Annotated in this window: 41 protein-coding genes and 2 pseudogenes; 19 read left to right on the forward strand and 24 right to left on the reverse strand. The window is 71.9% G+C overall.

The features are described from left to right. Positions 1-89 precede the first annotated feature (89 nt). The 4 genes from FXF52_RS28120 (at position 90) to FXF52_RS28135 (ending at position 3,922) form a co-directional block, all read left to right on the forward strand. Positions 90-1,997 carry a hypothetical protein gene (locus FXF52_RS28120; RefSeq protein WP_148801353.1) on the forward strand — a complete coding sequence of 636 codons (1,908 nt, stop codon included), beginning with the start codon at positions 90-92 and terminating at the stop codon, positions 1,995-1,997. A 133-nt stretch (positions 1,998-2,130) separates the two neighbouring features. Next, the gene (locus tag FXF52_RS42555; RefSeq protein ID WP_222870719.1) at positions 2,131-2,565 is read left to right on the forward strand and encodes a hypothetical protein; all 435 of its coding nucleotides are present in this window, start codon (positions 2,131-2,133) and stop codon (positions 2,563-2,565) included. 310 nt (positions 2,566-2,875) lie between these two features. Then, entirely contained in the window at positions 2,876-3,190 is a 315-nt protein-coding gene (locus FXF52_RS28130) for a hypothetical protein (RefSeq protein WP_148801354.1), read from the forward strand. A gap of 219 nt (positions 3,191-3,409) precedes the next feature. Continuing rightward, positions 3,410-3,922 carry a DinB family protein gene (locus tag FXF52_RS28135; RefSeq protein ID WP_148801355.1) on the forward strand — a complete coding sequence of 171 codons (513 nt, stop codon included), beginning with the start codon at positions 3,410-3,412 and terminating at the stop codon, positions 3,920-3,922. Between the two features lie 16 nt (positions 3,923-3,938). Here the strand turns inward: FXF52_RS28135 and FXF52_RS28140 are convergent. The 3 genes from FXF52_RS28140 to FXF52_RS28150 form a co-directional block, all read right to left on the reverse strand. Next, positions 3,939-4,804, reverse strand: a protein-coding gene (locus FXF52_RS28140; RefSeq protein WP_222870722.1) for an IS5 family transposase whose coding sequence is annotated in 2 segments (ribosomal slippage) — positions 3,939-4,471 and positions 4,471-4,804 — 867 coding nt in all. Because the reading frame shifts where the segments join, the coding sequence is not laid out codon by codon here. A gap of 50 nt (positions 4,805-4,854) precedes the next feature. Then, on the reverse strand, positions 4,855-5,217 hold the full coding sequence (locus tag FXF52_RS28145; protein WP_148801356.1) for a hypothetical protein: 363 nt from the start codon (positions 5,215-5,217) through the stop codon (positions 4,855-4,857). An 87-nt stretch (positions 5,218-5,304) separates the two neighbouring features. Then, positions 5,305-6,513 (reverse strand): SGNH/GDSL hydrolase family protein, encoded by a 1,209-nt coding sequence (locus FXF52_RS28150; protein WP_148801357.1) that lies wholly within the window; start codon positions 6,511-6,513, stop codon positions 5,305-5,307. Positions 6,514-7,334: 821 nt separating this feature from the next. On the opposite strand from FXF52_RS28150, the gene FXF52_RS44175 reads away from it, so the two are divergent. Then, positions 7,335-7,457, forward strand: a complete 123-nt coding sequence (locus FXF52_RS44175; RefSeq protein ID WP_370518030.1) for a hypothetical protein — start codon at positions 7,335-7,337, stop codon at positions 7,455-7,457. Continuing rightward, a pseudogene (locus FXF52_RS28155) lies at positions 7,458-7,880 on the forward strand (IS607 family transposase); the annotation flags it as partial. It abuts the gene before it with no gap. 209 nt (positions 7,881-8,089) lie between these two features. Here the strand turns inward: FXF52_RS28155 and FXF52_RS41880 are convergent. The 3 genes from FXF52_RS41880 to FXF52_RS41885 form a co-directional block, all read right to left on the reverse strand. Continuing rightward, positions 8,090-8,314, reverse strand: coding sequence for a hypothetical protein (locus FXF52_RS41880; protein ID WP_187413748.1), 225 nt, complete (start codon positions 8,312-8,314; stop codon positions 8,090-8,092). A 36-nt stretch (positions 8,315-8,350) separates the two neighbouring features. After that, positions 8,351-9,229, reverse strand: coding sequence for a hypothetical protein (locus FXF52_RS28165; protein ID WP_148801358.1), 879 nt, complete (start codon positions 9,227-9,229; stop codon positions 8,351-8,353). A 507-nt stretch (positions 9,230-9,736) separates the two neighbouring features. After that, positions 9,737-9,889, reverse strand: coding sequence for a hypothetical protein (locus FXF52_RS41885; protein WP_187413749.1), 153 nt, complete (start codon positions 9,887-9,889; stop codon positions 9,737-9,739). 200 nt (positions 9,890-10,089) lie between these two features. Here FXF52_RS41885 and FXF52_RS41890 point away from each other — a divergent pair, with 200 nt between their 5' ends. After that, positions 10,090-10,242 (forward strand): hypothetical protein, encoded by a 153-nt coding sequence (locus FXF52_RS41890; protein ID WP_187413753.1) that lies wholly within the window; start codon positions 10,090-10,092, stop codon positions 10,240-10,242. 254 nt (positions 10,243-10,496) lie between these two features. Here the strand turns inward: FXF52_RS41890 and FXF52_RS44180 are convergent. Together FXF52_RS44180 and FXF52_RS41895 are read right to left on the reverse strand one after the other, a co-directional pair. Beyond that, positions 10,497-10,772, reverse strand: a pseudogene (locus FXF52_RS44180) (DUF1579 family protein); the annotation flags it as partial. A 430-nt stretch (positions 10,773-11,202) separates the two neighbouring features. Continuing rightward, positions 11,203-12,000 (reverse strand): hypothetical protein, encoded by a 798-nt coding sequence (locus tag FXF52_RS41895; protein ID WP_187413750.1) that lies wholly within the window; start codon positions 11,998-12,000, stop codon positions 11,203-11,205. On the opposite strand from FXF52_RS41895, the gene FXF52_RS41900 reads away from it, so the two are divergent. Both FXF52_RS41900 and FXF52_RS28180 read left to right on the forward strand, forming a co-directional pair. Further along, entirely contained in the window at positions 11,989-12,696 is a 708-nt protein-coding gene (locus FXF52_RS41900) for a polysaccharide pyruvyl transferase family protein (protein ID WP_187413751.1), read from the forward strand. The genes FXF52_RS41895 and FXF52_RS41900 overlap by 12 nt on opposite strands. Further along, positions 12,693-13,487 carry an aspartyl/asparaginyl beta-hydroxylase domain-containing protein gene (locus tag FXF52_RS28180; protein WP_148801361.1) on the forward strand — a complete coding sequence of 265 codons (795 nt, stop codon included), beginning with the start codon at positions 12,693-12,695 and terminating at the stop codon, positions 13,485-13,487. The genes FXF52_RS41900 and FXF52_RS28180 overlap by 4 nt, the downstream gene beginning before the upstream one ends. A gap of 2 nt (positions 13,488-13,489) precedes the next feature. On the opposite strand, the gene FXF52_RS28185 is transcribed toward FXF52_RS28180, so the two are convergent. Next, positions 13,490-15,649: a sulfotransferase gene (locus FXF52_RS28185; protein WP_148801362.1), complete on the reverse strand. Its 2,160-nt coding sequence runs from the start codon at positions 15,647-15,649 to the stop codon at positions 13,490-13,492. A 28-nt stretch (positions 15,650-15,677) separates the two neighbouring features. After that, on the reverse strand, positions 15,678-17,042 hold the full coding sequence (locus tag FXF52_RS28190) for a 2OG-Fe(II) oxygenase (RefSeq protein ID WP_148801363.1): 1,365 nt from the start codon (positions 17,040-17,042) through the stop codon (positions 15,678-15,680). 31 nt (positions 17,043-17,073) lie between these two features. Here FXF52_RS28190 and FXF52_RS28195 point away from each other — a divergent pair, with 31 nt between their 5' ends. Beyond that, positions 17,074-17,985 (forward strand): glycosyltransferase, encoded by a 912-nt coding sequence (locus FXF52_RS28195; RefSeq protein ID WP_148801364.1) that lies wholly within the window; start codon positions 17,074-17,076, stop codon positions 17,983-17,985. On the opposite strand, the gene FXF52_RS28200 is transcribed toward FXF52_RS28195, so the two are convergent. Continuing rightward, positions 17,945-18,712, reverse strand: a complete 768-nt coding sequence (locus FXF52_RS28200; RefSeq protein WP_187413752.1) for a hypothetical protein — start codon at positions 18,710-18,712, stop codon at positions 17,945-17,947. The genes FXF52_RS28195 and FXF52_RS28200 overlap by 41 nt on opposite strands. 504 nt (positions 18,713-19,216) lie before the next feature. Here FXF52_RS28200 and FXF52_RS28210 point away from each other — a divergent pair. Then, positions 19,217-19,462 (forward strand): hypothetical protein, encoded by a 246-nt coding sequence (locus FXF52_RS28210; protein WP_148801367.1) that lies wholly within the window; start codon positions 19,217-19,219, stop codon positions 19,460-19,462. A gap of 116 nt (positions 19,463-19,578) precedes the next feature. On the opposite strand, the gene FXF52_RS28215 is transcribed toward FXF52_RS28210, so the two are convergent. Both FXF52_RS28215 and FXF52_RS28220 read right to left on the reverse strand, forming a co-directional pair. Further along, positions 19,579-21,465 carry a zinc ribbon domain-containing protein gene (locus FXF52_RS28215; protein ID WP_222870721.1) on the reverse strand — a complete coding sequence of 629 codons (1,887 nt, stop codon included), beginning with the start codon at positions 21,463-21,465 and terminating at the stop codon, positions 19,579-19,581. Positions 21,466-21,784: 319 nt separating this feature from the next. Further along, entirely contained in the window at positions 21,785-22,474 is a 690-nt protein-coding gene (locus FXF52_RS28220; protein ID WP_148801369.1) for an NADPH-dependent F420 reductase, read from the reverse strand. Between the two features lie 247 nt (positions 22,475-22,721). On the opposite strand from FXF52_RS28220, the gene FXF52_RS28225 reads away from it, so the two are divergent. Continuing rightward, positions 22,722-23,525, forward strand: coding sequence for an SGNH/GDSL hydrolase family protein (locus tag FXF52_RS28225; protein ID WP_148801370.1), 804 nt, complete (start codon positions 22,722-22,724; stop codon positions 23,523-23,525). A gap of 219 nt (positions 23,526-23,744) precedes the next feature. Here the strand turns inward: FXF52_RS28225 and FXF52_RS28230 are convergent, their stop codons facing one another. After that, complete coding sequence (locus FXF52_RS28230; protein WP_148801371.1) at positions 23,745-24,233, reverse strand: glutathione peroxidase; 489 nt, start codon at positions 24,231-24,233, stop codon at positions 23,745-23,747. A 141-nt stretch (positions 24,234-24,374) separates the two neighbouring features. Here FXF52_RS28230 and FXF52_RS28235 point away from each other — a divergent pair, with 141 nt between their 5' ends. Next, on the forward strand, positions 24,375-26,000 hold the full coding sequence (locus FXF52_RS28235) for a glycosyl hydrolase family 18 protein (RefSeq protein WP_148801372.1): 1,626 nt from the start codon (positions 24,375-24,377) through the stop codon (positions 25,998-26,000). A gap of 66 nt (positions 26,001-26,066) precedes the next feature. On the opposite strand, the gene FXF52_RS28240 is transcribed toward FXF52_RS28235, so the two are convergent. Then, positions 26,067-27,056: a helix-turn-helix domain-containing protein gene (locus tag FXF52_RS28240; protein WP_148801373.1), complete on the reverse strand. Its 990-nt coding sequence runs from the start codon at positions 27,054-27,056 to the stop codon at positions 26,067-26,069. A 277-nt stretch (positions 27,057-27,333) separates the two neighbouring features. Between FXF52_RS28240 and FXF52_RS28245 the strand changes: the two genes are divergently transcribed. The 3 genes from FXF52_RS28245 (at position 27,334) to FXF52_RS28255 (ending at position 30,492) form a co-directional block, all read left to right on the forward strand. Next, positions 27,334-27,828, forward strand: coding sequence for a hypothetical protein (locus FXF52_RS28245; RefSeq protein ID WP_148801374.1), 495 nt, complete (start codon positions 27,334-27,336; stop codon positions 27,826-27,828). Between the two features lie 114 nt (positions 27,829-27,942). Then, positions 27,943-29,349, forward strand: a complete 1,407-nt coding sequence (locus tag FXF52_RS28250) for a class II 3-deoxy-7-phosphoheptulonate synthase (protein WP_148801375.1) — start codon at positions 27,943-27,945, stop codon at positions 29,347-29,349. Between the two features lie 114 nt (positions 29,350-29,463). Next, the gene (locus FXF52_RS28255) at positions 29,464-30,492 is read left to right on the forward strand and encodes a low specificity L-threonine aldolase (RefSeq protein ID WP_148801376.1); all 1,029 of its coding nucleotides are present in this window, start codon (positions 29,464-29,466) and stop codon (positions 30,490-30,492) included. 106 nt (positions 30,493-30,598) lie between these two features. On the opposite strand, the gene FXF52_RS28260 is transcribed toward FXF52_RS28255, so the two are convergent. Together FXF52_RS28260 and pknB are read right to left on the reverse strand one after the other, a co-directional pair. Next, positions 30,599-31,459: a deoxyribonuclease IV gene (locus FXF52_RS28260; protein WP_148801377.1), complete on the reverse strand. Its 861-nt coding sequence runs from the start codon at positions 31,457-31,459 to the stop codon at positions 30,599-30,601. 56 nt (positions 31,460-31,515) lie between these two features. Next, positions 31,516-33,498, reverse strand: a complete 1,983-nt coding sequence (gene pknB / locus FXF52_RS28265; protein ID WP_148801378.1) for a Stk1 family PASTA domain-containing Ser/Thr kinase — start codon at positions 33,496-33,498, stop codon at positions 31,516-31,518. Positions 33,499-33,663: 165 nt separating this feature from the next. On the opposite strand from pknB, the gene FXF52_RS28270 reads away from it, so the two are divergent. Further along, a complete protein-coding gene (locus FXF52_RS28270; RefSeq protein WP_148801379.1) occupies positions 33,664-34,044 on the forward strand; it encodes an Rv2175c family DNA-binding protein in 381 nt (126 codons plus the stop codon). A 130-nt stretch (positions 34,045-34,174) separates the two neighbouring features. On the opposite strand, the gene FXF52_RS28275 is transcribed toward FXF52_RS28270, so the two are convergent. Continuing rightward, entirely contained in the window at positions 34,175-35,257 is a 1,083-nt protein-coding gene (locus FXF52_RS28275) for a polyprenyl synthetase family protein (RefSeq protein ID WP_148801380.1), read from the reverse strand. Positions 35,258-35,266: 9 nt separating this feature from the next. Further along, complete coding sequence (locus tag FXF52_RS43905; RefSeq protein ID WP_148801381.1) at positions 35,267-36,730, reverse strand: helix-turn-helix transcriptional regulator; 1,464 nt, start codon at positions 36,728-36,730, stop codon at positions 35,267-35,269. A gap of 224 nt (positions 36,731-36,954) precedes the next feature. On the opposite strand from FXF52_RS43905, the gene metF reads away from it, so the two are divergent. Both metF and FXF52_RS28290 read left to right on the forward strand, forming a co-directional pair. After that, a complete protein-coding gene (gene metF / locus FXF52_RS28285; RefSeq protein WP_148801382.1) occupies positions 36,955-37,872 on the forward strand; it encodes a methylenetetrahydrofolate reductase [NAD(P)H] in 918 nt (305 codons plus the stop codon). 45 nt (positions 37,873-37,917) lie between these two features. After that, entirely contained in the window at positions 37,918-38,607 is a 690-nt protein-coding gene (locus FXF52_RS28290) for a CDP-alcohol phosphatidyltransferase family protein (protein WP_148801383.1), read from the forward strand. A gap of 265 nt (positions 38,608-38,872) precedes the next feature. Here FXF52_RS28290 and FXF52_RS28295 read toward each other — a convergent pair whose 3' ends face one another. From FXF52_RS28295 to FXF52_RS28315, 5 genes are all read right to left on the reverse strand, one after another. Then, positions 38,873-40,357, reverse strand: a complete 1,485-nt coding sequence (locus FXF52_RS28295) for an NAD(P)/FAD-dependent oxidoreductase (RefSeq protein ID WP_148801384.1) — start codon at positions 40,355-40,357, stop codon at positions 38,873-38,875. Between the two features lie 11 nt (positions 40,358-40,368). Continuing rightward, complete coding sequence (locus tag FXF52_RS28300; RefSeq protein WP_148801385.1) at positions 40,369-41,496, reverse strand: glycosyltransferase family 2 protein; 1,128 nt, start codon at positions 41,494-41,496, stop codon at positions 40,369-40,371. A 76-nt stretch (positions 41,497-41,572) separates the two neighbouring features. After that, positions 41,573-42,388, reverse strand: coding sequence for a carotenoid biosynthesis protein (locus FXF52_RS28305; RefSeq protein WP_370518031.1), 816 nt, complete (start codon positions 42,386-42,388; stop codon positions 41,573-41,575). Next, the gene (locus FXF52_RS28310) at positions 42,388-42,966 is read right to left on the reverse strand and encodes a GNAT family N-acetyltransferase (RefSeq protein ID WP_148801387.1); all 579 of its coding nucleotides are present in this window, start codon (positions 42,964-42,966) and stop codon (positions 42,388-42,390) included. The genes FXF52_RS28305 and FXF52_RS28310 overlap by 1 nt, the downstream gene beginning before the upstream one ends. After that, the gene (locus tag FXF52_RS28315; RefSeq protein ID WP_148801388.1) at positions 42,963-43,694 is read right to left on the reverse strand and encodes a monooxygenase; all 732 of its coding nucleotides are present in this window, start codon (positions 43,692-43,694) and stop codon (positions 42,963-42,965) included. Before FXF52_RS28315 ends, FXF52_RS28310 begins: the two co-directional genes overlap by 4 nt. Positions 43,695-43,752 lie beyond the last annotated feature (58 nt).

Raw genomic sequence — 43,752 nt, forward strand, 5'->3', positions numbered from 1 at the left:
ACCAGCTGGACGGAGAGCGAATTATCCGAACCGCTCAGCAATGAGCAACGAGTAGGAAGCAGAGACTGCGCCACATGCCAAATGCAGGCATGCGTCTGTCCATCGACCTGAGCTCGCCGGCCATCGCCGCCACCATCGACCGGGACGGCGCCCGAATCCCTGTCACGCTCAACGGCCGCCTCGTCATGCCGCACGGCATCATCCTCGACCCCGCCGGCCAGCTGCGCGTGGGCGTGGCCGCACAATCAGAGCCTTCAGCCAGTTACCAGTTCATCCGCGAACCGCTGGAGCTGCTCGGCAGAGCCGACACCGACCCGCAGGTCGACGCCGTGCAGCTGCTCGCCGGGCAGCTGTGGCACGTCGCCGACCAAGCCGCCCGCCAGGCCGCAGGACCCGTCACCGCCCTCACCGTGACCATCCCCTCAGGCTGGGGACCACGCCGACGTGGACACCTCACCGACGCGGCGGCCCGTGCCGGCCTGCCCGCCCCCGCCATGGTCACCGCACCAGCAGCACTCGCCGCCTACGCCACGGCCGCCGGCACCGTCCCTGACGGCTCGTGCCTGCTGATCTGCCAAGCCGACCGGCACCCGGCCACCCTGACCGTCCTGCAGGCCACCACTGACGGATACCGCGAACTCGCGACCCGATCGATCAACCCGACCCGCGACCTGGACCAGGCGCTCGCCCAGCGAATCGTTGACGCCAACACCGCAGACGACGACCCGCTACGAGCCGAGACAGCCCACCCCACACAGGGACAAGGCGGATTGCTGTTGGAGTCCGTCCGTCAGGCCAGGCAGCTCCTGACCGCCCAGGACCGCGCCCCAGTTCTCCTTCCCGCGCCCCGCAAGCCCACCGTCATCACCCGCGACGACGTCGCCGCCGCCGCCCAGCCCCTCCTCGACGAAGTGGACGCAGCTGTTCACGACATCCTCGGCGCGGCCGATGTGGACCGCCACCACCTCAGTGGCGTGATCCAACGCGAAGCCGAAACGATCCCGGGCCTGCGAGACCGGCTCACCACCGCCACCGGCCTCACACCGGCCACCCTCAGCGGCCACTCCCACGCCCTCGCCGACGGCGCCCTGACCCTCACCGCAGCACACCATCAAGCGACAGGTACTGCCGCCGACACCCAACTACCACGGGTCCGGCTCCGCATCCGGGACCTGACCAGCGCCATCCTGCTCGGTGCCTGCTCCCTCACCCTGCTCCTCCAAGCCATCCTCACCGCAGACATCAACACCACCTACGCCCTCCGAGTCGTCGGCGTCCGGCTCTCCCTACCCGAGCTCGGGACCGCGGGCGCGCTCGCCATGCTCACCGCCTTCGCCGTGGCGCACCTCGCCCCCACCACATGGCTCGCCGGAGCACCCAGCGCGTCCACGCCCGAACCCGCGACTGGCAGCCTCATCCGACGCGGATACCTCGCCGCCGCCGCCGGCGGCACGATCACCGCCGCCCTCTACGGCCTCGCGACCGGCACCGCCGTCGAATTCGACTACGGCCCGTACCTGAAATGGACCCTCGGCTGCGCGCTACCACTGGCCGCCTGCGCTGCCGTCATCGCCGCCGCCGCACCCCGGATCCCCGCCCATGCTCTGCCCGCCTGGCTCGCGCGTATCCGACCGGCGATCCTGCACGCCGCGATCGGCGCCACCGGCATCTACCTCTTGCGGGCCGCCCTCACGCTCACCCCTCCGGTCGACGTGACCGGTATGCCCGGCCTCATCGCCAGCGCCGGAGCCGCGCTCATTGGCGTCGCTACCGCCCTGACCGCCATCCGAGGCCGCACCGCCCGCGCCATCACCGCACCCGGCCTCGCCATCGGCTACGCCATCGTCGTCAGTTACGACACCCACAGCGCGCTGATCGTCGGGTACCTCGTCGCCCTCACCTGGTGGGGCATCCAACTCACCGCACACACCCTGCGACTCGTTTTCCCCGCCGCTGGGAAAGCGCTGCGCCGTCTCATGGACGGCCCGACGAGCTGATCGGCCATAGGCGCGGCCTACGCGCTCCAGCGCCTGGCGTCGTCCGGACAGCGCCTGAGATACGGTTCGGCTGCTGCCCGGCCCCACCCCGCCGAGCACGGCACGGGGCCGCTAACCGGTTGCCGGAGGTGGCGTGGAAGCGGCGCCCGCCGTGATGGGCGGACGCGGGGATGTACTTACAGACGGTCATGCTGCTGCTGCGGGCGGAAGGGTCGCACACCCGCAGGTGATGTGGACGATGTATCGCGAGACCGTCAGCGAGATCATCCGAGCCGATGACGGGTTCGTGCTGTTCTGCAGGGTCGCGGTGGGATTCGAGAAGGAAGGCGTGCCACGGCTGCGTACCGCTTGCCTTACGTTGTGGAACGGAATCACCCTGCCTGATCAGGACCCGACGCCCGAGGTCATCCAGCAGGAGAACGCGGAAGCCCTCGCCTTCGAGCAGAGGTTTCAGGTCGCAGCATGGATCGCCGGCGCTCTGGCGATCCTTGGTCTGGCTGCCTTCATCTACGCACGGAAACACCAGCGGAGGGCTGGCAGAGCTGACTCCTTCGTCCCGAAAGAGTGATCAGTTGTCGATGAACTGGGCGAGTAGCCGGGGGAGCCGCCGGAACAGTCCAGCATCGAAGATGGGCGTCCGGCGTCGGCCACCCCGGTCGTCACCCAGTTGGTCACCCACTCCGGGTGTCAGACGTTGAAGCGGAACTGCGAACCACGATTGGCTCACCAGCGGGAACAGTGCTCGACACCTGCTCACACGGCGTCGCAGGTTGCCAGGGCTGCTCACTGGTCGACAACGTTTGACAGTGTCTCGTGCCCCCTGTGTGCCCCAGACAGCCGCGCGCCGACCAGGGGTGAGACCTGGCAGGATCAGCCCGGTGATGAGTTCCGCCAGCCTGCTGCGCTGCGAGGCGATCGCATGGGTTGACGACGACTGGCCGGGGTGGGTCCGTGTGCGCCTGGTCGACGCCGACGGACGAACGTGGTTCTTCGTCGACAAGGTCCCGATCTTCTTCGATGAGGCCATCCTTCCTGGCGCTCCTCTCCCCCAGCTGGCGTTCGTGAGGTGCAATGTCGTCGGCCAGCAGGAGGATCAGATCCTCGTCGTTAGCACTGTGCCGGACCACGTGGAAGCAGAGGACGGAACCACCCAGTTCCGGGTCCGGCCCAGCCAAGTATGGCGGCGAGAGTGACCTGATCAACTTGAACCGTCAGCTTGGGAAGCGGGTTGATCCACACGCTGGGTACGCGTACAAGCTGGAAACGAGCGCCGTGCGTACATGCTGGGACAGCGGCATGCCCGGCGGTGACCCGTGTTGACCGTTGCATCGGGCATGCATCGGGCACGACTAGGGCGTGTCCTGCCGATCTTGGTGTGGCGAGACGGAACCTCAGACGTCTAGGGTGTCGATATGACGACTGCCCGGCCGCACGACAGCGAGGAACTCGCGAGCGCGGCTCCGGAGCGAGAGGTTCTGGAAGCCTTCATCGACGCGTACCGCGATGTAATCATCGGCAAGCTCCGGGGGCTGTCGGAGGATGACGCCCGTCGGAGCCTGGTGCCCTCGCTCACCACGCTCATCGGCCTCGTCAAACACGTCGCCGCTGTCGAGCGGAACTGGTTCCAGCACTGTCTGGCACAGCAGCCACGTGAACAGATCATTGGCAACTCGTTCGGTGACGACGCCAGTTGGCAGGTCGGCTCGGACGAAACGGTCGCAAGCGTCATCACGGAGTACGCCACGGCCTGTGATCGATCGAGGCAGATCGCGGCCGGCTTCGCCCTCGACGACACTGTGCCTCATCCCCGCCTGGGCAGGGTGTCGCTGCGCTACATCTACGTGCACATGATTCGTGAGTTGGCGCGGCACTGCGGCCACGCCGACATCCTCCGGGAGCAGATCGACGGCATGACCGGGGACTAAACTGCATCCCTGCCGATCATCGAAGCCAGATAACGGTGGCGATGAGGACGAGGCTGGCCCGGTAGAGGGATGCCCGTTTGGCGTAGCGGGTGGCCAGGTCACGCCACTGCTTGAGGCGGTTGAAGCAATGTTCCACCACGTTGCGCTTCTTGTAGACCGCCCGGTCGAAGGCTGGTGGCCGCCCGCCGGCGCTGCCCTTGGCGGCCCGGCGGGCGACCTGGTCCGAGCGTTCCGGGATGACGTGCCGGATCCCGCGCTGCCGCAAAGCGCGGCGGGTGGAGTCGTGGGCGTAGCCCTTATCAGCAATCAGCACCTCGGGGCGTTTACGGGGCCGGCCAGGCCCCGGCTCGTTGACTCGGATCGCGTCCAGCAGCGCCAAGAGTTGGGGGTTGTCGCCGGCCTGGCCTGGGGTGAGCAGGATCGACAACGGCCGGCCACGTCCGTCAACAGCCAGGTGGATCTTCGTGCTCAACCCGCCCCTCGATCGGCCGATGGCCTCACCATCTTGCGCACCAGGCGTCGCCGGACTTGCCGGGGAGCCCCCTTTTTGCGGGCGCCAGCGGCATGCTGATGCGCCCGCACGACCGACGAGTCGATGCTGATCGTCCACTGCACCGGTATGCCGTCGTCATGCACCTGCGCCGCCGCGAGGATCCGATCCCACGTCCCGTCCGCCGTCCACCGGCGCAGCCGTTCGTGGCAGGTCTTCCACGGCCCATACCGTTCCGGCAGGTCACGCCATGGCGCACCCGTGCGCAGCTTCCACAGAATCCCGTTGATGACCTGCCGGTGATCCCGCCACCGCCCCCGCGCACCACCCGGCTCGGGCAGCAACGGCGCGATCACCGCCCACGCCTCATCGGTCAGCTCACCACGACGCACCACCGGCACATCGTCAACGATCAACCACTACAAGATCGGCAGGACACGCCCTAGGCGGTGCGGTCCTCCTCGGTATCCTCCTCGATCAGCCTGCACATAACCTCGATGTCGCCAGAACGGATCATCTCGTCAACTGCCGCCACCATGGCACCAACGCCGGGCTCGGGAACGATCACCTGATCCGAGCACCAGAAGTAGCGACCACCATCGGCTTCTCCGGTGTTGGCGTGTCTGTTCAGGATTTCCTTCACTGCGTCGAGAGTGAAGAAGGTGGCATACCGGTGGCTGCCGTCAGCAAGGTAGATGTGCGCATCGACGTTGTTGACCGTCTCGGGCTCTTCGCCGCCGCCGAGCATGAATTGCACGACAGCGCCGCCAGTCTCGACAACATGTCCGTACATCTCATCCGTCATGCCGTGAGTCTCGCGCACTCCGTCACTTACCATGACGCGCACTGTAGCTCCCGGCCGCCGCTCAACGGTCCTCGGCCACAGTGAGCGTCACGATGCAATTGCCAGGATGGGCCGCAGGACCTGCTCGTAGGCGTCGCAGTAGCGGACCATCCCGAGGTCGCTGGGGTGCGATCCGTCCACCTCGCCCTCGCCATCGTCACCGACCAGGTTGTCGCCTTTGAGATAGAACAGATGCTTGACGCCGGAGGTACGTAGGTTCATGTACGCGGCGTGTAGGGCAGCACGGTTGCCAGCGTGCCGCTGCCGGGACAACTCGACGAAAGCGGCATTTGCGTAGGTGCGGTCCTCGACGAGCAGGATTGGGGTGTCTGGTCGTGCTTCGCGGAGCAGGCGCACGAGCGGCTCGGTACGCTCTTCAACCATGGCCGGCGTCATGTTGGGAAGGCAGTCGATCACATAGACCGACGCGTCGACTTCCGTCAACAGTTCGCCGACTGGCAGGTCCATCGTGCCGTTGCCGGAGAAGCCCAGGTTGATCGTCGGGCAGTCGAAGCGCCGGCCGAGGATTGCGGTGATAGACATGCCGGGACGTGACGACACCCCGCCCTGCATGATGGAGGTCCCGTAGAAGACCGCAGGTCGTTCGGTGCGCGGTTGCACTCCTTGAAAGGATGCACCTGGATCCACTCCGATCTGGAGAGAGTCGACTCCGTTGTAGAGCGGAAGGTAGGCGGTGTAGAGGCGGCGGCCAGGGTCGACCCCGGCCACGAGGCGTTGTTCCACAAGCTGGGTCGCCGGTTTCGCTCCAGCGAGCCAGCGGTCGACACCTGAGCTGGTCCGCCCGTAGATGTCTAAGCCGCTCACCCCGGTCGCCGGCATGTGGAACATGTCCAGTGACGAGGAGTTCAGACGATAGCGGGCGTAGAAGACAGTCGAATCGGTCTCGAATCGGGTCAACATCCCGGCCGAGTCGCGGCTCAGATTCCACACTGCTGATCGGACCGTTGATTTAGCTCTTGCGGGAAGACGATCATAGAAGCGCTCCGTGTCCTGCCAGCCCTTTCCCTCCACGCCCCATTGGGCGACGTCGTACCAGGCGACTCCGCCCTCGATGATTGGAGTCACATCAATCTTGGTGAGTGTTGATTGGCTGGAGGCTGTTCCGGCTTGAGTGGCGCCTGGTGAGACAGCTTGACCGTAAGCTGGCCGGTTGAGCGCGGCGGGCGCGACCAGCGTCGCTCCCCCGACCCCAGCCAGCTGGAAAAGTCGCCTGCGGGTGATCGGTGGTTGCTTCATCCTGGCTCCTCTGTGGCTGTTGCGCCTGAAGGTAACGGTTACGGCACGCTAGGCCGGCACTCTCGGCGAGTGAAGTAGATGAATGTCATCAGGGCGATGAGCGGGCGGTGGCGGGCGGCAAGCGGCGCCTTGCCAAAGTTGAGTGGTAGGCGACGCGCGGTGAGCGACTTTCTGCCCACCCTTCTCTTTGCTGTCAGCGTTGCTGTCGACGTCGGCATGCCCAACCGAGCGGGACTCCCGCTGGGGGGGGTTGCGGGCTCAGTCTGTCGCCTGCTGCCATCTGGTGCCGACCCGCGTCGACGAGCAGGTGCCGGACCTCGACGGTTGACGTTCGGCTCCGGCACGCATCAGAACTCCCGCTGCCTCCTTGCTGCCTCGGTGCCTGACGCCTCGCTTACAAGAGGAAGATGCCCCTGGCGGGGCGCCCACGGGTTTGTGAAACTCGATGCGTGGCCCGCCGACGTCGACAGAGCTTGGCACCACGAGTCCGTTTACAAGAGTGACGCTGGAACCCGCCCCGGGAGGTACCCCGGGCTGCCGCTATGAGCGCGTGTCTGAGTTTCTTGATTTCGCGGATTCCGCGGGCGACGCCTTGTCGGCTGGGTCCATCCTGGAGGCGTTGTGGAGATCGTGTATCCGCGGATCGCGGCGATCGACGTGCACAAGAAGCAGATCACGGTGGCGGTCCCGGTCCCGGGCGAGCAGGTCGGGCAGCGCCGCCAACAGGTACGCAAGTACCCCACCTTCTACAGCGCGCTGCGGGAGATGACCGCCTGGCTACTCGCCGAGCAGGTCACGCACGTGGCGATGGAAGCCACCGGGTGTACTGGCGGCCCGTCTTCCACGCCCTGGCCGAGGCTGACGGGCTGGAGATCCTGCTGTGCAACGCCCACCACGTCAAGAACGTGCCGGGCCGCAAAACCGAGCGGAAGGTTGTGGTGTAATGCCGCGTGTCGTCGCCGGGCCAGAAGGCCGACTTGGCCTCGCAGGTGGCGGCGATGCAACAGTTCTGCCTCGCTCGCGGTCTGGCCGTGGACGAGTGGATCAGCGAGGTCGGCGGCGGGATGAACCTTCGCCGTGAAAAGTTCCTGGCGTTGATGGACGCCGTCGACCGGGGTGAGGTCGCCACGCTGGTGGTGGCGCACAAGGACCGGTTGGCCCGGTTCGGGTTCGACTTGCTGGAGTATCTGGCAGCGCGCGGTGGCTGCGAGATCGTCGTCGCCAATCAGGAGTCGCTGTCCCCGCAGCAGGAGCTGGTCGAGGACCTCCTGGCCGTCGTCAACTCCTTCTCGTGCCGGCTGGACGGTCTGCGTCGCTACAAGAAGGAGTTGGAAAGGGCGGACTTGACCATGGAGGGTGACCGGTGAAGGTCACCCGGATCGCCTACTCGGCCCGACTGAATCCTGGCAAGTACGCCGCCTTGTTGGAGCAGGACCGTCGGTTGGGTCGGGTGCGTAGTGAGGTGTGGCAGCAGTACGGCTCGATCCTCGGTGTCGGGTCCGGGTTGCGGCCGGGCAGTGCTCGGCTTCGCCGTCGGTGGCAGCGAGGGCGACGGCTTCGGATCCACCTATGCGGCCTAATGCTCAAGACCAGGCGGCTGACGCTCACTCGGTGCAGGACGCTCGCCTTGTTCGCCTTCGTCAAGTTCGCGCATGCGTCGGTGGATGAAGTCTCGTGGGCTTTCGTCAGTGACTGGCTGCTTCTTGTCCGAGCCTGGGGGCGGTTCGGCTTTCAACTCGTCGATGTGCCGATGCAGCCGGTCGGCTCGACACGGGTTCGCCTCATCAGGTGCCTGCTCCATCACGGCCTCCTGCTCGATGTCCCCTGCAGCCTCACGCTAGTCCTCGTTCTGGCCGCCGGCCCAGGTGCCCTCGGCGATCTTGCCGCTGCGTAGCTTCTCGACCTGCTCCCGCCAGGCGTTTGCGCGGGCGCTTGTGGTCTCCGCGATGTTGGCTGTCAGGGCTCGGGCGGTGGCGAAGTTGTCCGACCGTGGGCCACTGTCGGCCATGCGCTGCGCGGTCTGAGTTCGGGCGTCGATGGCGGAGCGGAGGCTGCCGGTGCGGGCGGTAAGTTTTCCGAGGTCTCGGAAGCGGGGCGCGTCACCGCCGAACCAGGTTTGCTGCCACCAGTGGTCGGAGACCGGGTCGTGCCAACTGAGGTAACCTCCGACCAGGATCTGGCGCGGGCCGGGCAGGTGGCCACAGAAGCTGTAGCGCACGCCGGCCGTGGCGACCGGGTCGTAGAAGTGCGGGGTCAAGAAGTCCGACACCAGGATGCCGTTGACCGTGTAGCCAAACTGGGCGTCCTCCGGCGGGTCCGCCACCTCGACCAGGAACTCGACTCGACCTTGGTCCGGTTTGGGTGATTGCCCTGCGACCAGCCGGTTGCCCCACGGGTCGGCAAGCATCTCGAGCATTTCGTGGCTGGCGGTCAGCGACCAGCTATCGCTGTACTGCACCAACGAGAACGGCTGGCCGTCCTTGTCGATGTGGATGCCGGCCGCGCCGGGGGTGCCGATGTCGTCGCGCACGATGATTGGCCAATAGCCCACAGGGACATCTTCGAGCTTCTCGAACCCATCGACTGTGGCGGTGATGTCCCATACAGCACGAAAGTCACGGATGGCCTGCTTCTGCAAGGCGGCGGCCACTCGGTTGAGCTGCGAAGAGGTGATGCGCTCGGTCTCTGACACCAGCGCGAGTTGAGTCGCCAACATCGCACGTCCTCCTTTGCGATTCGCCTTGTTTGTTGTCGCCGCGGCAGTAGAGCGAGACTGACCGTGGTGCCGCCTACGTGCTGGAGTGCCGCATCGAGGCGGACAGCCGTGTCCCGCGTCGTCACCGGATCACCCGCTGCTCCGAGCTGTACGGAGTGTGGCCAGCTCATTGCGAGCCCGGTGAGCTCGATGTTGGCCTGGCGAGAACTCGCGGGGGCGAACCCAGGCTGCAAGATCGGAGTTGAGCCCCTGCTCCCGAAGCTGATCAAGCTGGACAATTCGAGATTATGCCACCATCCTCCCAGGACGTTGCAGTTTGCGGAAAAACGACACGAGAGGGTCTGTCGAAATGGCATCCGCCCTGTTCAGGTCCGCTTCACCGGTTGCGGGTAAGATCGAGGCTGGCCGTCTCGTCACCCTGCCCCATCGGCGCCGATGACTACGCGATGATGCCGTCTCATGCTGCTTCGACTGGCTTACCTCAGTGCCACCAACGTGTTCGCGCTGCTAAGGCTGCTGATCTGCGGTGGCGAGCCCGGTCGCGGCATCGAGATCATCCACGTGAACGTGCGCAAGCGAGCCACCGACCACGAGGCGATCGTGCGGATCCGCGAGCAGGTCTTGGTTGGCCTGCTGCCAATGCGTCACCGCCACGTACACGGCCGACAAGGCCGTGGAAGCGCACCAACGGCTGGACGAAGGACCTGCGCGGCCGCATCGTCCTGCTCTTCGATTCTCCGGAGAAGCAATAGCACACGCGGCGAGACCTGCGGACGCGCCAACCGGTCACTCCAGAGGAGGACGCGCGGCCCCTCTTCGGGCCGACCGGGCGGTCCAGCCAGTTTCAACGGCGGTCCGTCGTGGCCGGATCGCAGGCAGACGGTCAGGGCTACGCCGGGCTGTACCGGGCTGCGAACCTCGGGCTCCCGATCGTCGCCGCCATAGCCGCCGCCCATGGCGGACGCGCCGAACCGCGCTTCTGGACCGGCGCCTACCTGATCTTCCGCGAGTAGCCAAGGCGGTTGACGAGGCGTTCCTTCTGCCCGGGTGGGTCAGCGAATGCGGCTGGTGCAGACGACCCGGTCGACCAGCCGCTCGGACTGGCCGTGCGGCGTGACGTAGAGCTCGAAGGTGGGGTGGTTGCTTCGGATCGTGATGACGGTCCGCATCGGGATAGTCTTGCCGACGTACTCCGGGCCCAGCACGCCCGGGTCGGTGAATTCGCCCGGATCGACAGCACGGACGGTCGTCCGCTGACGGGCGCGCCCCGGTACGTCATCGCGGTCGGGGTGACGCTGTCGAAGGTGGTCCACTCGTACCGCCGGTCGATGGTGGAGAATCCGAGGATGCCCATCCGGTAGTAGGGCCGGCCCGCGAGGGTGCCTTCGGTCTCCTCTTCCAGGAACCGGCCGCCGGTCTTGGTGACGCACGTCGACCCGCATGTCTTGCGAGACAACGGGGTGGCCGTCGGTGGGGCGATCTTCAGGACTCGGAGGACGGGCTCGACCCCGAAGCGGTCGCGCAGCTCGCTCGCGAGCGTCATGACCGTCGCCGGGTCGGGTCGAGTTCCGAGGCGAAAAGGCGGACGCGGCCTTGAGGATTTCGTTGGCTCTGCGCTCAGTGACTTCTTTGCGGAGCCGGCGCAGTCCTCGGCCTCGGGGTGGTGGGCTGATCGAAGCGCTCACCGTGATCAGCCTGGGCCTGGCGGATCCAGTTGTGCAGCGCCTCGGGATGCACACCGAGTTGGTCAACCAGACGCTTGATCACCGTTTTTCGGACGCGTGAATTTGACTCCTGTCCTGGCTTGCCGTACTCGCGTGGTGCGCTCAGCCGTCCACGCAGTCACCCTGTCGACCACCGATCGAACTTCCCGCGACCGCGCCTCCGTCACCATGTGGCCGGGTCTGACGACACGGGGCCCCGGGTGCTGCGGCCCGCCGGGACGGCGGGCGTGGGCGGCTGAGCCGGCCAGGTCACAGGCCCGGCCCGCTGAGCCGCTCCAGCTCCCGCCGGGTGGCGGCGTCGATGCCACCCCGGCTCCAGTACCAACGGCACAAGGGCGGGTCGACCTCTCGGCCGGCCCAGGCGAAGGCGTCGCGGTGCTGGTGATACGCGTACGCGCCGAGCGCGTTGAACTCGGAAAAGCCGCGTGGGGGCCGGCCGAGCACGTACTCGTCCAGCGGCATGCCGTGGGTGACCAGGCAGTGCTCCCTTACGGCCGGGTACAGCCAGCGCGGGTAGGCGAACGGCGGGTGGCACATGAAGTCGTACGCCACGGGGGCGCCCAGGAACGCCTCGGTCGGGCCCAGCCACGGCCGGTACCGGCCGAGCTGCCCCACCGGCCGGTACCCGATCCGCGGCCGGCCGCCGGTGAACAGGTCGGCGGGCGTGACCGGGCGCTGGAACACCATGTCGGCGTCCAGGTGGCAGAGCACGGCGGCATCGGTGTAAAGGTCGGCGTAGAGCTTGCTCACCTGTTGGCCCAGGTAGTCGTCGCGGTGGTCCGGGCAGATCTCCAGCCGTACCCCGGTGGGCAGCGCCCGACCCACCCGGCTGGCGCTGAACCGGGGCGTCACCACGATCAGCTCGGTGAAGCCGTGGCACCAGCGGCGCACCGAGCGCAGCGCGTACGCCAGCCAGTCGAGATCCCGGTGGTATGTCCGAATGATGATCGCGCAGCCGTCGCCGCCGGCCCTAGCATCGGTGGCGTGGCCGTCGCCGTACCGACCTTCTGGTGCCGGATCCCGAGTCAGGGCAACGTGGGTGATCAACTCACCCCCTGGCTGGTCCGCCGGATCGCGGGCGTCCCGGCCCGCTGGGTGCCCCCGGAGGGCCCCGGCACCCGGTTCCTCGTCACCGGCAGCGTAGCCGCGCTGGCCGGTCCGGGGGCGGTGGTCTGGGGCAGCGGGGTGATGGCCGCCGACGAACGCGTCCGGCCCGGGGTGGAGCTGGTGACCGTACGGGGCCCGCTCACCCGGGAGGTCGCCCGCCGTACCGTCGACTGCCCGCCGGTGTACGGCGACCCGGCCCTGCTGCTGCCCCGCTTCCTGCCCCACCGGCGCCGCCGGGGCGGGCCGCCCGGGGTGGCGCCGCACTTCTCCGACAAGGCCCGGGCCGCCCTCGGCACCCCGCCCGGGTGGCGGCTGGTGGACGTGCAGCGGCCGGTCGAGGAGTTCGTGGACGCCGTCGTCGGCTGCTCCTTCGTGGCCTCCTCCAGTTTGCACGGCATCATCGTCGCCCACGCGTACGGCGTGCCGGCGGTCTGGATCACCTACGGCGACCTGCCCAGCGGCGACGGCACCAAGTTCCACGATCACTACCTCTCGGTCGGCCTGCCGGTGCCGGCGCCGGTGCCGGTCGGCCGCACCGGCGCCGGCCTGGACGCCGCCCGCCTGGCCGAGCTGGCCACCGTACCGACCGCCCTGCCCGACCTGGATTTGCTGCTGGCGAGGTGCCCGTTCCGATGACCGACCTGCGCGCCGTCCTCACGTCCATCCGGGACGCCAACTACCACCGCGGTGGCCTGCGCTGCCGCTGGCTGTTCGACGCCGAGCCGGCCACCCTGGCCGGGCTGATTCGAGACGCCGAGCGGATGCGTGCGGAGCAGTCGCCGTCCCTGCCGGGCGCCGCCGGGCACGTCACCAGGTGGACCGATCCGAGCGGGCGGGTAGAGCAGTTCAGCCTGCTCACCGCGTCCGGCCGATACGACGACTTCCGGCACGACCACGACTTGTCCACCTTCGGCAAGCGGTTCCGGGACGCGGCCCGCTACCCCGCCTTCAATTCCCTGGTGGCCGCCCTGCCGGACCTGGTGAACATGCGGCTCAACGTGCTCGGGCCGGGTGCCGCCCTCGCCCCACACGAGGAGCACAGCGTGGTCCGGTCGCGGACCGGCCGGGTCGGCGTACGGGCCCGGTTCCACCTGCCGCTGGTCACCGACGAGCACGCCACGCTGCTGCTCGACGGCGACGTCTTCCACCTCGCCGCCGGCACCGTGCACCTGGTCAACCACGGATGCGTGCACGCTGCCCGCAACGCCGGTCCGGCCGACCGGGTGCACCTGGTGTGGGACATGCTGCTCACCGAGGAGGCCACCGGGCTGATGTTCGGTGACGGGCCGCCGCTGGCCGGCTTCACCCGGATTACCTGGCCCGGACCGGAGCCGGTCGGCCGGCGGGAGGTGCCGGACTGGCGGCGGATCGCCGCGCCGGTGCCCGAGCGGGAGGCCCACGACGTCCGCTTCCTCGACGTCCAGTGAGATCAGTACAGGGTCCGGCGGAAGCCTGCCGGGACGTAGTGGAACAGCATCGACGTGTGGGTGTTGCCGTCGGGTAACGGCGGGCGGTAGTGCGGCAGGCGGGTGCCGCGGAACAGCACCGCCTCCCCCGGTCGCTGGGTCAGCGTCAGCGTGCCGGCCGGGGTGTCGAAGTGCAGCGGCCAACCGCCCGCCACTACCGGACCCGACTCGGCGATCAGCAGCGACACGGTGAACTCACACTGCTCCCGGTCCAGATGCCGGTTCAGCACCGCCCCCGCCCGGTAGGCAGACACGTACGAGTAGGAGGGGCGGACCGGCTGCCCGACCAGCCGGCCGATCAGCGGCACAAACTGGTGGTGGAGGAAGCGGGACAGCGGCTCGTTGTGCCAGCCGTACCGGCCAGCGACCTGGTCGTCGCCGAGCGGCCACCCGCCGGTACCGATGAGCGTCTCGTAGTAGCGGTCAAGGGCGCGCCGCTGCGGCTCGTCCACCAGGCCGGTGACCTGGCACAGGTCGCCGGCGGCGAACTCCCGCGCCGCCACACTGTCGGCCAGGGCTGCGGCGGCGGCCCGTCGCCCGCGTTCCGCCTCCGTGGTCAGGACGCCGGCGCCGACCAGCCGGTCACGCAACCCCTCCGGCAGCCCGGCGGGGGCGACCGCCCTGGGTACCAGCGACCGCACCGCAGCTAGTTCCTCGGACCGCACCCAGTATGCCCGCAGCGCCCCGGTGGCCACGTCCTCCACCCACAGGACCGGGTGGCCAGGGCGGAACCGGTCCCGGAAGCGGGTCCGCCGGGCCAGCGCCAGCGGCACCGAAACCCGATCCTGCAGCACGACGGTCGGATCGACGCGCAACTCCACAGCCGGATCGGTCCTATCCGTGGCGGGAACGTCGGTGAGCCAGCAGGCGTACCAGGTCCGGCGGCTGGTCGGAGTGGCGGGTGCGGGCATGGTGGGCTCCTCCCGGCGAAGCCGGTCGACGGCCGCCGTCAGCGTGTCGAGAACGGCGGGGTGCAGGGACGGTCGGCGCCGCCCAGACGGCCGGGGCGCGGTGATGGTGGTGGCCGAGCGGCCGAGGTCGGGCACGGGCGCGGGCGGCAGCCCGAGGGCGGCGTACAGGCGGGTAATGGTCCGGCCCGGCGCGACGCGCAGCTCTTCGTAGTCGACGTCGAGCCAGCGGTGCCCGGGTACGGCCGATCGGGCGTCGAGGATCGCCTCGGTGGCCTGCGCCCACTGGTGGGCGGCGACCCGAGTGAGGTCGGCGTCGTCCAGCCGGCGCCAGGCCTCGGGCAGCAGCAGGTGCCAGGCGCGCCGCCGCCAACCGGGCAAGTCCGGGATGTTGACGAAGCCGGGGTGCCGCCACGCCCGGAGCATGCTCTCCACGGTGTCCCGGGGGTCGCGGCGCAGGTGGATTACCACCGCGTCGGGGAAGACGGCGAGGAGAAACGGCAGCCGCAGCGCGTTCTCCGGGGTCTTCTCGACCAGCCGGCGGCCTGGGCCGGCGGGCAGGTCGGCGAGGAATCCGTAGCGCACCGCCTGCGCGGCCGAGTAGTCGCCGGCCAGGGGCGCGGCGGGCCGCCTGGCAGCGTCGGTGTCGAGGTGGTGGGACCGGTAGCCGCCCGTGGCCGGGTGCAGCGCCGGCACCCCCTCGATGACGCCCTCGCTCTCGCTGGCGAGCCCACGCAGGGCCGGATGGCGGGCCAGCCGGTCGAACAGCGCCGTGCTGCCCGAGCGGGGCGCCGACACCACGAGCACGGGCGCGGGCAGCTCGGCATCGTCCACCCGCACCGGCGACCCGACGCCTGCCGGGCCGGGTCCGCCGGGCCGCCCGATGTCGGTCCGGCGGAGGCCCTGTTCAACCGGGCCGGGTCGGCAGCCGATGTGACCCGCGCCCTGCGCCTGCCCGCGCTGCCCGAACACGGTGCCGACACTGTGCCCGGCAACACCGGCGCGGACCCGGTCGGCTCGGGTGGCCGCGACGAACTCCTCGGCCGCGTCGGCGGAGTCGAACAGGTACCGCAGCATGGTGTGCCGGCCGTCCCGGGACACCCGCCTGGCGAGCAGCCCGGAGGCGTCCGGGAACGGCGCGTGGTGCAGCCGGCGCAGCTCCAACCAGGCCGGCACCGGTCCGGCCAGAGTGACGGTGACCGACCAGGCGCTCACAGGCCCACTCTGGTCGGGGCCGGCGGCGTCATTTGCGGTGGATCCAGCCGGTGACGCTGAACCGGGCGTCCTCCAGGGTGCCGCTGGGCACCCGTACGGGCAGCACCTCGTGCTCGTGTCGGCTGGGGAAGAACACCGCCAGGTTGCCCCGCGGCACGATGGTCTGGCTGCGGTCGGTCGGTATGAGCTGCCCGTCGACGTCGCGCGTCTCGAAGACCCGAAGCTCTCCCCCGGAGAACCGGCGCGGCTCCGGGAAGAAGAAGTAGACGAAGGTCAGCTCCCGGGTGTCCGTGCCGTCGCTGTCGCGGTGAAGGCGGAAGTAGTCGCCGTCGCCGTTCACCGTGGCCTGCAGCTCGATCTCGCCGAGCTGGAAGGCGGGGTGCTTCAGCCGGGGCAGTACCTCTCCCAGCTGCTCCCGGATCCGCTCGACCAGCCGGTCGCCGTACGGGCCGAGGTCGTCGAGGGTGCGGCTGCGCCGGATCCGCTCGTTGACCGTCGGCTCGACCGCGCCACGTGGCACGATGGTGGCGACCTCGAACTTCTCCCGCTCCTCGAGCACGTGCTGGTACAGCCCCAGGTGCTGCTCCACATCGAGGAACTCGCGCACCGGCTGGACGATGTCCTCGAAGCGCTCGTCGAAGGAATATCGGCCGGTGCCGGTGGGAACCCCGCCTGGCTTGCTGTAGTGCCCACCCCGCACGAGCCGGGCGATCTCCGAGGCGACGTCCACCCGGTCGATCGTCCACTCGGCCCGGGAGCCGAGGTAGACGGTGTGGTGGAAGGTGGCGTTGCGGGCGTACACCTCTCGGTCGACGACCTGCGCGAGCAGGTCCCCGGTGTCCACCTTGGCCAGGCCGAGCTTCTCCAGCAGCGCCCCCGCCGGGATCCGGTAGGTGAAGTAGCGGGCCGCCTCGGTGAGGAACACGTCCTCGGTGCGCTCGAAGCCGGTCTGGGTCAGCACGTGGTCGGCGTGCAGCGACCCATCGGCGACCAGGTAGTGCACCTCGGCGTTCGGGTCGACCGCGAGGGTCTCCAACGCCTCCTTGTACAGCGCGGCGGTCAGCGCCACGTTGGTCAGGTCCTCATCGGCTACATACACTGGGCTCAGTCCCCAGCAGCCGTCGGCGACGAGGTGGGTCTGCAGAACCGCGACGACGTTGCGGGCACCGAGTCCCCACGGCGGCCACGGCCGGTCCCGCACCGCGGCGAAGATCTGCGAGTCACCCTCGCCGAGTAGCGGCAGGACCACCTCGTCCATCAGGTGCGGCGCGCCCATCCGGCGGAAGAACGTCCGCAGCGCGGCCTGCGCCAGGTTGCTGAGCTCGTCGAAGATCTCGATCCGGGTCGCCTCGTTGCGGGCGCCGAAAAATGCCGATTGACTGCTGTCGGTCACGGCGGTCCTCCTTGGTGGGAAGCGGGGTCGGATGGAAACGGGCGGGGTCACCGGGCAGACGCCGTTCCTGCGGGTCACCGATCCGCGGGGACGACCGCTGCGCTGGGTGCTGGTGCGGGCGCCGGTGGTGCGCCGGATCGACGCGGCACGCCTGGCCGACCTGGCCGACCAGGGCTGCCGATTCGCCGGCATGACCAGCTACCTGGGCTTCCCGGGCGCGGGGCACCGGGACGAGCGGGACTACGGAGCGTTCTGCGAGGCGTGGTTCCACTGCTTCCGGGAGCCGGACCGGCACCTGCCCCCGGTCGGTCCACGCGCGCTGCTCAGCGAGTCGGACTTCGTCGATCCGCGGGTGGTGGACCCCGGCCGGCTGGCCGGCGAGCCGCTGCCGCCGGAGTTGACCGCCGATGTGGTGTACGTGTGCGGGGCGCAGCCGTGGAAGCAGGAGGCGAAGCAGTGGCCGTTGGCCCGCCGCTGCCTCGCCGCGCTGGCCGCCGAGGGACTGCGGGTGCTGGTCGTGGACGCGCCGCACGACCTAGCCCCGCCGCCCGGCGTACGCCTGACCGGGCCGCTGCCGTGGCAGCGGCTGCTCGCGGTAACCGCGCAAGCCCGGTACGTCCTGGTGCCCGGCATCCTCGACCCGTCGCCACGGGTGCTCGCCGAGGCGCTCTGCCTGGACGTGCCGGTGCTGGTGAACCGGCACATCCTCGGCGGCTGGAAGTACGTCACCCCGTTCACTGGCGCGTTCTTCGACGACGAGCGCGACGTGGTGGCCGCGGCGGCCGCGCTGCGCTCGCGCCGGCCGCGCCCCCGGTCGTGGTTCATGGCCCGGTACGGCCCCGCCCACGCCGGCCGGGCGCTGCTGGACCTGCTGCGGTCCCTCGACCCGGACCTGCCCCCGCTCACCCACGCGCTGCTCGTTCCGGACGAGGCGGTCGGGTAGCTCGTTCCACCGGCGACAGGTTGACCACTAGCCGGCGCGTGCCGGCCATCGGGGAGCGGTGGATCCATGCCGCGGCCACCGGGTGCGCCGACCAGTGTCGGGTGATGTCGAGATGCCGGAAAAAGACCGCCACCCCATCCGGCACCCGGCGCACAGCCGCGTCCGGACGCAGGAACTCCGGCGCATCGTCCATTCCGCACAGCGTCGCCACCGCGTGCGGGTCGTCGGCGGTCCGGTGGGACAGCCGCTCGCGACGGGACAGGTGTGCGTAGAACGCGGGCATGTCGCGTACGTCGGCTGGCTCGACGTACTCGGTGGTGGCGCCGTTGTAGACCCGCAGCGCGCCGACCACCGGGGCCTGAGGCGGGACGGTGTCGAGGTGGAAGCCGCAGCGCCGGGTGGGCGCCTCGGTAAAGATCCGGGCCAGTAGCTGACGGGTTCCACCGGCCACGCAGACGGCCTGGCACAGCTCGGCGAGGTCGTCGAGCAGCGGCCCGCGTACCCGGTGGGGCAGCACAGCGCAGGCCCCTCGCGCCCAGGCTACGACCTCGGCGTCACTCACCGGTGTGAGATGGGTACGGGGCACCCGCAGCCGACCGGCGGTGACGGCCTCGGCCAGCTCGTCCCGCCAGTCCTGCGCGCCGTCTGGCGCGGCGAAGACCGCAGGGGCCTCGCCGTCGCGTGCCTGCACCGCCGCGTCGGCCCAAGTCCGGCTCGCGACGTCCATCCCCTCGAGCATCCCGGCCCCCACGTCCGGCCGCCGACCACCGCGGGTGAGCGGCAGGTCGGCGGTGAGTTGATGTCGCGCCTCTCATCATGGTCCCGACTCGTCCGCCTGCAGCCGCTCCGTCACCAATCCGACACCGCAGCTCGAGCCTGCGCCGGTAGTGGGATCGTTGAGCTAGGGCTTGGGATGTTCGTCGCCAGGTCGCCCAGTGCAGGGTGTGTGCTGGTGGTAGCGGCAGGGCGAGGACGAAGGCGTTGAGGAGCTGCTTGGGTCCGCGGCCGCCATCAGCGACGGGGACTTCGCCGACGTCATCAGCCATCGCCCTGCAGCGGGCGAACTGGCCGACCGACCGCGGCGGCGTCGCGTCGCTGACCCATACGGGTGGCAACTTAGAGAGACCGTCAATTGGGCGTTGACTGCCCAGGTAGCTGTTCGGGGTAGCGAACAGGCACGGGCTTATCGATCATGTGAGTTCTCTACGCTCCGTGACCGACAAGGATTCCCGTGCCTGCGCTGCCATCATCGCTGTTGCCCGCTGATGACCTGATCGCCGACCATGGTCGGATCGTGGTCGAGTTCTTCGATGAGGATGTCTCTCGCCGCGTCGCCCGGCCGGATCGGCCACAGGCCGCGCAACTGCTCGCCGCGATGGCGGACCCGGGGCGCAACTTCGACGCGATCGTGATCGGTGAGTACGAGCGCGCCTTCCATCGCCGACAGCTTGAGCAGTTGGCACCCCATCCTGGTTGAGGATGGCATCCAACTCTGGCTACCCGAAACCTATGGGGCCGGTGGAGTTCGACAACCCGCGACAGCTGGCGTTGCTGGACCTGCTGGGCGTGCACTCCAGCGGGAAGCGTCGCTGATCAGCTTAGTGATCCTGAGTCGGATTGGGTTTCCGGGATCGTTTCCCACCGTGGTGGGGACGCATGGGCGTGGAAGTGGAATCCCGCGCCCAACGCGGCTCCGCGCGGCCGGTGGCCGGTGGTGGGTGTGCTGATCGTGTTCACGCCCTGGTGTCGGTGGGCTGCGCGGGGCAGCCTCCGGTCCGTTGGTGCGTGTCCCTCCGGACGCTTACCCGCCGGGCCGTGAGGTCGGGTGGGGGAGGGTGCCCTGCGTCGCCTGGGCGCGGGGCGTGGTGGCGTGCGCCGGGTGGGGCCGGTCTTCGACCGGTCCCCCCGGCTGGTCTTCGTGATGACCGCTGCCGTTTCGAGTTTGTCGACCACGGCGCGGATGACCATGTGCCCGCTGGCCTTGTCGGTGACGGTCTTTGCCTGATGGGTCAGGCCGCGGGCGGCGATCCGCCGCCAGGCGCCCTGGTCGCGGTCGCCCTGCCACCGGCAGGACTGGTGGGGACAGACAGCCCACTTCCAACCCGCCACCGTGGGCTTGTCGGGGGCCTTACAGTGCCGTAGCGGAGTCAGGCACTGCGGGCAATGCTTCGAGGTATTCCGCGCGGGGACGGTGACCACGGCGATACCCGCCTCGGCGGCGAGGTGCCGCATCCGGTCGACGATCTGCCCGCGCACCTGCTGGGACAGCCGGGTGTTGAGGGTGGCGCCCATGCCCTTGGCTTCCAACGACCGCAGGTCTTCGACGTAGATGACGGTCGCCCGGGAGGCGATCGCCTGATCCACGGCCCAGCGGGCGGCAGCCCACGCGAGCGCGCCGTTCAGGTTGGAGCGGCGGTCGGAGACGTGGCGGATCTCGGCGCGCAGGACCGCCAGTTTGCCGACGAGGTGATGCCGCTCGTCACGGCCGGCGAGGCGCTGGTAGTGGTCGGCCTTGGCGTGCAACCGCTCACCGTGCCGGCGCAACCGGTGCTGCTTGGCCAGGACCCCGGCCGCCCGGAACTGACCACCCGCCCCCAACGCCGTAATCCGCCCATCCTCGTGCAGCCGCAGCGCCCCCGCGCTGAGGAGAGTGTTCAGGCCCCAGTCCACGCCGACCGCGACCGTGTGCCCGGTGCGCTGGGCCTTCGGCACGGCGTGCGTGTACGCGAGATCGGCGCGTACCTGCCGGCCGGTGACCCGGAGGGTGGGCAGGTGCACCACCGCGCCCGCGGGGACCGTGGGCGGCAGGATGATCGGACAAGCCACCCACGTCCAATCCGCATAGGCTCGCGGATCCGGACGGGTGGGCAACTGCAACCGCAGCAACACCCTCCGAGCGTCAGTGTCGCTGCGTTCGATGGTGGCCTGCTGCCGGTCACACGCGGCCAACAGCAGCATCCGCGCGACTCGCGGGACGCCTTCCAGCTCGAACACATCCACCGGCAGCCGGCTGTGCGTGGCAAGGAACCTGGCGGCCTGCCGAGTGCGGGACTTGATAATGCTGGACGGTAGATGCTCCCCGCCCGGAACCGCCTTGCGTACCCGCTCCCACTCCTGCACGGTGCGCTCACGAGGATCGGCCGGCCACGTCGCCAACACCCCGCCAGTCAGACCCGCACGCCACCACGCCGAACGCAGAACACGCCCCGCCTGCTCCTGCGCCATCCGCACGACCCGGTCATTGACCCTCACACCCACCGGCGCGGTAACCGTCCAACCCAGACGACGCAACGCCATCCACGCGTTCGACGGAAGCTTCCGGCCACCCGCGTCGTGTCCGGAGGCCAACACCTCCACATCCGCGCAGTTCCACCGCTCCGCCAACAGGCCGGACACCATGCCCGCCACCAGATCGGCACACCAGCCGACACGTTGCGCCAGCACCGCCTGCGACAGAACCTCACCGCTCTCCTCGTCCACCCCCGATCGGAGCAAAGCACGGGTGCAAGCGGTACGCGAAGTCTCGCCCTCAGCCAGCGGCAGCTTTCCGGTCACCGACTCGTCGCCCCGCCATCGATCCAAGAGAACCCGCGATCACGACCGGCCCACCTCACCGGAATCTCCCCCGAACCAGCCCAAAGGCCAAGCGCCACGATCCACACGGCTAACCTAGGATCACCGACGATTCCTAATCAAGTTGGTCAGCCTCCCGCCGCAGGCGGTCTGACGCACCGGAAATCGGGGTGGCGCCGACGGTGCCCGGAGGGCGGGGAGCTTCCCCACCCTCCGGACGGGAGGGTCAGCTGTCGGCGTAGCGGCGGGCGGCGGCGAGGGCGGCGCGCAGCTTCTCCGCGTCGACCGGTGCCGGCCGCTCCCAGTCGTTGGCCGGGTCGGCCGAGTAGAGGGCCGCGTACGCGGTGGTGTCGCGCTGGAACCGCCAGCCCTCGGCGAGCGGGCCCACGTCGACCGCGTCGTAGCCGAGGGAGTCGAGGAACGCGACGACGGTGCTCTTGGCGGCCGGGTCGTCGCCGGCGATCGGCAGGGCGGTGCGGTCCGCCGTGCCGGCTGGCCGGGCCAGGGCGAGCAGGTGCTTGAAGTAGATGTTGTTGAAGCCCTTGACCACCCGCGACTCGGGCAGGTGCCGCTGCAGCAGTTCGCTGGTGGTGGTCGACTCGTCGTCCAGCTCCGGGAACCGCCCGTCCCGCTCCGGGTAGTAGTTGTTGGTGTCGATCACGATCTTGCCGGCGAGCGGCCCGGCCGGCACCGACCGGTAGGCCCGCAGCGGGACGGTGACCACCACGAGGTCGCCGGCCGCCGCCGCCTCGGCCGGGGTGGCGGCGCGGGCCCGGGGGCCCAACTCGTCCACCAGCGCCTTGAGCGTCTCCGGGCCGCGGGAGTTGCTGAGTACCACGTCGTGACCGGCGGCCAGCGCCAGCCGGGCCACGGTGCCGCCGATGTTGCCGCTGCCGATCAGTCCCACAGTTGTCATGTCCGTTGCCAACCGCCCGCTGGGGGCCGGCATTCCCGACCAAGGTGGTCGGTTATTGGCAGCCCCGACCTCCGGTCGGTGTCCACGCCTCGACCCGGCGAAAACCTTCAGTGATGAAGATCGGTTTGGTAATGATTTGTATACATAAGGGTCTATCTACTGCGGGTGCGAATCCTTGACCTTCCGCCCGGGTCCGATCTATTGATATCTATCTCCCACCACCACTTCCCACCCCCAGGAGTGCGACGTGCGGAGATTCCGTCTTGCCACCCTCGCCCTGACCCTGGCCTCGGCGTTCGGTGTCACGCTGACTCTGGCCACCCCCGCCCAGGCCGCCGCCACCGACCGGTACGTCGCGCTCGGCGACTCGTACGCCTCCGGCGTCGGCGCCGACAGCTACACGTCCGAAAGCGGGTCCTGCCTGCGCAGCACCAACGCCTATCCCGCGCTCTACAACACCAACATCAGGCCGGCCGCGTACCGCTCGGTGGCCTGCTCGGGCGCGACCACGACGGACGTCATCAACAGCCAGCTCTCGGCGCTGTCGTCGACCACCACGCTGGTCAGCATCACCGTCGGCGGCAACGACGTCGGCTTCGCCAACATCATGACCACCTGTGTCCTGCAGGGGGAGAGCCAGTGCGTGGCGGCCGTGCAGGCGGCCGAGGACAAGGCCCGGACCGAGCTGCCCGGCAAGCTCGCCAACGTCTACAACGGCATCAAGAGCCGGGCGCCCTCGGCCCGCGTGGTGGTCGTCGGCTACCCGGTCTTCTATCAGCTCGGCACCGTCTGCATCGGGCTCAGCGCGACCTCCCGGGCGAAGATCAACGAGGGCATCAACCTGCTCGACGACATCACCAGGACGGCGGCGACCTTGGCCGGCTTCAAGTTCGCCGACGTCCGGTCGATCTTCGTCGGCCACCAGCTCTGCAGCTACGGCGAGAAGTGGCTGCACGCGTTGAACTACCTCAACCTGACCGTCTCCTACCACCCCACCGCCGCGGGGCAGTCCGGCGGCTACTACCCGGTCTTCCGCTCCGTCGCGGGCTGACCGTCCAGGGCCGCGCCGATCCTGATCCCGAGGATCGGCGCGGGCTCGCCACGTCCGGCTGCCGGACCACGGGTGCTGCGGGAACGCGGCGACCCGCGGCACCGTCCGCACCGGCACCATCAACCGGGCCGCCGACCAGCGGGGGCCCGCCGGCTGAGCTGACCGGTCCCGACGGCGGGCCGGGGCGCGCGGTGCCGCCCCGGGTCCGCCGCTGTCGGGTCAGGCCGGCAGCACCTTCTCGATCGCGGCCCGCAGTTCGGGGGAGTCCGGGGTGACCTGCGGGGCGAACCGGGCGGCCACCGTGCCGTCCGGGGCGACCAGGAACTTCTCGAAGTTCCACCGCACGTCGCCGGTGTGCCCCTCGGCGTCCGGGGTGGACACCAGCGCGGCGTAGAGCGGGTGCCGGTCCGGCCCGTTGACGTCGACCTTCTCCGTCAGCGGGAAGGTCACGCCGTAGTTGACCTGGCAGAACTCCTCGATCTCCGCGGCCGTGCCGGGCTCCTGGCCGGCGAACTGGTTGCAGGGCACGCCGAGCACGGTCAGGCCCCGGTCGGCGTACTCGTCGGCGAGGGCCTGGAGGCCGGCGTACTGCGGGGTGAGGCCGCACCGCGAGGCCACGTTGACCACCAGCAGCGCGCGGCCGCGATACCGCGCGAGGTCGGCGGAGCCGCCGGTGAGGGCGTCGATCTGCACGTCGAAAACCGTCATGGGGCGAGGCTACGCGCCCGCGCGGGCCGGTCGGCGCGGGCACGGCAAATCGATGCATCTACATCTTGACGAAGTGTTGGCGCGTGAGTAGCGTCTCAGCATCAATCTGGAAAGTTTCCTAACTGTTTAGGGAGACGCCGTATGGAGAGATCGCTCCGCCGGGCCCTCTGGGCCACCGGTGCCGTGGTCGCGCTGGCGGTCGCGGCGGTACCGATGGCGACCGCGTCCGCCGCGGGCAGCGTGACCGCCACCTTCGCCAAGGTGCAGGACTGGGGGACCGGTCACGAGACGAAGGTGACCGTCACCAACGGCACCAGTGCCAGCGTGGACACCTGGCGCATCGAGTTCGACCTGCCCGCGGGCACCACGATCAGCACGTTCTGGGACGCCGACGTCACCAGCAGCGGCAACCACTACGTGGCGGTGAAGAAGAGCTGGGCCGGCCCGCTCGCCCCGGGTGCCAGCTTCAGCTGGGGCTACAACGGCACCGGGGTGTACAAAGCCCCGCTGAACTGCACCGTCAACGGCGCCTCCTGCTCCGGTGGCACCCCGCCGCCCACCACGACCCCGCCGACGACGACCCCGCCCACCACGGCTCCGCCGACCACGCCGCCGCCGACCACCCCACCGCCCACGACGCCGCCGCCGACCGGAGGCAAGAAGGTGGTCGGCTACTTCGCCGAGTGGGGCGTCTACGCCCGCAACTACCACGTCAAGAACGTCCACACCAGCGGGTCCGCGGCCAAGCTCACCCACATCCTGTACGCCTTCGGCAACACCAGCGGCGGCCGGTGCAGCATCGGTGACAGCTACGCCGACTACGACAAGGCGTACACCGCCGCGGACAGTGTCGACGGCGTGGCGGACACCTGGGACCAGCCGCTGCGCGGCAACTTCAACCAGCTCCGCAAGCTCAAGCGGATGTACCCGAACCTCAAGGTGCTCTGGTCCTTCGGCGGCTGGACCTGGTCGGCCGGCTTCACCCAGGCCGCGCAGAACCCGGCCGCGTTCGCCGACTCCTGCTACGCCCTGGTGAAAGACCCGCGCTGGCCGGACGTCTTCGACGGCATCGACATCGACTGGGAGTACCCGAACGCCTGCGGTCTCCAGTGCGACAGCAGCGGCCCGAACGCCTTCAAGAACGTGGTGAGCGCCCTGCGCGGCAAGTTCGGCTCCAGCTTCCTGATCACCGCGGCGATCACCGCCGATGGCAGCAACGGCGGCAAGATCGACGCGGCCGACTACGCGGGTGCCGCGCCGTACCTCAACTGGATCATGCCGATGACGTACGACTACTTCGGCGCCTGGGCGGCCCAGGGCCCGACCGCGCCGCACTCGCCGCTCACCTCGTACACCGGCATCCCGCAGCAGGGCTTCTGGTCGGACGCGGCGATCCAGAAGCTCAAGGGCAAGGGCATCCCGTCCGACAAGCTGCTGCTCGGCATCGGCTTCTACGGGCGTGGCTGGACCGGGGTCACCCAGTCCGCCCCCGGCGGCACCGCCACCGGCCCGGCGCCCGGCACCTATGAGCAGGGCATCGAGGACTACAAGGTGCTCAAGAACAGCTGCCCGGCGACCGGCACCGTGGGTGGCACGGCGTACGCCAAGTGCGGCAGCAACTGGTGGAGCTACGACACCCCGGCCACCATCGGCGGCAAGATGACCTACGTGAAGAACCAGGGCCTCGGTGGCGCGTTCTTCTGGGAGCTCTCCGGTGACACCAGCAACGGCGAGCTGATCGGCGCCATCAAGGGCGGTCTCGGCTGAGCCGACGGCCGACGCGTCACCCACCCGGCGGGGAGGGGCCACACCGGTCCCTCCCCGTTCGGTTGCTCAGCCCAGTGGACCGCGCTCGCGGTGCTCCCGGGGCGAGAGCCCGTACGCGGACCGGAACGCCCGGCTGAAGTGTGCCCGGTCCCGGAAGCCCCAGCGGGCGGCCACCTGATGGACGGCTAGGTGGCGCAGGCGCGGGTCGGCCAGATCCCGGAAGCAGCCGGCCAACCGCTCGGTGCGGATCATGGCCCCGACGGTCGTGCCGGTGCCCTCGAAGAGCCGGTGCAGCGACCGCAGCGACATGTGGTGCGCCGCCGCCACGGTCGCCGGGGTGAGCGCCGGGTCGGACAGATGCCGCCGGACGAACACCTCGACCCGGGCTCGCAGGCCGGTCTCCTGGACCTCGACGGGCAGCTCCCGCTCGACGTCGAGCCGGCCGGCCAGGGTGCCCGAGATCAGGTCCAGGGCGATCCGGCCCAGCTGGGGCGCGTCGTCCGCCGCGTACTCCTCCGGCTGCGCCACGATCCGCCGCAGGAAGGCGGCGAGCAGCGCGCCCATCCCGCGGTCGGCCGGGATGTCGGCGGCGAGCAGCGCCTCCACCCGGCGTGCGGACAGCGGTAGCGCTTGGTACGGCAGCAGGACGGTCAGCGTCTCCACGGGTGCGGCCGTCGCCGGGTCCAGCGCATGCTGGGACCCGTGCGGGCGGAGGGTGTCGATGAGGGTGAAGCCGGCCGGGCCGAGCGGCCCTGCCCGACGCTGCTGCCACACCACGCCGTGCCCGGAGAGAGGCAGGGCGAGATGGAAGAGCTCCGGGTCCGAGCTGCGGATCATCCCTGGCATACGGGACAGCTCCAGCGGCGGATAGCGCCACCTCCCGAGCCTTACCACGCCGAGGTCGACCGCCCGGGCCGAGGCGGTGAAGTTGTCGACGTACGCGCTGCTGATCCTGGCCGCCACCGACTCGCGGGCAACCAGGTCCAGCCAGAAGTCGAACCGCTCCGCCGGGGGCAACCACGCGGTGTCGACCGACGCCACGGCGAGGATGACCATCACCTCCTGGGCGCGCGGCCCGGCGCCGTGCCGTGCCGTGGATCTAACCGTGCCGTGGATCTAACCAGCCGCCCGGACCGGCTGCACACCGCGTGCCGGCCTGGCCGCAGGGGCCGGCGCAGGCGAGGATGGGGGACGCCGCCGCGCCGGTCCGGTTCCACATCCCGCCGGCTGCCGGCGGTGCGCCACGAACACGACGGGCACGGCAGGTAGGAATGCCGATGTGACAGACTCGCCGCTCGGCATGTCTCGATGCCCGCGCCGATGGGAGGGACCGATGGGCCTGACGCACCCGAGGGTGGCGACCGGGGTGGTGCTGCTCGCGCTCCTGCCGCTGAGCCTGGCCGGCTGCGGTCTCGGCGGGGACGACGAGGCCCGGGACGCCCCCGACGGCGGGGCGCAGCGGGCACCGGCCGAGGAGGCGGCGGCCAAGAGCCGCGAGCGGGTCCAGGCGTACCTCGACGCGATGGCCGGCAAGGACGTCGACGCGGGCCGCAGCCAGTTCTGCGCCCCCGTGCAGGCCGCCTTCGACGCCGCCGCCACCGGCCCCAACGGCGACTTCGCCGACCACTTCACGGTGCCCCAGGCCACCATCACCGATGTCCGGTCCGGCCCGAACGGCCAGGAGGTCAGCACCTCCGTCACCGTCGCCGTCGGCTCGCGCAAGGCCACCCGGCCGCTGCTGTTCACGGTTACCCGCAGCGGCGCGGACTGGTGCATCTCGAGCGAGGCGCCCGGCGGCCACACCCCCGAACCGTCGATCACCCCCTGACCCGTCCAGCCGGGCTGACCTGCGGTCGGCCGGGGTGTGGCGCTGATCTCCCAACTGCCGGAACCGTCCCCCTCGCCGGCGGGTCGCCCCGGCGGTCGCCGTACGCTTTCTGTCATGCGCCATGAGTGGCACCAGTTGACCCACCCCGCGGTGGGTAGCCCGGGACTCCAGACCAGTCGCCCGACCGCCGACTCCGCGGAGGACGCGGCCCTCGGCCTGGACCGCTGGCGGGAGCTTCCCCGCGCGCAGACTCCGCCGTGGCCGGACCCGGCCCAGGTCGCCGAGGTCTGCAAGGTGCTCGACACGGTGCCCTCGGTGGTCGCGCCGTACGAGGTCGACCAGCTCCGGCAGCGCCTCGCGCTGGTCTGCGAGGGCAAGGCGTTCCTGCTCCAGGGCGGCGACTGCGCGGAGACCTTCGCCGACAACACCGAGAGCCATCTGCTGGCTAACGCCCGCACCCTGCTCCAGATGGCGATCGTGCTGACGTACGGCGCGTCGCTGCCGGTGGTCAAGGTGGCCCGGGTCGCCGGGCAGTACACCAAGCCCCGGTCGCTGCCGACGGACGCCCGGGGCCTGCCGGCTTACCGCGGGGACATGATCAACTCGCTGGAGGCCACGCCGGAGGCGCGGGTCGCTGATCCGCAGCGCATGATCCGGGCGTACGCCAACTCGGCCGCCGCGATGAACATGCTCCGGGCGTACCTGGCCGGCGGGCTCGCCGACCTGCACGCGGTGCACGACTGGAACAAGGACTTCGTCAAGCAGTCGCCGGCCGGCGAGCGCTACGAGGCGATCGCCCGCGAGATCGACCGGGCGCTGGCCTTCATCCGGGCCTGCGGGATGACCGACGACGAGGCACTGCGCACGGTCACCCTCTACTGCTCCCACGAGGCCCTGGCGCTGGAGTACGACCGGGCGCTCACCCGGATCTCCGGCAGCCGGGCGTACGGCCTGTCCGGGCACTTCCTCTGGGTCGGCGAGCGGACCCGGCAGCTCGACGGGGCGCACCTCGACTTCATCTCCCGGATCGCCAACCCGATCGGCGTCAAGCTCGGCCCGACCACCACGCCGGACGAGGCCATCGAGCTCTGCGAGAAGCTCAACCCGGACAACATCCCTGGCCGGCTCACTCTGATCAGCCGGATGGGCAACCACCGGGTCCGGGACGCCCTGCCGCCGATCGTCGCCAAGGTCACCGCGGCCGGCGCCAAGGTGGTCTGGCAGTGCGACCCGATGCACGGCAACACCCACGAGTCCTCGAACGGCTACAAGACCCGGCATTTCGACCGGATCGTCGACGAGGTGCTCGGCTACTTCGAGGTGCACCGCGGCCTGGACACCCACCCGGGCGGCCTGCACGTCGAGCTGACCGGCGAGGATGTCACCGAGTGCCTCGGCGGCGCTCAGGGCATCGAGGACCTCGACCTGCCCGATCGGTACGAGACCGCCTGCGACCCGCGACTGAACACCCAGCAGTCGCTGGAGCTGGCCTTCCTGGTGGCGGAGATGCTCCGTGGCTGACGCGAGGAGTGAGCCGGGTTTGCGAGCCCCGCAGTCGGCAGCCGAAAGAATGACCGTGGCTGACGCGAGGAGTGAGCTTACGAGCCCCGCAGCCCGGCAGCCGAAAGGATCACTGTGGCTGACTTCATTGATCTTCGTTCCGACACGGTGACCCGGCCCACCGCCGGGATGCGGGAGGCGATGGCCTCCGCCGAGGTCGGCGATGACGTGTACGGCGAGGACCCCACCGTCACCGCGCTGGAGGCCGAGGTCGCCGCCCGCTTCGGGCACGAGGCGGCGCTGTTCGCCCCGAGCGGCTCGATGGCCAACCAGATCGCGCTCCAGCTCGTCGTGCCGCCCGGCGAGGAGCTGCTCTGCGACGCCGACGCGCACGTCGTCACGTACGAGATCGGCGCGGCGGCTGCGTACGGCGGAATCTCCTCGCGGACCTGGCCGGCGGTCGGCGCGGAGATCGACCCGGACGTGGTGGCCGGGATGGTCCGGCCCGACGGTTACTTCGCGGTGCCGACCCGGGCGATCGCCGTCGAGCAGACCCACAACCGGGGCGGCGGCGGAGTGATCCCGCTCGCCACCCTGCGCGAGCTGCGCCGGGTCGCCGACGACCACGGGCTCGCCCTGCACTGCGACGGCGCGCGGATCTGGCACGCGCACGTCGCCGACCAGGTGCCGCTGGCGGATTACGGCGCCCTTTTCGACACCATGTCGGTCTGCCTCTCCAAGGGCCTCGGCGCGCCGGTCGGCTCGCTGGTGCTGGGCAGCGCCGAGAAGATCGAACGGGCCCGGTGGATCCGCAAGCGGATGGGCGGCGGCATGCGGCAGGTCGGGATCCTGGCCGCCGCCGGCCGGTACGCTCTGGCCCACCACGTCGAGCGGCTCGCCGAGGACCACGCCAAGGCGGCGCGGCTGGCCGAGGCCATCGCCCCCTACGGCGTGCTCGCCATGCCGGTGCGGACCAACATCGTCCCGCTCGACCTGACCAAGCACCCGCTCGACGCGAAGGCCCTCGCGGCCGCCGCCCGGGCGGAGGGCGTGCTGGTCTCGGTGCTGGGCCCGCGTACCGCCCGCCTGGTCACCCACCTGGACGTCACCGACGCCGCCATCGACCGCGCCGCGGAGATCTTCACCCGCATCCTCCGCGCCTGACCGTCCCGCCTTGTTGATCAAGGAGTTTGCGTCGTCCGCCGGGCGTTTTCCGATGCAAACTTCTTGGTCAACGCCGGCCGGGGGTCGGCAGGGGCCGCGCGGGGGGTCAGGGGTGGAGGCGTTTGAGGGTGGCGATGTCGGCGGCGTGACCGACGTGCTTCTCCGTCGGGGTCTCCACCACCACCGGGATGCCCGCGGTGGCCGGGTGCCGCATCAGCTCGGCGAACGCCGGCTCACCGATGGTGCCCTTGCCGATGTTCTCGTGCCGGTCCCGGGTCGAGCCGCACAGGTCCTTCGAGTCGTTCGCGTGCACCAGCTTCAGCCGGTCCGCCCCGACGGCGACGACCAGGGCGTCCAGCGTGGCGGTCATCCCGCCATCGGCGGCCAGGTCGTGCCCCGCCGCCCAGGCATGGCAGGTGTCGAAGCAGACCCCCATCATCGGGTGGTGGTCCACCGCGTCCAGGTAGGGGCCCAGGTGCTCCACCCGGGAGGCCAACGACCGGCCGCCCCCGGCGCTCGGCTCCACCAGCAGCATCGGCCCGCCACTGGTCGCCGCCCCGTCCAGCAGCGGCAGCAGGGCTTCGCGTACCTGGCGCATCGCCGCCTCGGCGTGCCCTGCGTCCACGGCGCTGCCGGCGTGGAACACCACACCCTCGGCGCCGATCGCCCGGCCCCGGCGCAGCGCGTGCGCCAGGGTCTGCGCCGACCGTTCGACCGTGGCCGGGGTGGGGGAGCCCAGGTTGACCAGCAGTGACGCGTGGATGAAGACCGGGACGCCCCGTTCGCCGCAGCCGTCCCGGAACAGCGCGTCCTGCGCCGGGTCGCCGGCCGGCAGGGCCCAGCCCCGAGAGTTGGAGACGTAGACCTGCACCACCTCGGCGGCGGCCGCGTCGACGTACGGCAGCGCCGCCCTCGCCAGCCCGCCTGAGGTGGGGGTGTGCGAGCCGACCCGCCGCCGCACGCTCACCGGACCATCCTTCGTTCGCGACTGCGGGGCTCGCCGGCCCGGCTCACTCCGCGCGCTCACAGGCACGTCACCGTGACGGTGGTGCCCGGCGGCACCGGTGTGTTCTCTGGCGGGTTCTGGAAGCGGGCCACGCCGTTGGGGTTGAGCTGGAGGTTGGCCGGGAAGCCCTGGCTCTCCAGCACCTGCTTCGCCTGCTGGCAGGGCAGGTCGATCACCCGGGGCACGGGCACCTGCGGCGGCCCCTTGCTGATCTCCAGCTTGACCTGGGCGCCCTTCTCCACCCCGGTGCCGTCGGCCGGGCTCTGGCCGAGGATTTCGTCCTTCGGCTTGTCCGAGTCCTTGTACGACTCCACCGGGGTCAGCCCGAGCTGGGCGAGGATGCCCCGGGCGTCGTTGAGGTTCTTGCCCACCAGGTTCGGCACGCTGACCGGGGCACGGCCCTTGCTCAGCATCACCGTCACCTTCGTGCCCGGCTTGACCACCGTGCCCACCTTCGGGTCGGTGGCGACCACCACCCCGGCGGGCAGTTCGTCGTCGTACCGGGCGGAGCCCTTGACCACCACCAGCTTGGCGTCGGTCAGCTCGGCCTGGGCCAGCTCGAAGTCCTTGCCCACCACGTCCGGCACCGGCAACTGCTCCGGACCGAGCGACAGGGTCAGCGTGATCGTGCCGCCCTTGAGGATCCGGGCCGCGGAGGCCGGGTTCTGCCCCAGCACGCTGTCCTTCGGCACCTTCTCGTCATAGCGGGGATCGGCGTACTTCACGGTGAAGCCGCCCCGGGTGGCCTGCGCCTCCGCGTCGGCCTTGGTGAGGCTCACCAGCTGTGGGGCGACCGTGTAGCGCCCCACACCGAACCACCAGCCGCCGACCGCGGCCACCAGGCCGAGCACCACGGCCGCCGCGGCGACCGCCAGCCGGCCCCGGGGCGAGCCCATCACCCGGGTACGCAGCTCGGTCAGCCGACCGCCCAGGTCGCCGCCCTCGGCGGCGGCCCGGCGGCGGTGCGGGCGCTGCCCGCCGCCCTCGGGCAGCCGGGCCCAGGCGGGACGCTCGGCCGGGCGGACCGCCGCCACCACCATGGTCGGCTGGGCCATCGGGCTGTTCCCGTCGGACAGCTGCCGCAGCACCGTGGTGTGCGAGTCGGCGTTGCCCAGGTCGTCCCGGGCCACCTGCACCTCGGCCAGCAGCGCGCCGGCGTCGGTGGGGCGGGCGCCCGGATCGCGCCGGGTGGCCCGGCCGACCAGGTCGTCGAGGACCTTCGGCAGGCTCGGGACCAGGGTCGACGGGGGCGGCACGTCCCGGTCGACGTGCTGCCAGGCGACGTCCACCGGGCGGTCGCCGTCGTACGGCACCCGGCCGGTGAGCATCTCGAACAGCACGATGCCGGCGGAGTAGACGTCGGTGCGCGGATCCGCGTGGCCCTCGGTGACCAGCTCCGGCGCCACGTACGCCACGGTGGCCATGAGCTGGTTGCCGTTCTCCTCGGCGCTCGCCTCGACCGCGCGGGCCAGCCCGAAGTCGGCCACCTTGACCACGCTGTCCACCAGGTTGGCGGTGCCGCCGGTGGGCGCCTCGGCGACCAGCACGTTCTCCGGTTTGACGTCGCGGTGCACCAGGCCGGCGCGGTGCGCGGCGGCGATCGCCGCGAGCATCTGCTCGGCGATCGCCAGGGCCTCGTCGGGGTTGAGCCGGCGCCGTTCGGCGAGGACGTCGCGCAGGGTGCGGCCCCGGACGTACTCCATCACCAGGTAGGGGAGGCCGGCGTGGGTGCCCTGGTCGTAGACCGCCACCACGTTCGGGTGGGTCAGCCGGGCGATGGTCTTCGCCTCGTCGGTGAATCGCTCCACGAAGCCGGCCATCCGGGCCCGGGCCTCGGGGGCCTGGGTCGGGTGAATGATCTTGACCGCCACGGTGCGCTCCAGGCGCTCGTCGGTGGCGGTGTACACGGTCGCCATGCCGCCACGGGCCACGCGACCGCGAATGCGGTAGCGCCCGTCGATCAGCGAGCCCAGCAACGTGTCGGCGACCTGTGTGTCCATCGGCAGGCAGTCTATGTGTCGGGAGGGTGAAGGTTGAACAGGATGCTACAGCCGGGGGCCGACAACGCTCCCGCCACGCGCGTCCGGGCTGGTCGTGCGGCATCCGGAGGTGCCCGACGGGGTGCCGCCGGCCCGGGCCGTCCCGGCCCGTGGCAGGGTGGTCGGGTGACCGAATCCGTACCCGCTGCCACCGGCGCCGACCTGCCCGGACCGGCCGACCCGGCCGCCTGGCTGACCCTGCCGGACGTGGCCGAGCGTCTCGACCTGTCGATCAGCAAGGTGCACCAGATGATCCGCGACCGGGAGCTGATCGCGGTACGCCGCGACGGCGTCCGCCGCGTACCGGCCGACCTGGTGGCCAACCGCACCGTGCTCAAGCACCTGCCCGGCGTGCTCAACCTGCTCGCTGACGCGGGGTACGACGACGAGGAGGCGCTGCGCTGGCTCTACGAGGAGGACCCCACCCTCCCCGGCACGCCGGCCGCCGCCCTCGGCGGCGACCAGGCCCGGGAGGTCAAACGCCGCGCCCAAGCCCTCGGCTTCTAACCCACCCACCCCCACCCGGCTCCCACCCCCCGGCGCTGCCCGATGATCATGAGGTTGGCGGCAGTTTCCGCGATCAACTCCGCCGTCAACCTCATGATCAACAGCGGAGGGTGGGGGCGCGGTGGGTGGGTCAGTCGGTGCGGCGGGTGGCGGCGATGGCCAGGTCGACCAGGGCCTGCCGGGCCTCGGTGTCCAGGTCGACCGTGGTGAGGGCGGCCAGCGCGCTCTCGGTCAGCGCGGCGATCCGCCCCTCGGTACGCTCCAGCGCCCCGCTCGCCGTGATCAGCTCACGCAGCCGGGTCACCCCGGTGGCGTCCAGCCCCGGGTCGCCGAGCCCGCCGAGCAGCAGCTCCCGGCCGGCGTCGTCGACCGCCTCCAGGGCCGCCGCCACCAGGTACGTCCGCTTGCCCTCGCGCAGGTCGTCGCCGGCCGGCTTGCCGGTGCGCTCCGGGTCCCCGAAGACCCCCAGCACGTCGTCGCGCAGCTGGAACGCCTCGCCCAGCGGCAGCCCGTACGCCGAGTACGCCGCGTGCACCTCGGCCGGGGCGTCGGCCAGCGCGGCGCCCAGCAGCAGCGGCCGCTCGACCGTGTACTTCGCCGACTTGTAGCGGGCCACCTTGCCCGCCCGCTCCCGCGAGGTGTCGCCGGTGGCCTGGGTCAGCACGTCGAGATACTGCCCGACGGTCACCTCGGTGCGCATCTCGTCGAAGACCGGCCGGGCCCGGGCCACCGTGCGCGGCTCGAGGCCTGCGGAGTGCAGCAGCTCGTCCGACCAGACCAGGCAGAGGTCGCCCAGCAGGATCGCGGCGGCGTCCCCGAAGCCGTCCGGGTCGCCGCTCCAGCCAGCCGCCCGGTGCCGGGCCGCGAACCGCCGGTGCACGGCCGGCTCCCCGCGGCGGGTGTCGGAGCGGTCCATCAGGTCGTCGTGGATCAGGGCGCTGGCCTGCACGAACTCCAGCGCGGCCAGGGCGGCCACCACCTGGTCGGAGTCGAGCCCGCCAGCGCCCCGGTAGCCCCAGTACGCGAAGGCCGGGCGCAGCCGCTTCCCGCCTCCCAGCACGAACGCCTCGATCGCCTCGGCAACCGGCACCAGGCCGTCGTCGACGGCGGTCAGCCAGCCGCGCTGGCCGGCGAGGAACTCGGTGAGGGCCTTGTCGATCCGCTGACGCAGGCCGGCGCGGTCGACGGGGGATACGGGAGCAGCGTGAGTCACGCCAGAACGCTAGCCGGTCCCCGGCGGTCGCGTCGTGCCGCCATGGCGAGGTTTCGACGGTGGTCGACGGGACCCCGCCGCGCCGGGCCCGCCCGCCGCCCCAACCGGCAGGTAGGGCCGGGCCGCCGCGAACAGGCTCGCGTACCGGCCGGCCGCCGGCTCATCGCGGTGCACGGCCAGCCGGCGGCGTACCTCGGTGAGCTGGCCGACCGCCCGCGGTGAACCGGACCGGACGGCGTCGAGCAGCGCCTCGCCGGCCACCGCGCAGGCCCCCGCCACCTCGCCGAGCTGGAGGTATCCCCGGGCCAGCCAGCCGCCGTAGACCGCGGCGCGGCGCGGCCGGTCCCGCCCCCGCGCCACCGGCCCGAGCAGCGGCACGGCCGGCCCCGGCCGACCCAGCGCCACCAGGGTGCGGCCGGTCAACGCGGCCAGCTCGGCCTCGTCGAGCCAGTACAGCCACGGTGGCTCCCGGCCCGGTTCGGGCCCGCCGGTCCGCTCGGCGGCATCGAGGGCCGGCCGGGCGGCGCGCGACCGGCCGGCCAGCGCGGCGGCGAACGCCACCCGGTGCAGCAGCAGCGCCCGCAGCCCGGGGGAGGCGGCGTCGCGGGCGCCGGAATAGCCGATCCGGGCCAGCGTCAGCGCGCCCACCGGGTCCCCGGCCCCGGCCAGCAGGTGGCTGGCCGACCCGAGGACGTGCCCGGCGAGCGCCGGGTCGCCGGCGGCCAGCGCCAGCCGGTAGGCGTCCAGGCCGCCGGTCAGGTCCCCGGCATCGGCCGCGAGCCAGCCGGCGAGCTGGGCCGACTCGGCCAGCACGGGCAGCAGCCGGCGGCGGCCGGCCGGCCCGGCGACGGTGAGCGCCCGGGCCGCGCGGCGCAGCCGGTGGGCGCCGTGGCCGGTCAGGTCGGCCCCGCCCAGCAGGTCGTCCCAGCGCCGCAGCTCGGCCAGGTCGCCGCCGCCGGCCGCCACCGGCCCGCCCGACATTGGGTCCGCCGGCCCGCCGGTCACCGGGTCCGCCGGCCCGGCCGGCACCGGGACCGGCCCAGTCTCCCGGCCCGGGCCCGCCGCCCCGCCGGACGGCTCGGTCAGGGCGGGGCCGGCGAGCGGACCGCCCAACGACACCCTGGACGGGTCGGCCGACCAGCGGTGCGCCAGGGTGAGCAGGGCCAGCCGGGCCCGGGAGCCGGCCCGGTCGACCGCCGCCGGCACGGCGCCGAGCCGACGGCTGCGCGCCGCGGCCTCGGCGAGCAGTTCGCCCGGCGCCCCGAGGACCACGGCCAGCCAACCCAGCCAGAAGTCGCCGGGCAGGCGGCGCTGCCGTTCCCACCGGGAGACCTCGTGCCGGGTCAGGGTCGGCACGCCGGCGGCGGCACAGAGCTCGGCGGCCATCCGCTGCTGGCTCCAGCCGCGCGCTGACCGCAGCTCGGCCAGGAGCGGCCCGAACAGGTGCGGACCGGGTGGCGGGATCGGGATCATCGGTCCTCCGGAGGGCGTCGGCGCGGATGGCGACGCGGACCGGCGGTGCCGGACCGGCGGGTCGCCGGGCGTGCTGACCCCCACGCGGGCCCCCGAGGCCGGCCACCGGCCGGCACCCACCGCGCTTGCCCCTTTCCTACTCCGTGGGTGCGACGCTTTGCCCGGCGCTGTTCGCGGGGTGGGAAGACCTGGGTACGACGGGACGTGCCGGTTACAGTCGGGACGTGGCGCTCGGTCTTCCCTCGGTCTTCCCGAACCCTCAGCCGGCCATCGGGGAGCTGATCCGCGACGGCCAGCCGACCTTCTCGTTCGAGTTCTTCCCGCCGAAGACCCCGCAGGGCGAGCGCCTGCTCTGGCAGGCCATCCGCGAGCTGGAGTCGCTGCGCCCGTCGTTCGTCTCGATCACCTACGGCGCGGGCGGCTCGACCCGGGACACCACCGTCGCGGTGACCGAGCGGATCGCCACCGAGACCACCCTGTTGCCGATGGCGCACCTGACCGCGGTGAACCACTCGGTCGCCGAGCTGCGGCACGTCATCGGCCGGCTGGCCTCCGTCGGCGTCCGCAACGTGCTGGCCGTGCGGGGCGACCCGCCGGGCAACCCCGGCGGCGAGTGGGTCCGGCACCCGGAGGGCGTGGAGTACGCCGAGGAGCTGGTCCGGCTGGTCCGCGACGCGGGCGACTTCAGCGTCGGGGTGGCGGCCTTCCCGTACAAGCACCCGCGCTCATCCGACGTGGCCAGCGACACGAAGTACTTCGTCCGCAAGTGCCGGGCGGGGGCCGAGTTCGCCATCACCCAGATGTTCTTCGACGCCGACGACTACCTGCGGCTGCGGGACCGGGTGGCGGCCGCCGGCTGCGACACCCCGATCCTGGCCGGCGTGATGCCGGTGACCCAGATGGGCACCATCGAGCGCTCCGTGCAGCTCTCCGGCGCGCCGTTCCCGCCGGCCCTGGCCGAGCGGTTCGCCCGGGTGGCCGACGATCCGGAGGCGGTCCGTCGGCTCGGCATCGAGCAGGCCAGCGAGATGTGCGCGAAGCTGCTGGACGAGGGCGTGCCGGGGATCCACTTCATCACCCTCAACCGGTCCACCGCCACCCGCGAGGTCTGGCAGCAGCTCCAGGCCGCGGCACGGGTCTGACCGGCCGACCCACGTCAGCCGCCCCGCCCTTCTACGGTTGATCCCGTGGCGGGCACGCAGCTGAACTGGGACCAGTACGCGACCGCGTGGGCGCGGCTGCACGGCGGCTTCGACCCCCGCGTCGCCGCGCCGGTGGTCCGCGCCTGGCTGCGGTTCGCCTACCACCTGGGATACGTCCTGGGCCGGCTGCGGGTCGGCCCGACCCCGGTGACCGTGGTCGGGGTGCTGCTCTGCGCCTGCGTACCGCTGCTGGTCGGGCGGCTGGGCGACGGGCCGTTCCTCGGCGCGCTGTTCGTGCTGCTCGCCGCGGTGGCGGACAGCGTCGACGGTGCCGTCGCGGTGACCACCAACCGCACCACCCGGCTCGGCTACGTCTACGACTCCGTCGCCGACCGGCTCGGTGAGGCCGCCTGGCTGACCGCGTTCTGGCTGCTCGGTGCGCCGGGCGCGCTGGTCGCCGCGGCCGGTGGCCTCTCCTGGCTGCACGAGTACGTCCGGGCCCGGGCGGTCGCCGCCGGGATGCGGGAGATCGGCGTGGTGACCGTGGGGGAGCGACCCACCCGGGTCTGCGTGGCCCTGGTCGGGCTGCTGGTCGCCGGGCTCACCGGGCTGATCGACGCCGACGTGGCTGCCGGCACCATCACCATGGCCGCCACGGTCTGGGTGCTGCTGGCCGGCTACGGCCTCGGGCAGCTCCTCGCCGCCGTCCGCCGCGCCCTCGTCGACGCCGGCTGACCGCCGCCCGGCCCCACTCGGTCCGCCGCCGGTCGCGCGCCGGGGATCGCCGATCTGGCGGTCTCGGCCCGTCCCGTTTCGCGCGAGATCGCCGATCCGGCGGTCTCCGCCCGCCGCGTTCCCGCCAGGTCGGCGAGGTGGGGGGAACGGCCCGCGAGATCGGCGAGGTGGCAGGAACGGCCCGTGAGATCGGCGAGGTGGCGGGAACGGCCCGCGAGATCGCCGAGGTGGCGGGAACGGCCTGCCCGGGCCGGCGAGCGGCGGGCTACCAGGCCGGGCCGATCTCGTCGGCGACGATCTGGGCCGACAGGGTGACCATCGGGAGGCCACCGCCGGGGTGGGTGGAGCCGCCGACCAGCCACAACCCGGCCGCCGGACCCCGGTTGGCCGGACGCAGCAGGCCACCCGCGGTGCCGTAGATCGACCCGCCCGGCGCGCTGGTCGTCGCGTCCAGGTCGGCCGGCGTACGGATCTCGCGGAACACCAGCCGGTCCCGGACGTCCACGCCCCGCTCGGCGAGCACGTCGAGGATCCGGTCGGCGTACGCCTCGGCCAGCCCCGGCCGCCGCCAGTCGACCGCACCCGCGGCGGTGCCGTGGCGGGCGGCGTTGACCAGCACGAACCACGCCTCGTGCCGATCCGGGCGGACGGTCGGGTCGTCGGCCACGGTGACGAAGACCGTCGGGTCGAGTGCCGGCCGGGCCCGGATCCCCCGCCCCGGGTCGCCGAAGACCGCGTCGAACTCGACGTCGTGGTCGCGGGGGAAGAAGACGGTGTGGTGCGCCAGCCCGGAGTCGCCGCGTACGCCGAGCAGCAGCACGAAGCCGGCCAGGCTGCGGTCGGTGAGCCCGGCCAGCCGGCGCGGGGTGGGCAGCAGGTCCCGGTAGAGGGTGAGCGCGTCCACGTTGGCCACCACCACGTCGGCGGGGACCGGGGCGGCCACCCCGGCGAGGCGTACCCCGTGCACCCGGCCGCCGGCCGCGTCGATCCGGGTGACCGCGGTCCCGGTCTGCACCACCACGCCCAGGTCCAGGCAGCGGGACAGCAGCGCGTCGGCGAGGCTGCCCAGCCCGCCCCGCAGGTACCAGCCGCCGTACGCCAGCTCGGCGTAGGGGACGGCGACCAGTGCGGCCGGGGCGCGGCGCGGGTCGGCGCCGGTGTAGGTGGCGTACCGGTCGAGCAGCATCCGCAGCCGCGGGTCGGACAGGTGGCGGCGGCCGAGCCCGCGCAGGCTGCGGCCGGGGGCGATCGCGGCGAGGTCGCCGAGCCGCCAGGCCAGCGCGGCCAGGTCCCGGGGAGAGTCGATGGCGCGGCGCAGGACGTCCCGGTGCGACGCCGCCCAGACCCGGGTGGCCCGCCGCCAGAGCCGCTGCCAGTCGGCGGCGGCCCGGTCCCCGAACGCCGCGCCGATCCGGGCGGCGAACTCGGCCGGGTCGGCGCAGGAGTCCAGGGTGCCGCCGTCGGGGAACACGTGCCGGACGATCGGGTCCAGCGGCACCAGGTCGAGATACTCGTCGAGCTTCGCGCCGGTCGCCTCGAACAGGTCGTGGAAGACCTGCGGCAGGGTGACCAGGCTCGGTCCGGTGTCGAAGCGGTACGACCCCTCGGGCGTGTCGTGGACGTGCCGGCCGAGCTTGCCGCCGACCGTGTCGGCGCGCTCGAAGACGGTGACCTCGTGCCCGGTGACCGCCAGCCGAGCGGCGGCGGCCAGCCCGCCGACCCCGGCGCCGATGACCACGATCCGCGCCATGCCGCGCCCCCCTAGCCGACCGGGCGACCCCGCCAGGTGAGCCGGCGTCGCTTCCGCAGATGGTACGACCGCAGGGTCAGCCAACCGAGGACCACGACCGACACGGGGTGTGTCAGCGCGTCGGGCCAGGCCCGCCCGCCGGTGGCCCGGGCGCTGAGCACCCGCCCGGCGACGCCCAGCAGGTAGGCCAGGAACGCGAGCCCGGCCACCGCCGGCGCGCCGGCCGTCAGCGCACCGACCGCGAGCAGCGGGGGCGCGGTCCAGAGCAGGAGCAGCAGCGCCACCACCAGCGCGGCGGTGGACGGGTGCCCGAACGAGGCCCAGAGCGACTTGGTGTAGCCGTCCCGCAGCTGCGGCCAGGTCTCGTACATCCGGCAGGTGGCCAGCCGGGAGCCGTCGGCCAGGGCGATCCGGCCGCCCGCGCGCTTCACCGCCCGGGCCAGCTCGATGTCCTCCAGGACCCGGCCGGCGACCGCGGCGTGCCCGCCGGCCCGCAGGTAGCCGGCCCGGTCCACCACCAGGAACTGCCCGCCCGCCGCGGCCAGCGACGGCCGCGGCGAGCGTTCCATCGCGCGCAGCGGCAGGAAGGTCAGCCACAACCACTGCAGCAGCGGCTGCACCAGGCGGTCGGCCGCCGTCCGCACCACGATCCGGGGGTACGGCGACAGCAGCGTCGCGCCCGCCGCGCGCAGTTCGGCCACCGCCGCCGCGACGGCGTACGGGGTGAGCACCACGTCCGCGTCGACGAAGGCCAGCACGGTCGGGGCCGGGCCGGTCCGGGTGGCGAGTTGCCAGCAGGCGTGCGGCTTGCCCAGCCAACCCCGCGGCGGGGCGGCCCCGGTGAGCAGGGTGAGCCGCGGGTCGTCGCCGGCCACCGCGCGGACCACGTCGGCGGTGCCGTCGGTGGAGCCGTCGTCGAGTACCACGATGCGCAGGTCGGGCACGCCGCGCTGGGCGAGCAGCGCGCGCAGGCACGGCCCCACCCGGTCGGCCTCGTCGCGCAGCGGCAGCAGCACCGCCACCACCTCGGTCACCTCGACCGGGCCGGCGGCGGGGCGGCGCAGCCAGCGGGTGGCGTTGACCCAGGTGTGCGCGGTGAGCGCGGCGACCGCGGCGACCAGGGCGAGGACGACACTCATGACGGCACTCCGCTTCGCTCCGTGCCGTCATGAGGCACCACGGCGCTGTGCTGATGATTCGCTCGCTGACGCTCGCTCATGCCGACACGTCGACGCCGGGGCGGGCGGCCGCGTCCACCTCCCGGCGGTCGGCGGCGGGGCGGCGGGCGCGGAGCAGCGTCACCGCCAGCGGCACGGCGGCCACCGCCATGCCGAGCGCACCCCAGGCCGCCGAGGCGGGCAGGCGGAGGAAGACCGCGTGCGCCAGCACGCTGGAGCCGTAGGTCCACAGGTAGAGCGCGAACATCGGCCCGTCCCGCCGGTCGGTGCGGTCGACGGCCGGCCCGGCGAGCGGGCGCAGCGCACTCGTCAGCAGCACCGCGAAGAGCAGCCAGCCGAGGTAGTTGCCGGCCGGGACGCCGGGCAGGCCGGGCAGGGCCGGGGTGGGGTCCCGCCAGACCCAGTAGCCCTCGGCCACCATCTGCGGGTCGAGGAAGAGGTCCCAGGCCGCCAGCCCGACCGCGGCCAGCGCAATCCGGCCGGGCCGGGACGCGGTGAGCCGGACCGCGGTGAGCCAGGCCGGCCAGGCCATCCAGGTCCAGGCCAGGGGGATGATCAGCGGCACCCCGGCCAGCTTCGGGCCCAGCTCGCCGGAGTAGTCGTAGCTGCCGAACGGGAAGCCCGTCGCCACCCCGAGCGCTTCCACGGCGAACCCGCCGCCGGTGGCCACCGCGACCAGCGCGACCGCGGTACGCGTACCCCGGGTGAGCAGCGCGTGCCCGACGGAGAGCAGGTACCCGAGTCCGACCGTGGCCACGGTCAGCCCGGCCCGGGTGGCGCCGGCGGTGAGCGGGTAGCCGATCTGGGCGAGGACCAGGCCGGCCAGCAGCGCCCAGGGCAGCCGGCTCCGGATCACGGCGCGGCGGGGGCGGGGCCGCCGCCAGGGGCCGGCGAGGCCAGCGGCAGGTCCCGGCCGAGCACGCCGAACGGTCGCTCGTCGCCGGGGAAGTGGAAGTTGCGCAGGATGTCGACGAAGCCGAACCGCCGGTACAGCCGCCAGGCCCGGGACTGCTGCTCGTCGGCCTCGGGCGTGGACAGCAGGGTGGTCGTCCCCTCCGCCATGGTGAGCAGGGCGCGCAGTTGGCCGGCGCCGAGGCCGTGCCCCTGCGCGGGCGGGCGGACGTGCAGTTCCACCACCTCGAAGCAGTGGGTCAGCCAGCGCTGCCGGGCCTCGGTGTCCAGCGCCCGGTGCACCTGGTCGTGCCACCACTGGCCGGCGGCGCCGAGGTAGCCGTACCCGAAGCCGGCCAGGTGCCCCTCGCGGGTGAGGCTGGCGACGGCGCGGAAGCCGGGGCGGCGGACGTGGGTGGCGATGTAGCCGCGCCGGGCCTCCAGCAGGTCGGCGCGGTAGCCCATCGCCTCGCCGTAGACGGCCACCACGTCGTCCAGCCGCCGGACCAGATCGTCCGGCGTCCACCGCACCAACCTCATGCGCGTCCTCTCGCCGTTTCCGGGTCGCCCTCGGCGGCCCACCCCAGCACCGCCCGGTCGCCGACCACGTCGCCCACCGCGAACCGGGCGAACAGCTCCTCCGCGTACCAGCCCTCGATCGGGGTACGCGTGATCGCGGCCCGGTGCTCGGGCTGACGGTACGCGAACGCGACCAGGTCCGCCGCGTCGCGCCACACACTCACCGTGCCCTGCCAGCCCAGCGGGGCCTCGCCGACGCCGAACCGGGCGAGCAGCCCGGGCGCGGCGTGCAGGGCGGCGGCGACCGGCGGGACCGCCCGCCAGAAGGTGACCGCCCGGCGGGCCCGCAGCCGGGCCCGGGTCAGCGCCAGCACCGGCCCGCTGACCGGGCCGCCGGACGGCTCGCCGAACGGCCGCCGGCCGGACCACGCGCCCCGGCTGGTCAGCGGGCGCAGCTCCAGCCGGACCGAGGAGCGGGCGATCCTGGCCCAGGACCGGCCGACCGGGGAGGCGTCGAAGCCGGCCGCCGCGGCCGGGGAGTCCCAGGCCACCAGCGCGGCCCACCGCGTCGGGTCGGCGTCGCCGGGGCCGAAGCCCGTGCCGGTCCCGGTGCCGAGCAGCTTGGCGAACCGGACGCCGGCGGCCCGGCGCAGCCGCGGCGGGTGGACGGCCATCCGGACCAGCGCGCCGGGCACCGCGGCCCGAGGGATCCGCCACACGTGCAGCGTGACGAGTTCGGGCGGGCTCACGCCACCGCTCCGCTTCGCGCCGCGCCGTGGGCCGTCGCGCTGCGGAGCTTGATGGTTC

Source organism: Micromonospora sp. MP36 (assembly GCF_008119785.1).
Taxonomy (GTDB): domain Bacteria; phylum Actinomycetota; class Actinomycetes; order Mycobacteriales; family Micromonosporaceae; genus Micromonospora.

Coding starts and splice junctions, on each gene's coding strand:
- pknB (WP_148801378.1), bottom strand. CDS start 33,498: ATGGACACACAGGTCGCCGACACGTTGCTGGGCTCGCTGATCGACGGG.
- FXF52_RS41880 (WP_187413748.1), bottom strand. CDS start 8,314: ATGGAGCAGGCACCTGATGAGGCGAACCCGTGTCGAGCCGACCGGCTG.
- FXF52_RS28195 (WP_148801364.1), top strand. CDS start 17,074: ATGGAAACGGGCGGGGTCACCGGGCAGACGCCGTTCCTGCGGGTCACC.
- FXF52_RS28240 (WP_148801373.1), bottom strand. CDS start 27,056: ATGGTCATCCTCGCCGTGGCGTCGGTCGACACCGCGTGGTTGCCCCCG.
- FXF52_RS28300 (WP_148801385.1), bottom strand. CDS start 41,496: ATGAGTGTCGTCCTCGCCCTGGTCGCCGCGGTCGCCGCGCTCACCGCG.
- FXF52_RS28295 (WP_148801384.1), bottom strand. CDS start 40,357: ATGGCGCGGATCGTGGTCATCGGCGCCGGGGTCGGCGGGCTGGCCGCC.
- FXF52_RS28200 (WP_187413752.1), bottom strand. CDS start 18,712: ATGGACGTCGCGAGCCGGACTTGGGCCGACGCGGCGGTGCAGGCACGC.
- FXF52_RS28250 (WP_148801375.1), top strand. CDS start 27,943: ATGCGCCATGAGTGGCACCAGTTGACCCACCCCGCGGTGGGTAGCCCG.
- FXF52_RS43905 (WP_148801381.1), bottom strand. CDS start 36,730: ATGATCCCGATCCCGCCACCCGGTCCGCACCTGTTCGGGCCGCTCCTG.
- FXF52_RS28220 (WP_148801369.1), bottom strand. CDS start 22,474: ATGACAACTGTGGGACTGATCGGCAGCGGCAACATCGGCGGCACCGTG.
- FXF52_RS28235 (WP_148801372.1), top strand. CDS start 24,375: ATGGAGAGATCGCTCCGCCGGGCCCTCTGGGCCACCGGTGCCGTGGTC.
- FXF52_RS28310 (WP_148801387.1), bottom strand. CDS start 42,966: ATGAGGTTGGTGCGGTGGACGCCGGACGATCTGGTCCGGCGGCTGGAC.
- FXF52_RS28150 (WP_148801357.1), bottom strand. CDS start 6,513: ATGAAGCAACCACCGATCACCCGCAGGCGACTTTTCCAGCTGGCTGGG.
- FXF52_RS28180 (WP_148801361.1), top strand. CDS start 12,693: ATGACCGACCTGCGCGCCGTCCTCACGTCCATCCGGGACGCCAACTAC.
- FXF52_RS28120 (WP_148801353.1), top strand. CDS start 90: ATGCGTCTGTCCATCGACCTGAGCTCGCCGGCCATCGCCGCCACCATC.
- FXF52_RS28165 (WP_148801358.1), bottom strand. CDS start 9,229: ATGTTGGCGACTCAACTCGCGCTGGTGTCAGAGACCGAGCGCATCACC.
- FXF52_RS28145 (WP_148801356.1), bottom strand. CDS start 5,217: ATGACGGATGAGATGTACGGACATGTTGTCGAGACTGGCGGCGCTGTC.
- FXF52_RS28230 (WP_148801371.1), bottom strand. CDS start 24,233: ATGACGGTTTTCGACGTGCAGATCGACGCCCTCACCGGCGGCTCCGCC.
- FXF52_RS28135 (WP_148801355.1), top strand. CDS start 3,410: ATGACGACTGCCCGGCCGCACGACAGCGAGGAACTCGCGAGCGCGGCT.
- FXF52_RS28245 (WP_148801374.1), top strand. CDS start 27,334: ATGGGCCTGACGCACCCGAGGGTGGCGACCGGGGTGGTGCTGCTCGCG.